Below are 43,095 nucleotides of genomic sequence, written 5' to 3' on the forward strand. Positions count from 1 at the left end.
GTCGCAACCCTCAAGTCCTGGCGACTCCTGCGCAGGCTGCGATGCTCCACCACCCGCATCACCAACCTCGTTCAGGCCGTCCTCACCCTGCACCTGACCTGCTCAAACTGAGGTTGAAAAACGCTCAGTGAAACCCGACGGCGACATCCGCGACGGCGCCTGGGTCGCCGAACTCGCCGGAGACTGCCTCAAGGGCTGGCCGAAAGGGATGCGGCTGATCGTGCGCAAGGAACGCCCGCACCCCGGCGCCCAACTGCGCTTCACCGACACCGACGGCCTGCGCCTGACCTGCTTCGCCACCAATACCGCCGACAAGGCGATCGCCCCACTCGAACTACGACACCGCCAGCGGGCCCGCGCCGAGGACCGCATCCGCGCCGCCCGCGCCACCGGCCTGCGCAACCTCCCCCTCCACGACACCGCGCAGAACCAGATCTGGCTGGAGATCGTCCAGATCGCCCTCGACCTGCTCGCCTGGATGCCCCTGCTCGCCCTGACCGGCAAAGCCCGGCTCTGGCAACCCCGCCGCCTGCGGCTTCGGCTCTTCTCCACCGCCGCCCAGCTCGTCACCACCGGCCGCCGCCACTACCTCCGCCTCGCGGCGCACTGGCCCTGGACCGACGTGATCACCGACGCCCTGCAACGGCTCCACGCCCTCCCCAACCCAGGCTGACCAGCGCCTTCCCGTCCCTGCGAACAGCACCACCCCGGCCGGAGCCGTGGAACCCGGCGCCCACCCGACGCGACAGCCGGGCCACAGCCCTGCCCGGACTCCGAAAATCCACACCAACACCCACCACAAAGGGCCCGACAGCAAGCTGACAGACCCTCATGAATGATCAAGGCTAGCGCTCCTGGCTCCCACATTCCCGCCATTCAGCGAATCCTTCAGGCCAGACGACGAAATCGCGCCGAGGTGCCGTCTGCCCCGGTTCGTACGCTCTCCCAGCGCTCCGGCCCTCGCGGGAGTCACCAGGGTCAACCCCCATGTGAACGGGGTGACTTCGTGCCGTGGGATGCCCCGGGGCGCGGGGGCGGGTGCGGCGTTGACGGGTCTCGATCGGCTGGTTACGCTGTATTTCCGCAATGTTGAGTTGCCGGCGTTGCATTGCACGTTCAATTCAGAGCGAGCGGCGGGGGATGGGCAACTTCAGGTCCGTCGAGACCCTTTCGCTCAGCAAAGAAACGAGGAAGGGTAGCAAAATGCGACTGAACTCGATTGCAGCTCAGGAAAAGGACACTGGAATACGACCGGAGTCGATCGCGACGCAGGAATTCGCCAACGGCGTCCTCCGCGATGCGGCCCCGGGGTTTCACTCGGACTCCGAGATTCCCGCGATGGCCACCCCGGCCACGCCGACCGCCGCCCAGTTCGTGATCCAGGGCAGCACCATCTGCCTGGTGTGCTGACGAGGGGCTGATCCGCGTGCCGGAGAAGCCAGGACCACCGCGGCTTCTCCGGCACGCGCTTCCGGTGTGGGTCCGAGACGGGGAGACAAAGAGCTTGGTGAGTGTGCAACGGTGGAGACGAGGCGCTTCGCGCGCAACCGCCGCTCAAAAGGCGGCTGATCGGGTGTTTCTGCCGATCGCGATCGGACAGATCCTTGCGTCGGCGGAGACCCTGAGTCTCAAGAGAGTGTTCGACGACGACGGCTACCTCAGGGGCGTTTCGGCCCAGCAGTTTCCGCCGGGCAGCCTGCGGCACCGGCTCGGTCGCGTGCTCGACCATCCGCGCACCCCCAAGGTGCTCGCCGGGGCCACGCTCGCGGCGTCGACGGGGCTGGTATTGGCGCGCGGCAACCGCAGAGTGCAGATCGCGGCGGCGGCGGTCATCGGCGCGTGCAACCGGCTGAGCGAGATACGCACGCCGTACGGCCGGGACGGCGCCGACCAGATGACGGCGGTCATCACGCAGTACCGGACGATCACGGCGCTGATAGCAGACGAGCGGGTGTCCGACGACATCTTCCTGCGCGCCGTCAACTTCCAGGCGGGGCTCAGCTATGCCGTCTCGGGAATATCCAAGGCTTTCGGCAGCAGTTGGGTGCAGGGCGACGCGCTGCCCGAGGTCCTCAGGACGGAGGCTTATGGCCGGGGCCCGGCCGCGGAGCTCCTGCGGAGGCATCCGAGGCTCTGTAGGGCGTTGACCATCGGGACGGTCGCGTGGGAGGCAGCCTTTCCGCTCGTCTACACGCTGCCGCGCAGGCAGGCGTCCCATGCGCTCTCCGCGGTCAAGCTGTTCCACGCGGGCGTGGCGGCGACCATGGAATTGCCGCGATTCGTTTGGGGATTCGTCGGTTCCCATGGAGCGGTCGGCTATGTGCTGGACACCAGGGGCGAACGGCGGAGCTTCGAGAAGTCCGTCATCGGAATCGCCGGTGGCGTGACGCTTGCGAGCGCGCTGATCGCCCGCGAGAAGCGGAAGATCGCGGAGCAGCGGAGGCTCGGTCCCAAGGGCGTCTCGCGGCTCCGCGGCGACATCGGCGTCGTCGAGTATGTCGTGAACCGCCCTCAGGAAGGCCCTGATCGCTCCGGGCCCGTGATCGTTCTGGAATGCGGCCTGGGTCAGTCACTCGATTCGTGGGAGTGGGTCGCGGAGGGGCTGGCCCGGGACTACACGGTCATTCGTTACCACCGGTCCGGATATGGCCTCACGAAGTCGCGCGCGTCCAGCGGTGACCTCATCGGCGCCATCCTCGACGAGGTCCGGGCCGATGGGGAGATCGTGGTCGTGACCCACTCCATCGGCTCTCTGAGCGCGGCCTCCTACGTCCGCGATCCCCGCTTCGCCCACCGCGTGCGCGCACTCGTCGTGGTCGACGGCACCGACCCGGATCTGCTGAAGGCCGACCGTTCCGACCGCAGGCGGTTCGGGGCGTTCGTCCAGGCGCAGGTGCACACGCTCTTCGCCGCGGTGACCGGGATCCACGAGTGGGCGCCCAACGCGGTGGAGCGCCAGGCGGGCTACACACCCGATACCCAGTACAGCCATGTGCAGTTCGTGTTCTCGCCGAGGAACGTCATCAACTCGATCCGTGAATACCGCGGCGTGCACACCGAAGGCGTCCTGGCCGACCTGGCCGCGGTCAAGTCCGTCCTCGTGATCGCGTCGGGCGAGAACGCCAAGCAGCAGTCGGTGTTCGCCGAGAAGCTGGGAGCCGATTTCGAGGTGGTCGAAGGGTCGGCGCACCGATCGATCATCGGATACAGGAATCACGCGGAGAAGGTCGAAGGTGCCATCAGAAGGTTTCTCCATGAGGGGTGACCGTGTCCGCGGCGCGGCGGGCGCGTTCGCCATCGGGGCGCTCGCGGCGCACCTGGTCGCGACCGTATTGCAGAACACACCCGACTCCTACAATCAGGACCTGAGGAAATTCACCGGCGGCTGGCCCCTGCCGGGTTGGCGGTTCTTCGCCCCGAACCCCGGGGTGCAGAATGTCCACTTGCTGGTACGCGAGGCCATGGCGGGCAGCGCGGAGCCAACGCCGTGGCGCGATGTGACTCCCGAGGTGGAGCACGGGTGGCGACAGGTTCTGTGGAATCCGGGAAGCCGGGGGCCGAAAGCGCTGTTCGACGCCATGCAGCAGCTCTCCGTCATGAGCGCGAACCAGGCCGACTTCGCGTGGGTCACCCAGAGCTCGCCGTATCAGCTGGTGTTCGCCGCGAGCCGGGCCGCGGCGGCGGATGATTCCGAGGCCCTACAGTTTCTTCTCATGAACGTCTTTCCCAGTGCGCCGCCCGAGCAGCGGATGAAGCCGATCCTCACCTCCGAGTGGATCGCTCTCGGCTCTCCGGCCGACGCCGAGGAAGCGGCCCGATGAACGTGGAGCCGTTCGAGGGTGCCCAGCTGCACCTGCATGTCACGGGATCCATCGGCGCCGCGCTCGTTCCGTGGTGGGTTCACTGGCTGCGGGAATTGAACCCCGATGTCGTCGTGAATGTCTCGGTCACCCGGTCGGCCACGCGATTCCTTGCGGTGCGATCGCTGCGCCATCTGGCCAACGGCCAGGTGTGGACCGACTCCTGGGACGATTCGGAGCTGCCGCCAGAGGTCAACAGCGGGCAGAGCGGCGAATCCGAGTGTTTCATTCTCTTTCCTGCGACCCTGGACACCCTGATGCGCCTGGCACAGGGCCGTGCGGATTCGCCCGCCCTGTTGATGCTTCAGGTGACGAACCGCCCCATCGTGATCGCCGATACGCTGCCAGGATCCAACGAGATCGTGGAAAGTAATCTGCGCGTTCTCGAGACGCGTTCCAATATCGGATTCGCGCCTCGGGTGACCGGCGTGCGCGCCCATGGCCGCTCGACGGCAGAGGTGGGATTCAATCTGCCGGGCGCCATAGGCGTGGCCAACGACATGGTGAGGAAAGGTCGTCCCCATGAGTGACCCGAGTGTGTATGCCCCGGAGGCGATCGATGCCTATGACCTGGTGTCGTCGATGCTTTCCCCGGGGGCCGGTCTCGTGGCCTGGGTGTCCGCGCACCGGCCCCTGGCTGGACAGGTCGTCCTCGATCTGGGCGCCGGAACGGGTGTGTCGTCGTTCGCACTCGCCGACGCCGGTGCACAGGTGGTGGCGGTCGATGCGTCAAGGCCGTCGTTGGACCTGCTCGAGAGCAGGTGCCGGGATCGCAAGATCGACGTGGTCGAGGCCGACTTCCGCGATATCCAGCTCAATTCGACGTTCGACATCATCACGCTGTCTCGAAACACCTTCTTTCTTGCCCAGAGCCACGACGAGAAAATCGCTCTCCTGCGTGTCATCGAGCGCCATCTGAAGCCCGAGGGCGCGGCGTTCCTCGACTGCACCGACCCGGCCGAGTTCCTTCGCGCGGGTGGGGACGCGACGTCGGTGACCTATCCGCTGGGCCGAGACCGGATGGTGACCATCACTCAGACCGCCGATCGCGCCTCCCAGGCGATCATGAGTATCTTCTTGGTGCAGAGCGCGTCCACACTCACCGCGTTCCACGAGATGGCCACCTGGGCAACGCTGCCGGAGATCCGGCTGATGGCGCGGATGGCCGGTCTTGAGGTGACGGGCGTCAACGGGTCGTACGCGGGTGAGGACTACGACGCGCGCTCACGAGAGATGCTTGTGGTTCTGGAGCGAAAGTGACCAATTTCCCTGTGCTCGCGGCGGACGGTGCGACGGTCACGCTGGACGACACCACGCTGCTCGCGCCCACGACGTTCGCGGTGCTGCCGGGCGAGTTCTGGTGCGTCACGGGCAGCAATGGCTCGGGCAAGACCACGCTCCTGCGGGCCTTTCTCGGCAGCCGGAGCCTGACGGCCGGTTCGTGCTCGGTGAGGGGCGAGCCCGTCGACATGGCCAAGCCGCGGCACCGGCGCCTGGTCGCCTCGCTCGTCGAACCGATCCCCGTCGCACGCGACATGACGCTGCGCGAGCAGGTGACCCTGGTCGCCGCCTCGTGGTACGGCAACGCCCCCGAGGCCGCCGAACGCGCCGAGCGGGTCATCGAGCGGCTCGGGCTCCCCGCGCTGGGCGAGCGGTTTCCCCACCAGGTCTCGTCGGGGCAGTTGCAGCTCTTCAGCCTCGCGCTGACCCTGGTCCGCCCCGCCGACGCCGTTCTGCTCGACGAGCCCGAGCGGCACCTCGACAGCCACCGCGTCGGCCTGGTGGCCACGCTGCTCGCCGAGCGGGCGAGGAAGGGCACGGCGTTCCTGGTCGCCACCCACGAGCCCGCCCTGGTGGAAGCGTGCGAAGGGCGTGTGGAGCTGGGATGACGACGCACAGTGTCGCGGCGCCCGACGCCGACGCCGGGGCGCGCGTCCACGCCGTGCGGCACCGGTACGCGCGCCGCGGGGACCGTGCCACGGTGCGGGGCCGCGCGTACGCCGCCTATCTCGTCGCGTTGTTCGGCCTCATCTATCTGGTGCCCGTCTTCTACGCGGCGAGCACATCGCCCGCGCTCGTCTCCGTGGGGTCGTCCGCCGACGCGACTCCCGTGGCCTGCGCGCTCGCGGCGGCGGCGTGCTGGGGCGCCCAACTCGCTGGCCGGTTCTGGGGGCCGCTGGTGATCCAGCCGTTCCTGCTGTATGTGTTCATGTCCACGGACCTGTCCCCCGCGTCCTACCTCGGCGCGATCGCCCGGCGCCGCCTGGTGTACGCGGGCGCGGCCACGCTGGTGACGGCGTGCGCGGCCGCGTATCTCACGACCGACCTGTTCGACCGCCTCGGCACCGCGCTGCCGGGTCTCGCGGCCGCTGTGGGGCTCGGCGCCTTCGCCGCGGTGGCCTGGCTGTGGGGCCAGGTCAGGGCGGTGCCCGACAATCTCGCGCTCGCCTCGGGCGCGGGCGCCATGGCGCTCGTCGTGGCGGCGCCGAGCCGCCTGGCCCCCGGCGGCGGGGGCGGCCTGTGGCTCCTCGCCCTCGTGCTCGCGGCGGGGGCCGCGGCCCTCGGGCGTGCGGCCCTCAGGTCGATCCGGACGGTCGATCTGGCCCGGCTGGCGCGCGAGTCGGCGCGCGCCTCCCAGGCGCGGGCATACGCGTGGACGGGGACGCTGCACCACGCGCTCGACCTGTACCGGCCCGAGCCGCGCGGGCTCACCTCGGCCCTGATCCGTTCGGGCGGGCTCTTGCGCGGATATCTCGCCCAGGGGGCGACGCGGGCGCTGCGCACGCTGGGGCGCGCGATCGCGGCCGTGGCGTCCCTGCTGATCGGCGGCGCCGTGCTGGCGCTCGGGGCTGCCGGGCCCGAGGGCGGTCCGGCGCTGTTCGCGTGGATGGCCGGAGCGGTCGGCGTGTATCTGGGATCCGGGTGGGTGAGCGAGACATGGCGCGGCCTGCGCGACGAGCTGACGCTGCCCCCGCTGTTCGGTGAGCGGTGGGGCGGGACGCTCGCCCGCACGCTGACGTGGCCCGTCGTCGCCGTGACGGCCGGAGCGTGCCTGGGAGGCGGCCTGGCGCTCCTGGCCCCGTGGCCGTGGCGCGGCGCGCCCGTGGCGGACGCGGCCCCGCTGGTCGCGGGGTCGGTGGTGCTGGCCCTTGGCGCGAGGTTTCTGCGGGAGATGAAGCTCCATCTGCCGCTCGAGCTGCTTCTCCCGATCGTCACGCCGCTCGGCGACCTGTCCGGGCTGCGCATCGTGGCGTGGCAGTTCGACGGGGTCGTCGCCGTGGTGATCGGCGTCGCCACGATGAACGCCGTGCCGTCCGCGCTCGGCGCGGCCGCGCTGGGGATCGGCGTGGCCGCCTGCTGCGTGTGGATGGGGCTGCGCAGGACGGGATGGGCGCACCGGGGGCTGCTCTCCCGGCTCGGCAGGGGGGAGAACGGGCGCGCCACCCGCGGTTCCAGCCGTTGAACCCCCGTGCAGAGTGGGCCCGGTACGGGCCCTGTCCTGGTGGCGGGCGGGGGCGCTGTACGGTCGTCGGGGCCCGTACGGCGCTCGTTCGCGGCCCGTTCGCCGCCCGTTGGAGAGGAGGTGGTGGCGATCACCACGCAGGCCGACGCCGCGCAGCCGCGTGCCCCGTTGAGCAGGGGGCGGGTGCTGAGCACCGCCGTCGCCCTGGCCGACGAGGGCGGGGTCGAGGCGCTCAGCATGCGCAGGATCGCGCAGGCGCTCGGCGTCGTCCCGATGGCGCTGTACAAGCACGTGGCCAACAAGAACGAGCTGCTCGACGGCATGATCGACGTCCTCGTCGGCGAGATCGACCCACCGGCCCGCGACACCGGCTGGCAGACCGCCGTGCGCCTGCGGGTGCTGTCGGCCCGCCGCATGCTGCTGCGCCACCCGTGGGCGTCCGAGGTCATCGAGGCGCGGACCAAGGCGCGCGCCACCCCCACGCCCGCGGTCATGGCGTATCTGGACTCGATGATCGGCATCTTCAGGGCCGGTGGCTTCTCGCTGGACCTGGTCCATCACGCGATGCACGTCATGGGGAGCCGACTGCTCGGCTTCTCCCAGGAGTTGTTCCAGGACAGCCCGGGGGGCGAGCCGGATCCTGACGCGCCGCCGCCCGAGGAGATGGCCGCGCGCTACCCCCACATCACCGAGCTGGCCATGGCGGTCGCCCATGACGAGGGGTCCGTCGTGGGCTCGGGCTGCGACGACCAGTTCGAGTTCGAGTTCGCCCTCGACCTGACGCTCGACGGCCTCGAACGGCTCCGCGGCACGGCCTGACCCTCCCGAACGCCCCCTGTTTCCACGTCACTTCTCCCTACCCCTTGACGGGTGTACGGCGTACACCTACCGTTTTCTCAGCGGTGTACGCCGTACACCGTCGAGGCTCGCCCAGGGGATGGGGATTTTCCGAATGAAGGCAATCGTTCAGGAGCGGTTCGGCCCGCCGGACATCCTGCGGCTGACGGACACCGAGCGCCCCGAGGTGGGGCCCGACCAGGTGCTGGTGCGGGTGCGCGCCGCGGCGCTCAACCCCTACGACTGGCACATGATGCGCGGCGACCCCTACGCGGCACGGCTGTTGGGCGGCATGGGGCTGACCCGGCCGCTGTCCAGGGTGGCCGGGATCGACGCGGCGGGACGGGTCGAGGCGGTCGGCGCCGACGTGCGCGGCATCGAGCCGGGCGACGAGGTGCTCGGCTTCTGCCGCGGCTCGTTCGCCGAGTACGCGCGCACCACCGCGGACCTGCTGGTGCCCAAGCCCGCGCGGCTGACGTTCGAGCAGGCGGCGGCCGTGCCGATGGCGGCCGTGACCGCCCTGCGCGGCATCACGACCGCGGGCCGGGTGCGGGCGGGGCAGCGGGTGCTGATCAACGGGGCCGCGGGGGGCGTCGGCACGTTCGCCGTGCAGATCGCCGCCGCCCTGGGCGCCGAGGTCACCGGGGTGTGCGGCGCCCGCAACGCCGACCTGGTGCGCTCGCTGGGCGCCGCGCACGTCGTCGACCACGCCACGGAGGACTTCACGGACGGGCGCGTGCGCCATGACGTGATCCTGGACAACGTCGGCAACCGCCCGCTCCGCCGACTGCGCCGGGTGCTCACCCCCTCGGGGACCCTGGTGGCCAACGGCGGCGGCTCGCCGGGACACGTGCTCGGGGCGATCGCCTCGATGCCGCGGGTGCTCGCGGTCAACGCGTTCGTCCGGCAACGGCTCCGGCCGATCCACCCGGCGGTCCCCGCCGGTCCCACCCTCGATGACCTGCGCGCCGTCGCCGCCCTCATCGACGCGGGCACGGTCACCCCGGTGGTCGACCGGACCTACCCCCTGGCCGACACGGCCGAGGGCCTGCGCCACGTGGAGTCGGGCCATGCCCGCGGCAAGGCGGTGATCACGGTGCCCTGAGCGGTGCCCTGAGCGCAATGCCCCCGAGGGCGCGGGGCGTTCGCGGTGGGCGCCCTCATCGCGCGCCGTGTGCTGCTGTTAGTCTGCGCCTCTCCGTCGCCGATGAGGCTCCGGCGCGTCGGGGGCAGCGCGGGGGCGGGAGGGGAGAGATGTTCGTGGAAGACCGGGCGAGGGACGTGGCGTCGGCCCCATGAGCTTACGTTCCTCACCGACGCGACCCCGGCGGCCCGACACCAGGCTGGACGCGCGATTCCGTGGACTCGCCGCCGCCTACGGGGTCTCCGCCTATGGCACCTATCTCAACCTGATCGCGCTCAGCCTGTTCTCCTTCGAGGTCACCGGCACGGCGTTCGGCGTGGGCGCGGTGATGGCGCTGCGGCTGCTCTGCGGGTTCGCCGCGGGCCTGGCCGCGGGGGCGGTGCTCGCCAGGGTGAGCCGACGGGCCGTCATGATCGGCGCTGACGTCGCGCAGGGCGCGTTCATGGTCGCCCTCGCGATCGGCGGCTCGCGCTCGCCGCTGTGGCTGCTCGGCGCCGCGGCGGTGGCGCTCGGCGCCGGGAACACCCTGTTCACCGTGGGCCTGCGCAGCGCGGTCCCGGTCATGGTCGGCCAGGAGGCGCGCACCCGGGCGAACGGCCTGCTGGTCACGGCGCGTTCGCTGGCGACGGTGCTCGGGTTCGCCTCGGCGGCGCCCGTGATCGCGCTGGGCGGGTACGGGCTCGCGTTCGCCGTCAACGCCGCGAGCTTCGCCGTGTCCGCCGTGGTGCTGTGGGGGTGGTTCCCCGGCGGTGACGGCACGCGCGGCGCGGAGGACGGCGGCCCTGAGGCGGCGGAGGAGCGCGGGGGTGACGGGCCGTCGGCGCGGCGGCCGTCCCGTCGGCGGATCCTCGCGGGGCTGCCCGCGCTCCTGGTCGGGCTGGTCGCGCTGCGGGGGGTGGACGCCCTGGCGTCCTCCTCGCACAACGTCGCCCTGCCCGTGGTCGCCCATGGCTCAGCGGTGGGCGAACCCGCCCTGTTCATGGCGCGGTTCTGGGCCGCGTGGGCGATCGGCACCGTGCTCGCCCAGCTCGTGCTCAGGCGGCGATCGGGCGAAAAGGCGTGGGGGGAACGGGCGTTCGCCCTCGGGACCTGCGCCATGGCGCTCTCGTTCATCGCGGCCTTCCTCGACCTGCCCGCGGCCGCGCTCGTGCTTGCCGCCCTGTCGGCGGGGTTCGCGGACGGCTGGACGGAGACCGTCTACGTCTCGCGCCTCCAGGCCGAACCCGCGCGGCGGCGCGACCGGTTGTTCGGGCTCTCCGCCACCGTGGAACAGTCGGGGTTCGCGCTGGGCACGGTCGCCGCCGCTGCCGCGTTGGAGCAACTGTCGGCGCTGACCGTCGTGGCCATCTTCCACGGCATGGCCGTGTGCGGAGCGCTCGCACTGGTGGTGGCCACCACCGGAGGCGGGCGTGGTGTGGATCGTGCGCGGCGTTCAGGGCCGCCTGCCGAAGCACCGTAGCAACACTAGGAGTTGACTCGTATGGAACGCGTCCGAGGAGAAGCGCTCTGCCGGGGGCCCGAGCCGGAGCGCGCCGAGGACGATCCGGGCGACGCGGTGGCGGCGTTGCTGCGGGCGGCCGGGTCCGCCCCTGGCGCGGCCGTCGTCACCATCGCCCCCGACGGCACGGCGGAGTCGCGGTCGTACGCCCAGCTCCTCGACGCCGCGCGGCGCTCGCTCACCGGGCTCCGCGCGCACGGCGTGCGGGCCGGGGACACGGTCGTGCTGTGCGGCCTGCCCCTGGCGGACTTCTTCCCCGTCTTCTGGGCGTGCGTGCTCGGCGGCGCGAGACCCGTGGCCATAGCGGAGCCCCCCGCACCCGGCTCCCCGGCCCTCGAACGCCTCCTGCACGCCCACCGGTTGCTCGGAAGCCCGCTGGTCGTCGGTGACGCGGCCGGAGCCGCCGTCCTCGCCGAGGTGGCGCCCGCCTTGCTCGTCGCGATCGCGAGCGACTGCCGGGACGCGCCGCCCGCCGATGACCACGTCGAGCCGGACGGGTCGGACACCGCGCTGCTGATGCTCTCGTCCGGCAGCACCGGGGGCCCCAAGGCCGCCCGGCTGACGCACGCGGGACTCGCGGACTTCGCGGCGAGCAGCAGACGGATCCTCGGGGTGCGCCCCGAGGACACCATGGCGAACTGGCTCCCCGTCGACCACAGCGGCGCGTTCCTGCTCTACCACGTCCTCGCCGTCTTCGTCGGCTGCACCAACGTCCACGCGCCCACCGAGCGCGTCCTGGCCGACCCCCTGCGCTGGCTCGACCTCCTCCACGAGCACCGCGCCCAGCACGGCTGGGCCCCGACGTTCGCCTACGAGCTGGTCGCCGAGGCGCTCGCCGGGCGCGGGGACGCGCCGCACGGGCGGCGCTGGGACCTCGGCCACCTGAAGTCCCTGGTGTGCGGAGGGGAGCGGGTGGTGCTGCCGGTGCTGCGCCGTTTCCTCGACGCCACGGCCCCGTTCGGGGTCCGCGAAGAGCACATCGCGCCGGTGTGGGGCATGGCGGAGACGGTGACCGCGTGCACCTACGGCAGGCTCGACCGCCCCGGCACCGTGCACCGCCTGCTCAAGAGCAGCCTGGGCGGCGAGCTGGTGAGGGCCGGTGAGGAGACGCCGGACGAGGAGTGCGTCACCTTCGTCGCGTCGGGATCACCCGCGCACGGCGTGACCCTGCGCGTCGTCGACGACCGCGGTGACCTCGCGCCGCCGGGCCGCGTCGGGCGGCTCCAGGTCCACTCACCGGCGCGCCTGACCCCGGGCTATGTCCACGATCCCGCGGCGGACGCGGAGGCGTTCCCCGCGGGGCGGGACTGGCTCGACACCGGCGACCTGGCGTTCCTGGACGGGGGCCAGGTGGTCATCACCGGGCGGCGCAAGGACGTCATCATCCTCAACGGGCACAACGTCTACTGCCACGAGGTCGAGGAGGCCGCCACCGCCGTCGACGGGGTCAGGCAGGGCGAGGTGGCGGCCTGCGGCATCCCGAGCCAGGAGCGGGGCACGGAGGAGCTGGCCGTGTTCTTCGTCAGCCGGGGCGCGGCCGAGGACGCGCGCATCGGCCGCGACGTTCGGGCCGCGCTGTTCGGGCGGCTGAGGCTCACCGCCGCCCATGTCGTTCCCGTCGCGCCGGGCGACTTCCCGCGAACGCCCGCGGGGAAGGTGCGCCGCGGCGCGCTGCGGGACCGGCTGATCGAGCGGCTCGCCGACCGGTCGCCGGACCGGTCGCCGGAAGAGTCCGCGCCCGCGCGCCCCGACCGCGACGCGACGGCGCGCGTGGTGCGCGAGGAGCTGACCGCCGTGCTGGGGCGCCACGCGGAGGCCGACCAGCCGTTCTACGAGCTCGGCCTCACCTCCGCCTCGCTCGTGCGGCTGCGCGCCCGGCTCGAGGAGCGGCTCGGCGTGCCGATCGCCCCGACGGCGCCGTTCGAGCACCCGACGGCCGACGCGCTCGCCACGCACCTATCGGGCGGGCACCCGTCGGGCGGCGGCGCGGAGCGGGCCGCGCGCGCCCTTGAGGGCGCCGCGCCCGACGACGCCGCCGATCGACGCGTCGCGATCGTCGGGTTCTCGTTCCGCTTCCCCGGCGCCGACTCGGCCGAGCGCTTCTGGGCCAACCTGCGCGACGGGGTGAGCAGCGTCCAGACCTTCGGCGACGAGGAGTTGGCCGCGGCGGGCCTGACCCCCGAGCAGCGGCGCGCCCCCGACCTCGTGCCCGTGGGCGGCGTGATCGACGGCGTCGACGCGTTCGACGGGGCGTTCTTCGGCATGAACGGCCGCGAGACCGAGCTCACCCACCCCGCGCACCGGTTGTTCCTCGAGTGCTGCCACGGCGCGCTCGAGCACGGCGGGTACGCGGGCGGCGGATCCGCCGCCACGGTGGGCGTGTTCGCGGGCTCCGGCATGAACCTGTACGACCACCAGCGGCCGAGCGCGGCGCACGGGCCCGGCGACGCGGCCGACCCCGCGACCGGCATGCGGTGGGCCATCGCGCGGCAGCCCGACTTCCTCGCCACCCGCGTCGCCTACCGCCTCGGGCTCAACGGACCGGCCATCGGCGTGCAGACGGCGTGCTCCACGTCGCTCGTCGCCGTGCACCTCGCCGCGCAGGCCGTGCTGAGCGGCGAGGCCGACCTCGCGCTCGCGGGCGCCGCTGCCGTGCACCACCCCCAGCGGACCGGCTACCGCAGCCAGCCCGGGTCGATCCTGTCCCCCACCGGGCGCTGCCGGGCGTTCGACGCCGAGGCGGACGGCACGGTCGGCGGCAACGGGGTGGCCGCCGTCCTGCTCAAGCGGCTCGACCGGGCGCTGGCCGACGGGGACACCGTGCACGCGGTGATCCTCGGCTCCGCGGTCAACAACGACGGCTCGGACAAGGCGGGCTTCAGCGCGCCAGGGATCGCCGGGCAGGTCGACGTCGTGCGCCGCGCCCTGCGCAGGGCGAACGTCCCGGCGGAGACCGTCTCCTACGTGGAGGCGCACGGCACGGGGACCGCGCTCGGCGACCCGGTGGAGCTGGAGGCGCTCGGCCGGGCGCTGGGCGAGGGCACCCGGCGCACGGGGTTCTGCGCCGTCGGCTCGGTCAAGCCGAACATCGGGCACCTCGACAGCTGCGCCGGGATGGCCGGGCTGATCAAGACGATCCTCATGCTGCGGCACCGCACCCTGGTGCCGACCCCGCACCTGACCCGCCCCAACCCCGAACTACGCCTCGACGGCGGCCCTTTGACCCTCGCCATGGAGCTGCGGCCCTGGTCGGTGCCGGACGGGGTGCCGCGCAGGGCCGGGGTCAGCGCCCTCGGCGTCGGCGGCACCAACGCCCATGTGGTGCTCGAGGAGGCGCCCGCGGCGCCGCCGAGGGCGATGCCCGAGCTGCCCGTCCTGGTGCCGGTGTCGGCGTGCGACCCCCGGGCCCTTGACGAGCTGGGCGCCCTGCTCCGCGACCGGCTGCGGCGAAGCGCCGGGACCCGGGCGGACGACGTGGCCACCACCCTGGCCCTCGGCAGGCCGCACCGGGCGGCGCGCGCCACGGCGGTCGGGCGCACCGCGGATGAGCTCGCCCTGGCGCTCGACGAGCCGAGGCGCGCCCCCGAACCCCCGCTCGGCCCGCTGGCGTTCGTCTTCCCAGGGCAGGGCAGCGCGCGGCGCGGCATGGCGAGCGGCCTGTACGCCGCGAGCCAGGCCGCCCGTCGGACGCTCGACCGGTGCGCCGAGATCCACGCCGACGCGTTCGGCGAGGCCCTGCTGCCGCTCCTGCTCGACGCTCCCCCCGGCCCTCCACCCGGCGCTGACCCGGGCGCTGACCCGGGCGCGCGCGAGGTGTGGCCCACGGGGACGGCCCAGGCGGCCCTGTTCGCGCATCAGGCGGCGCTCGCCGACGCATGGCGCGCCGCGGGCGTGCGCCCGGACCTGCTGTTCGGCCACAGCGTCGGCGAGTACGCGGCGCTGTACGCGGCCGGGGCCCTGAGCCTGGATGACGGGCTGCGCCTCACCGCCTGGCGCGGGCGCCTGATGGAGGCCGGGCCCCCCGGTGGCATGCTCGCCCTGCGCGCCGACGCGGACACCGCGCGGCGCGTCGCCAGGAGCTCGGGCGCCGAGGTGGCGGCGGTCAACGGCCCGCGCTCCCAGGTGATATCGGGTCCGCCCGAGGCACTGGACGAGGCCGCGCGCCTGCTGGACCGGGAGAACGTGCGGTGGAAGGCGCTGCCGGTCGACCGGGCGTTCCACTCGGCCGCGGTCGACGAGGCGCTCGACGCCTTCCGCGCGCATGCCGAGCGCGTGACCTACCGCCCGCTCGGCGTCACCGTGGTGACGGCCGCCGACGGCGAGGCGCACCCCGTGGGCAGCGTCATCGGCGCGGAGTACCTCTGCCGTCAGGCGCGGCTCCCCGTCCGCTTCGACCTGGCCGTGGCCACGGGCACCGAGCGGGGATGCGCCGACTTCGTGGCGATGGAGGCCGGGGACACCCTGATCGGCCTCGGCCGACACTGCGCCCCGGGCAGCCGGTGGCGGGGCGGCCAGGGCGGGGGCGACGCGGACGAGCAGGTCCGTGGATTCCTCGGGGCCCTCGGGTCCCTGTGGACCCGGGGCGCCGAGCTCGACTGGCCCGCGCTCGTCGGCGGCGGACGGCGGATACCGCTGCCAGGGCATCCGCTGCGCCCGGTGCCGGTGGCGGCCACGCCGCCGCCCGCGCCCGAGCCGCCCGCCGCCGAGCCACCCGCCGCGGACGACGTACTGGTCGAGGACATCAGGGAGTTGGCGGCGGCCACGCTGGGAGCGCCGGTGGCCGAGGTGACGGCGGACACGTCGGTCTTCGAGCTGGGCGCGGACTCGCTGTCGCTGATGAGCATGACGGCCGAGCTGGCCACGCGGCACGGCGTCCGCGTCCCGGTCCGCGCGCTGTTCGACAGCGCCGACACCCCGCGCAGGCTGGCCGACCTCCTCGTCCAAGCGCGCGGCGACGACGCCCCGGCGCCCTCGCCCGCCGCGCCGTTGCCCGCCGAGCGGGAGACGGCGCCGGTGGAGGCGCCGCGGCCCCCCGCGGACGGCGGGACGCCCGAGCTGCACGCCCTGTTCGGGCAGCAGCTCAGGCTCGTCGAGACGCTCGCCGACCGGGTGAGCGAGGTGATCTCCCGGCAGCTCGACGCGCTCGGCTCCCCCGCACCGGCACCACAGCCACAGCCACAGCCACAGCCACAGCCACAGCCACAAACGCAACCGCCCGCGACATCCGCACCCGCCCTCCCGGCCCCCGCGCCCTCCCCCGCCCTCACACCGGAACGCCCGCCCGCCGCCGGGTGCGACGTCAGCCTCTACTTCTTCGGCGACTACCCCGACGACGCCGCCCACGACAAGTACGGGCTGATCATGGCGGCGGCGGAGTTCGCCGACCGGAGCGGCTTCCACGCCCTGTGGTTCCCCGAGCGGCACTTCGACTCGTTCGGCGCGCTCTTCCCCAACCCCTCCGTCCTCGCCGCCGCGCTCGCGGCGCGGACCCGCAGGATCCGGCTGCACGCCGGTTCCGTGGTGCTGCCGCTGCACCACCCCGTCCGGGTCGCCGAGGAGTGGTCGGTCGTCGACAACATCTCGGGCGGCAGGGTCGGCCTGTGCTTCGCCAGCGGCTGGCACGCGACCGACTTCTCGCTCGCCCCGCAGCACTTCGGCCGCCACCGCGAGGTGCTGTACGAGCACCTGAGGACCGTGCGGCGGCTCTGGTCGGGGCAGCCCCTGGCGACCACCGCGGGCGACGGCCGCCCCGTCGAGGTCAGGCTGCACCCCCGCCCCGTCCAGGAGCGGCCGCCGATGTCCGTGGCGGTGGTCGGCAACCCCGAGAGCTACCGGCGGGCCGCCGCCGAGGACCTGGGGGTCGTCACCAACCTGATGGCACAGACCGTCGAGCAGCTGGCCGCGAACGTCGCGCTGTACCGGCGCACGCGCGCCGAGCACGGGCTCGACCCGGCGGCCGGACGGGTCGTGGTGCTCGTGCACACCTACATCGACGAGGACGCGGAGCGGGCGCGGGCCGAGGCGTACCGGCCCTTCGTGGCGTATCTGCGGTCCTCGCTCTCGCTGTTCGACCAGGTGACCACCAGCCTGGGCGTCGAGGTGGACCTCGACAACACCCCCGAAGAGGACGTGGAGTTCCTGCTGGAGCGCGCGTACGACCGCTACTGCGCCTCGCGCGCCCTGATCGGCGACGGGCGGGAGGCCGAGGAGACGATACGCCGCCTCATGGCCGCGGGGGCGGACGAGATCGCGTGCTTCGTGGACTTCGGAGTGCCCAAGGAGAAGGTCCTGGCCGCGCTGCCGCTGCTCGACCGGGTCCGCGCGCGCACCGCGGGCGCCCCCGGCGCGCAGGAGCCGCCCCGGCGGAGGCCGTTGACGCCCGCGCAACGCCGCATCTGGTTCCTCGAACAGCTGCACCCCGGGACCCTGATGTACCACGAGCCCAAGGCCGTTCGCCTGGAAGGGCCGCTCGACGTTCCGGCGCTGCGCCAGGCGCTGCGGAGCGTCGTGGACCGGCACGAGGCGCTGCGCACGGTCTTCGGGCAGCACGACGGCGTCCCGTACCAGGAGATCCTGGCGAACGCCGACCTCGACTGCCCCGTCGACGACCACGCGGGGACGTCGGAGGAGGAGGCCCTGCGGGCGGTCCTCGAGGGCGAGGGGGCCCGCACGGTCGACCTCGGCACCGGGCCCCTCGTCCGCGCGCGCCTGCTGCGCCTGTCCGACGAGCGGCACCTGCTCTTCCTGCTGGCCCACCACATCGTGTTCGACTCCTCGTCCACCGCCGTGCTGGTCAGGGACCTGGCCGCCCACTACCGCGCCGGGCCGGACGGCGACCCTGGGCTGCCGCCCCTCGCCGACCAGGGCGGGGCGAACGGTGCCGATGAGGCCGAAGGGGCCGCCGCGTCGCTGGAGTTCTGGCGGCACACGCTCGGCGGCGCCCCCGACCTCGACCTCCCCACCGACCGGCCGCGCCCACCGGTCAGAACGGGCGCGGGCGCCAGTCTCACCCACGCGCTCGACGGCGAGCTCGTCGGCGCGCTCAGGGCGTTCGCCGCCGCGCACCGCGCCACCCCCTTCATGGCGCTGACGGCGGCCATCGCGGCCGTGCTAGGGCGTTTCTCCGGGCAGGACGACCTGGTCGTCGGCACCGCCGTCGCCGCACGCCCGGTGGGCGCGGATGACCGGATCGGGCTCCACCTCGACACCGTGCCCCTCCGCCTCGACCTGGGCGGCGACCCGGACTTCCCCGCGCTGCTGCGCCGCGTCAGGGAGACGAGCACGGCCGCGTACGACCACCGCGGCGTGCCCTTCGACGCGCTGGTGGCCGCGGTCAACCCCCCGCGCGACCCCGGCCGCAACCCCCTCTTCCAGGTCCTGGTGGAGTACGAGAACGAAGGCGAGGTCGACTTCGACCCGCCCCACCTCACCGCCACGCTGCTCGACGTGCCGAGCGCCCGCGCGCCGTTCGACCTGACCGTCTACCTCACCCACCACCGCGACGGCGTCCGCTTCATGGTCGAGTACGACACGGCCCTCTTCGACGAGAGCACGGTGCGCCGACTGGTGGACTACACGGAGCACGTGCTGCGGCGCGCCCTGGCCGCGCCCGGTGCGCCGCTCCACGAGCTGACCGCGGTCACGGACGCGGACCGCGCCGCGCTCGTGCGGCTCGGCCGCCTCGACGAGCCATGGCCCGCGGCGCGGGACACCCTGCACGGGCTGTTCGAGCGGCAGGCCAGCGCCACACCCGACGCCGTCGCGCTGGTGTCGGGCCAGGAACGCGTCAGCTACGGCGCGTTGGCGGCCCGCGCCCGTCGGCTCGCCGGGCGGCTGCGGGACCGCGGCGTGGGGCGCGGCGATCGCGTGGCGGTCCTGCTGCGGCGCGGTCCCGAGCTGATCGCCGCCCTCCTTGCGGTGCTCAGGAGCGGGGCGGCCTACGTCCCGCTCGATCCCTCGCTCCCCTCCCCCAGGCTCGCCGCGCTCCTCGACGACAGCGCCCCCGTCCTGCTCCTGACGGACGACGCCGTCCTGACCCGGCGCCAGGACCTCGCCCCTCGGGTGCCCGTGCTGCTGGCCGCCGACGGGATGCTGGCCGCCGACGGGGCGTCGGGCGCCGAAGGGCCCGACGGCGGCGCGGGGCCCGACGACGCCGCGTACTGCGTCTACACGTCGGGCTCGACCGGTCGGCCCAAGGGCGTCGTGGTGCCGCACCGCGGCCCCGCCAACCTCGTGCGCGACCATGTGCGGCGGTACCCCGCCCTGCGCACCCTCCAGTGGACCTCGACGGCCTTCGACGTCAGCGTGCAGGAGATCTTCACCACGCTGGCGTCGGGGGCGGCCCTCGTCCTCATCGCCGACGAGGCGCGGCACGACCCGGACGCCGTCACGGCCACGGTCCGCGACCACGGCGTGGAGCGGGTGTTCATGCCGTGCGCGCCGCTGACGTACCTGATGGAGACCGGCCCCCGTCTGCCGTCCCTGCGCGAGGTGTTCACCGCGGGCGAGGCGCTGCGGCTCACGGACGCCTTCCGCCGGTTCCTCGCCGCTCACCCGGCGTGCGCGCTGTACCACCAGTACGGGCCGACGGAGACCTCCGTCATCGTCACCTCGCACCGCGTGGACCCCGACGACGGCGACGACCCGCCCATCGGCAGGCCGGTCCCGGGGGCGCGCGTCCAGCTGCTCGACGGCGCGGGGCGCGACGTGCCCGTGGGGGCCTTCGGGGAGATCCACGTGGGCGGCGTCCCCGTGGCATACGGCTACCACGCCAGGCCCGAGGAGACCGCGGCGGCGTTCCTCGCCGACGGCGCGGGGGCGGCGCGTTACCGCACCGGCGACCTGGCGCGCTGGCGCCCCGACGGCACGCTCCAGTACCGAGGCCGCACCGACGACCAGGTCAAGATCCGCGGCCACCGCGTCGAACCCGCCGAGGTGCGGGCGGCGTTGACCGCGCTGCCCGGCGTCCGCGACGCGGCCGTGCTGCCCCGCCGCGACCGGCACGGCGAGTGGGAGCTCGCCGCCTATGTGGTGCCCGCGGTCCCCGGGGACGGGCTCGCCGGTCCGCGTGACGCGCTGGCCGCGGCGCTCCCCGACCATCTGGTCCCGCGCCGCTGGGTGAGCCTGGACCGCCTCCCGCTGAACGCCTCAGGCAAGCTGGACCGGACCCGCCTGCCCGACCCAGGGGACGAGGGCGCGCGGCGGGAGGGCGCGGACCCCGTCACGCCGACGGAGAAGGCGCTGCACGGTCTGTGGTGCGACATCCTCGGCCTCGGCCAGGTGCCGGTGGACCGCTCGTTCTTCGCGCTCGGCGGCCACTCGCTGAGCGCGATCCGGCTGGTGAACCGGATGGCCGCGGAGCTCGGCCTGACCGTCCCCATGGCCGACCTCTTCCGCGCGCCGACGATCCGCGGGCTCGCGGCCCGGCTCGAACAGCCGGGCCCCGCGGCCCCGGATGACACGGACGACGTGGCCGCCACCGTGCCCATGACGTCGTTCCTGCGCAGGCTGTGGCGCCGCCACCACGAACGGGCCGACCCAGGGGTGTACAACGTCGCCCACCGCGTCGACGTGCGCGGCCCGCTCTCGCCCGACGACCTCAGGCAGGCCCTCACGGACCTCGTGGCCCGCCACGACGCGCTCCGCTCCCGCGCGGTGCGCCGCGACGGCGCGCTCCTCGTCGAGGTGCTCCGCCGGGTGCCGGTGGACCTCCCGGTCACCGACCTGTCCGCCGACGCCATGGCGGAGGACCGGCTCGACGCCTGGTGCCGGGAGCACGCGGCGCGCCCGTTCGCGATGGACCGCGCCCCGCTGTTCCGCTTCGGTCTCGCACGGCTGGCCCCGGACCGCTGGACGCTGGTGACCGTCCTGCACCACGCGCTGTGCGACGGCTGGTCGATGGGCGTCATCTGGAGCGAGCTCCAGGAGCTCCACAACGCCCGCCGCCTGGGCACCACCCCCCAACTCCCGCCGTCGCCCGCGCAGTTCACGGACCATGCCCGCGCGGAGCACGCGCTCGACGACCGGCGCGGCCTCGAGCGGTTCTGGCGCGCCGAGCTCGACGGCGTCCCGCCCCGGCTCGACCTGCCGACCGACCGGCCGAGGCCGACCGCGCTGTCAGGGCGGGGGGCCCTGCGCGCCTGGGACGTGGACGGCTCCCTGGCGCGGCGGGTCGAGGAGACCGCCCATGGGCTCGGCGCTCCGCCCTACGCCGTTCTCGCGGCGGGCTTCGCCCTGTGGGCCGCGGGGCGCCGCGGACGGTCCGCCGACGTCGTGCTCGCCGCGTCGAGCGCCAACCGGCTGGGCCCCGAGAAGGCCGAGATCGTCGGCCCGTTGGGCGAGGCCGTCCTGCTGCGCGCCCGGATCGGCGAGGCGGCCACCTTCGCCGACCTGGTGCGCCAGGTCGGCGCCTCGCTCTTCGCCGCGCTCGACCACCAGGAGCTCCCCCTCGCCGAGGTGGCCGACCTGGTGGCGCCCGGCACCGGGCAAGGCCCGTTCCCGGATGTGCTGTTCACCGTGGTCACCACGCCGCCCCCCGTCCTCGACCTGCACGGGGTGTCGGCGACGGTGCGCGGCCTGCCCACGGCGGGGGTGGCGCGCACGGAGCTGTATGTCGTCCTGGCGCCCGATGAGGAGGGCATGACCATGACCTTCGAGTACTCCACCGATCTGTTCGACGAGTCGACCATCGAGGCGTGGGGGAAGGAGTTCCTCGCCGTGCTCGCGGGTGCCGTACGGGACCCGGCGGGCCCGCTGCCGGACCGTCGGCGCCCCTGAGCCCCTTTCGGATGGGCGGTGGAGGGCGCGCTGTCACGGCCCGCCCTCCACCGTCCACTCCCAGGGCAGCGCGACGCGCGCGCCCTTGTGGTGAGCGACCACCTTCCGGTCCTCGACGCGCAGCCAGGCATCGGGCTCAGGGTCCTCGTACCAGCGCAGATAGCCGAAGAAGGCGCCGCCGTCCCGGTGCAGTGCGGCCAGCGAGCGGAAGAATGCGTCCACCTCGGGGTACCCGTCGGGGTGTATCTCCCAACGGCACGTCAGCGCCCAGCGCTTGCCGTGCGGGGCGTCCTCGTGGACCAACGAGGACACGCAGCTGCCGGGGACCCTGGACGCGGCGCGTGGCGCGCCGCTCTCCCAGGCCGGTCCGGGGTAGCGCTGGATCACCCAGTCGCCGCCCTCGGCCGGCACCGGCTCCTCCCCGCCCTCCCGCATCGCGTCGACCACCTCGGTGACGACGATCGTGTCCCGCGTGATGTGCTCGGGCCGCGGGCCGAGACCCACCTGCCAACGCAGCTCGGCCAGCTCGGCGTCCGACAGGTCGCCGGGCAGATCCATGGCAAGCATCAGTTCGTGAACGTCTCCCATACCGCACACCGTAATCCGGTGGACTGACACCCCTTCCGGCGCACCGAGGCCACCGCCCGGCGGGGTTGCCGGGGACGGCCTGGTGCGGGAGGCTGGCGGAAATTGTCATGGTCGCGCCATGGATTGAGGAGTTCCGTGAAGGTCGTGAGAAGCGTCGCCTCGTTCGCCGCCCTGCTTGGCCTCGCCGCCGTCGGCACCCTGCCGACCGGCGAGGCACGGGCCGCCACACAGGCGACGGGAGCCATCGTCAACGCGCACGCCCCTGACGCCGTTCCCGAGAGCTATCTGGTGGTCCTGGCCGAGGGTGGGAGCGCCGCCGAGGGCGGGAGCACCGCCGACGCCGCGCTGCCCGAGCGCTACGGGGCGCGCGTGCTCGACACCTACCAGGACGCGCTCGACGGCTACCACGTCAGGGCCACCCCCGAGCAGGCCCGGCGGCTGGCCGGTGACCCGGCCGTCGCGCTGGTCGAGCAGAACACCACCGTCACGGCGTCCGACCTGACGCAGCCCGCCCCGCCCTCCTGTGGACTCGACCGGATCGACCAGCCCGACCTGCCGCTCGACGGCTCCTACACCTACCCCGAGTCGGCGGGCGAGGGCGTCACGGTCTATGTGGTGAGCACCGGAATCCACTACAGCCACCAGGACTTCGGCGGGCGCGCCGTGTTCGGCTACGACGCGACCGGCGGCGACGGCTCGGACGGCAACGGCCATGGCACCCATGTCGCGGGCACGATCGGCGGCGCCGCCCACGGCGTGGCGAAGCGTTCGACGCTGGTGTCGGTCAAGGTGCTCGACGACAGCGGCGCGGGCAGCGTCGCCGACGTGGTCGCCGGGATCGACTGGCTGACCGGCGACGCCCAAGGGCCTTCGGTCGCCAGCTTCAGCATCGGCGGCGCGCCGAGCGAGATCCTCGACGACGTGATCGGTCGGTCCATCGAGGCGGGCGTCACCTACGCCGTCGCGGCGGGGAACTCCGCGAGCGACGCCGGTGGCTTCTCCCCGGGCCGGGTGGACGAGGTCATCACCACCGCCACGTCGACCTGCGCCGACCGGGCCGCGCCGACCAGCAACCACGGCCCCTCGGTCGACCTCTACGCCCCGGGCGTCGACACCGTCTCCACCTGGCACACCTCCGAGACCGCGACCGCGACGCTCTCCGGCAGCTCCATGGCCGCCGCCCATGTCGCGGGCGTCGCGGCCCTCCACCTCGCCGACCACCCGACCGCGGGGCCCGCCGATGTCTGGGCGGCCATCGACGCGGCGGCCGTCCTCGACCGCCTCACCGGCGTCCCGCCCGGCACGCCCAACAAGCTGCTCCAGGTCACGGGTTAACGGCGTTCCCTGGGGGTGGCCACCAGGCGGGTCGCCACCGCGACCGCCGAGCGCACCGCCGTGTCGAGGTCGCCGCCGGTGGCCAGGGCGGCCGCGAGGTGTCCGGTGAACGCGTCGCCCGCTCCCGAGGAGTCCACGACCTCGACCCGCTCCGGCACGGGAATGTGCCGGGCGGGCCCTCCGGTGGCGGCGAACGCGCCGGTGGGGCCCGCGGTCACCACGACGGAGCGGGCCCTGGACGCGAGCATCCTCGCGAGGTCGCGCGCGTCGCGGCCGCCCGCGTCGTCGGGCGCGGCGGCTCCGGCGAGGGCGGCGGCCTCGCCGAGGTTCACCACGAGGGGGTCGGCCAGCGCGAGGACGTCGTAGGGCATGGGGCGCACGGGGCTGGGGTTGATCAGCAGCCGTGCGCCCGACCCGCGGCACCAGGCCGCGGCGGCGGCCACGGCGCTCTCGGGGATCTCGAACTGGGCGAGGACCACGGCGGGTCGGAGCCGTTCCAGGGCGGCGCGCACCGCGTCGGCGGTCAGCAGGGCGTTGGCGAGCGCCGCCACGACGATGGCGTTGTCCTGGGCGAACAGGGTGATCAGGGCCCTGCCGGTCCGCGTCGCCGAGCCGCGCACCTCGCTCACGTCCACTCCCCTGTGATGGGCGTGCGCGCGGACGCGATCGGCCTCGGGGTCGTCGCCGACGGAGGCGATCAGCGCGGTCGGCGCCGTGCGGGCGGCGGCCACGGCCTGGTTGAGGCCCTTGCCGCCGACCTCCTCGCCGTACCGCGACGCGAGAACGGTCTCGCCGGGGGCGGGCGCGGCGTGGACGGACGCGATGAGGTCGATGTTCGCCGAGCCGACGACCGCCACGGCCACTCGGCCGGGCCGGTCAGGCACCGGCGATCCATGACGCCAACGCCCGCCACAGCGGCGCGTATCCGGGCCACTCCATGAACGGCGGGGGCGCCCAGTGCGGCGACATGTCCGAGGTGAACACGCCCGTGCGGCCCTTGCCCGCCGTACCCACGGCGATCAGCGGGTCGTCCTTGACCCGCGCGAGCACCTGGGCTCCGGCGCGTTCGCGGGTGCGGTTGTAGCCGAGCAGCGGCGGCCACTCGGTGCCGACGCCGCCGAGCGCGCCATGGTCGGGCGCCTGCACCAGGACGGGCGCGCCCTCGGGGTGCTCCTCGCGGTCGTCCGTCTCGAGCACCTCGACGGGAAGGATGTCGCCCAGCGGGCTGGCGGCGTACTTCGCCTTGGCGTCTATGCCGGAGAACGAGAGGTAGCCGCCGACCATCAGCAGCCCGCCGCCGTCGATGACGTAGTCGCGGATCCGTTCCAGCTTGTTGGGCTCGGACTCGCTGCGGCCGAAGACCGCCCGGCTGAGCAGGAACGTGTTGGCGCCGACGTCGCTGATGACGACGAGGTCGTGGTCGGCCAACTCCGCGGCCGACGAGGGGAAACGCGCCTCGATGGTGTGCGCGGGGAGGTGGGTGACCTGCCAGCCGTCGCTCTCCAGCGCGGCGCGGAACTCCTGGCCGCCCTCCACGTACTCGGTGGTGGTGAAGGAGTCGAAGCCCTTCTGGTGGATCATGTGAGTCGTCCAGGACTCGCCGAGCAGGAGTGCTTTCTTCACGGTGGTGCCTCGTTCCTCAGCCGACGGTTCCGCTCGGGTGTTCCTCGAGGAACTGCCAGTCGTGTTCGGGGATGATGATGTCGGCCTCCTCGTGCAGCCGGTCGTAGCCGGCCATCAGCTCCGGCAGGTTCCAGAAGGAGCCCATCGGCCAGTTCAGTTCGAGGTTCCGGTAGTTGTACATGACGTCGCTCGTCAGGCAGACGACGCCGACGTCGGTGGTCACCATGACGACCATGCAGCCGGGCGTGTGCCCGCCGATCTTCACCAGCCGCACGGCCGGGTCGAGCGCGTGGTCGCCGTCGATGACGAGGAGCCGGTCGCGCACGGCGTCGATCTTGTAGGCGTACTCGGGGTAGTAGAACATGCAGAAGTGCGGCGGGTGTTGGGCCTGCGGAAGCTCGTCCCGCTGCACGACGAAGCGGGCGTTGGGGAAGAGCTCGTTGTTGCCGATGTGGTCGAAGTGCAGGTGGGTCAGCACCACGACGTCCACGTCATCGGGCCTGACGCCGTGCCTGGCCAGGCCCGCCACCAGGTCCTGGTCCCGGGTGCGCGAGGCGACGAAGTCCACCCCGTAGCGGCTCTGCATCGCGGAGACCTCGTCGATGTCACCGAGCCCGGTGTCGATGAGGATGGTCTCCTCCGTGCCCTCGATGAGCCACACCGGGACCGGCACCATGACGCCCGCGTGCACCGAGCCGTCCCTGCGGACGATGTCGTCGCGGAAGCCGAACGGCAGGCGGCGCTCGTGCGGAACGTCGGGGTGCGCGCCCGAGTTGAGCAGGGACACCGGCAGTGAGCTCTCCAGCTCGCCGGTGACGATGTGATGGATCCTCACGCCCATCGTCGCTGTCCTTCCTTGGTCGGTGGTCCTTGCGGGGTCAGTAGTCCGTCTGGTCAGCCCCGTACGTGTCGACGTACGCCTGCCACACCTGGGGCATCAGGAAGTTGGTCTCGGCGTCGACGGCCGCGGGGATGGCGTCGGTCTCCACGAGGTAGGCGTTGTCGCTGTCCCATGTGGTCTTCCAGTAGGAGACCCCCTGCTCGTCGAGGATCATCTCCTCGGCGGCGGCGGCGTTCGGGGCGTAGAGCTCGATGTTCTGCCAGTACTCCGCGAAGCCCTCGACGGTGAGCCCGGCGGCGGTCTCCTCGTTGAGCCGGTCCGTGATCGTCGTGGCGCACGCCTCGGTCTCGGCGTCGCAGTAGCGGATGATGCGGTGCATGACGTCGATGAACGCCAGCAGCGCGTCCTCCTCGTCCGTCGCGAACGACCGTGTGGTGACCGCGCCGTTGATGGGGGGCGCCGCCAGGTCGGGGCCCGAGAGCCCGATCTCCATGCCCTCTTCGAGCGCCCTGCCGCGCTGCGGCACCCCGCCGAGGTAGGCGTCCCCCGAGCCGGAGAGGAACGCGGCGAGTCCGGCGTCGGGGTCCATGTCGAGGAAGGTCACGTCGCCCTCGTCCATCCCCACGGAGGCGAGCGCGTCGTTGATCTGCTTGCCCATGTCGGTGGAGAGCGTGGTCACGATGGTCTTGCCGGCCAGCGACTCGATCACCTCGGTGCGGGCCTCGTCGTGGTCGCCGACCCGATCCTCCACCGTGTCGATCGTCTCGAGGCCGCCGTCGGGGCGGATCATGAGCGCCGAGCCCTCGGTGAAGGGGTTCCAGCCGTAGGCGTAGACGACCTCGGGGTCCGCGTTGGCGACGGAGACCACGCCCGTGGTGTTGTTGACGGCTATGTCCACGTCGCCCGAGATGAGGGCGGGCATGGCCGCGTTCCAGGCGAGGGAGCGGAGGTTGACGTTCAGGCCCGCCTCCTCGAACCAGCCCTTCTCCTGGCCGATGATCGGCAGGTAGGTGTCCTGGAACGGGGAGATTCCCACGTCGATCGTCGTCAGGCCGTCCTCGGAGGCGCTCTCGTCGTCGGATGAGCCGCAGCCGGAGAGTGCCACCACCAGTGCCAGGGCGGGGAGCGCCGCGGCGATGCTCGTCTTTCTCATGATGTGTCCTCGTGTCTTGGGGAATGTGTCGTATGGGCTGCGCTCCCGAGCGCGGTGGGGGTGGGGGTCAGCGGTTGGCCGACCAGCGGGTGACATGGGCGCTGATCCGGGAGATCAGCAGGTCGAGCGCCACGGCGAGGATCGCGATCACGATCGTGCCGAGCAGGACGACGGAGGTGTTGAGCGTGCGGCTCGCGCTCATGATGAGGCGGCCGATGCCCTCGTCGGCCCCCTGGAACTCGGCGGCCACGACCACGGCGAACGCCAGGGCGCTGCCGATGCGGAAGCCCGAGAGGATCTCCGGCACGATGGCCGGAAGCACGACCGTCCGGTAGACCTGGTTGCGGCTGGCGCCGAGCGAGCGCGCGGCCTGGACGTAGACGGGGGAGACGTTGCCGCAGGCGACCGTCGTGTTGACGACCATCACCATGAAGCAGGCCAGCGCGCCCAGGAAGATCTTGCCGTTGTCGCCGATGCCGAACCACAGGATGACGAACGGGATGAGGGCGACCGGGGGCACCGGCCTGACCGCCTCGATGACGGGGTTGAGCACATGGAAGAGCCAGCGCGCCCTGGCCATCAGCAGGCCCACGCCGACCCCGAGCGCCGACCCGCTGATCCAGGAGACGAGGACCCGCCACAGGGTCGCGCGGGCGTCGTCGAGCAGCTGGGTGTCGAGCGTGGTGACGGCCTCCCAGAGGGATTCGGGCGTCGGGAAGTAGAGCGGGTCGATCGTCTCGGTCCCGCTGGTGAGCACCCACCACAGGACGAGCAGGACGAGCACCACGAGGGCGCTGAGCGGGCGGCCGAGGTCGCGGCGGCGGCGTTCGGTGCCGGAGAGGTCGGTGGTGGGGAGCTCGGTGGCGGGGACGAGGGGGTCGGTGGGAGCCGGTGGGCCGATGTCCACGGAGGACGCCGGGCCCGACGTCTCACGCTGCGTCATCGTGAACCTCCCTGAGGGTGTGGGCTATCTCGTTGCGGAGCGCCTGGAACTCAGGCCCCGCCCTGAGGTCGAGGTCGCGGTCGGCGCCGAAGGGCACGTCGACGACGCTGTGCACCCGCGCGGGCCTCGGCGTCATCACGACGACGCGGTCGCCGAGGAAGAGGGCCTCCTCGATGTCGTGGGTGACGAAGACGATGGTCTTCGGCTCGGCGCGCACGACGCCTTGGAGGGCGAGCCACATCGCCTCCTTGGTGAAGAGGTCGAGGGCGCCGAAGGGCTCGTCGAGGAGCAGGACCTCGGGCCCGCTGGCGTAGGCGCGGGCCAGGTCGACGCGCTTGCGCATCCCGCCCGAGAGCTCCTTGGGATAGGCCGAGCGGAACTCCGCGAGCCCGACGAGGTCGAGGTAGCGCTCCGCGCGCTCGGCCCTCTCGCGCCTGCCGAGGCCCTGGACCCGCATGCCGTAGCCGACGTTGTCGCCGACGTTCAGCCAGGGGAAGACCGCGTCGGCCTGGAACACCACGGCCCGGTCGGCGCCCGGGCCCGCGACCTCGCGCGACCCGACGGTGATGGTGCCTGACGTCGGCCCGATGAACCCGGCGATCAGGTTGAGCAGGGTCGTCTTGCCGCAGCCGCTCGGGCCGACGACGCAGACGATCTCGTTCGTGGCGACGGCGAGGCTCGTCTCGTTCAGCGCGACCGTGCGCTTGCGAGCCGTCGTGAACACCTTCGAGACACGGTCGATGGAGATGTCAGCCACGGCTGTCCGCCTTTCGTTGTGCCGCGGGGGGAGGCGCGGTCGACTGCCGCACGGTGAGGGAGACCGGAAGGACGTGCCGCCCCGGCCTGTCCTTCGGCCCCGCCGGCTCGTCGTCGAGCGCGGCGATGAGCGCGTGGGTGGCGCGGCGCCCCAGCTCGTCCACGTCCTGGCGGACGGTGGTCAGGCGGGGGTGCGCGTAACGCCCGGCCGGGATGTCGTCGAAGCCGACGACCGACACCCGGCCCGGGACGTCGATCCCGGCGCGCTGGAGCTCGCCGATCGCGCCGAAGGCCATCAGGTCGTTGACCGCGAAGACGGCGGTGGGCCCTTCGCCGCCGAACGCCTCGGCGTGCCGGGCGATCGCCTCGCGGCCGCCCTCCTCGGTGAACGCCCCCGAGGCGATCACCGGGGTCTCGGCCCCTTCGGCGACCCAGCTCTCCCTGAACCCCTCCACGCGCAGGTCGCTGCTCACCAGGCCGCCGTCGGCGGCGATCACCAGCGCCCTGCGGTGTCCGAGTCCGAGCAGGTGCTCGGCGGCGAGCCGCCCGCCGTTGAGGTTGTCGGAGACGAACGAGGGGGCGATCGCGCCCGGCACCTCCTCGTCCACGAGCACGAGCGGCAGGTCGCCCAGGAGCGCCCCGAGCTGGGAGTTGGTGGGGGGCGCGCCCGCGGCGTAGATCAGGCCGTCCACCGCGCGTGAGCGGATCATGGCGAGGTGGTCGACCTCGCGCGTGTGGTCGAAGCCGGTGGTGCAGAGGATGACGTTGTAGCCGTGGCCGATCGCGGTGGCCTCCACGCCGTGCGTGAGGTCGGCGAAGAAGCTGTTGCGGATGTCGGGGACGATCAGCCCGAGCAGGCGGGTCCGGCCGATGGCGAGGTTCTGGGCGGAGCGGCTCGGCACATAGCCGAGCTCCTGCATCGCGCTCTCCACGCGGGCGCGCACCCGGTCGCTCACCTTGCGCTTGCCGCTGAGCGCGTGGGACACCGTCGTCGGGCTCACGCCCGCCCGCGCCGCGACATCGGCTATCGAGACCATGGCCTGGGGTTTCTCCTTGTCCACCTGACACGTTGGGTGATGCAAAGCACTTTGCCAAAGCGCTTTGGCGTCACGGTACGCCTCGATCGGGTCGCTGCCAAGAGGCGAAACACGCTGGTTACAGGACCGGCCCGGCGCGGTGCCCCGGGGCGGCCCGTGTCAGGGGGCCGACGAGGCGGCGGAAGCGCCGGGGGCCGCGTCGACGGCCTCGCGACCACCCGGCTCGCGCGGCTACCCGCGTCGGGTGCGGGGCGTCGGGTGGAGCCCGAAGAAGTCCTGGTAGAGCTCGAGTTGGGCCTCCAGCATGTGGCTGCCGCGGTGCGTGCGCAGCCCGACCCCGGCCGCGACGCGCAGCAGCGCCGTGTCCGCGGGGGTCATCACGACGTCCGCCACCAGCGCGCCGGGGGGCAGCGCCGCGGGCCTGAAGGGCAGCGGGTCGCCGGGGCGCAGGCCCAACGGGGTGGCGTTGACCGCCAGATCGGCGCCGGTGAGCAGCGGCTCGGCCGCGCCGGTGACCCGGCCCGGCCAGTGGCGCGCCAGACGCCCTGTGAGGGCGTCGAGCCGGCCGGGGTCCGGGTCCCACACCGACAGGTGCGCCACCCCGGCGTCGAGCAGCGCCACCGCGATCGCGGCGCCCGCGCCGCCCGCCCCGGCCAGGGCGGCGCGCCACCCCGTGGGGTCGTACCCGGCGCGGCGCAGTCCCCGGACGAAGCCCGCGCCGTCGAAGTTGTCGCCTTCCCATGCGCCGTCGGGGCCGCGCCGCAGGGCGTTGACGCCGCCGATCAGCTCGGCCGCCCGGCTCCTGCGCGCCGCCAGCCGCCCGGCGGCGAACTTGTGCGGCACAGTGACCAGCAGCCCGTCCAGGTTGGCGATGCCGTGCAGCCCGTGGACCACGTCCGCCAGGCGCCCCGCGGGCACCCGCACGGGGAACAGCACGGCGTTCAGCCCGAGTCCGGCGAAGAGCGGGTTGAGCAGCGCGGGGGCCCTGACCTGGGCGACGGGGTCACCGAGCACCGCGAACAGGCGGGTCGAGCCGTCGATGGCGACCGGCGCGTGGCCGGTCCTGGCACCTGGGGCGTCGGGAACGCCGGGAGGGAGCAACTCGGTCATGGACGCGTTGTAGCAAAGAACTCCCCGGCCTGGCCCGTGCGGACCCGCCCCGCGTTCCGGACCGGGGTGGCACAGGGGGGTGTCCAAGGGGGGCCGGGGGCATTCGGCGGAAGGCCCGTGGATTACTGGTGGATTGGCGGGGAGTTGTCGCCGTTCCCCTACCGTGAACGACATGAATCGGCCGCTGGAAACGCCCTCAGCAACGCTCGCGGGAACGCCGGGAACGCCGGGAACGGCGCATGGGGCCGGGTGGGAACGCCCCTTCGACGCGGCGGCGCCCGACGGCACGCTGGCGCGTTCCCTGCCGCCCGAGCTGCGCGCCGCCCTGGCGGACGCGGTCGCGCGCCCCGCCGCGCAGCAGCCGCGCTGGCCCGACCTCGAGCGGGTCGGGGAGATCCGCGCGGTGCTCGAGGCGGCGCCGCCGCTGACGCTGCCCGCGGAGATCGACGGGCTCCGCGGCCATCTGGCCCGCGTCGCGCGCGGCGAGGCGTTCCTGCTCCAAGGCGGCGACTGCGCCGAGACGTTCACCGAGAACACGGAGGCCCACGTCCGCGCCACCGCGGGCCTGCTGCACGAGATGGCCGGAATCCTCACCGGCGCCACGGGCCTGCCCGTGGTACGCGTGGGCCGGATGGCGGGGCAGTACGCCAAGCCGCGGTCCAACGCCCTGGACGCGCTCGGCCTGCCGGTCTACCGGGGCGACATCGTCAACGGCCTGGCCCCCGAGCCCGAGGCGCGGGTGGCCGACCCGGCGCGGATGGTGCGCGCCCACGCCAACGCCGCCGCCACCCTGAACCTGCTGCGCGCGCTCCCCGGGCCCGACGCGGACCCGGGGCTGTATGTCAGCCATGAGGCGCTGCTCCTCGACTACGAGCTGGCCCTGCTCCGCGCCCACCGCGGGGAGGGCGGGACCCGGCTCTACGCCCAGTCGGCGCACTTCCTGTGGATCGGCGACCGCACGCGTCAACGGGACGGCGCGCACCTGGCGTTCGCTGAGCTGCTCGCCAACCCGCTCGGGCTCAAGATCGGCCCGAACACCACGCCCGAGCAGGTTGTCGAGTACGTCGAGCGCCTCGATCCGCACGGCACGCCAGGGCGGCTCACGCTGATCAGCCGGATGGGCAGCGGCCGGGTCCGCGACCTGCTGCCGCCGCTCGTGGAGCGGGTCGCCGCCTCGGGGCACCCGGTGATCTGGCAGTGCGACCCGATGCACGGCAACACCCGTGAGTCGCCCAGCGGTTACAAGACCCGCCACTTCGACGACGTGGCCGACGAGGTGCGTGGCTTCTTCGAGGTCCACCGCGCGCTCGGCACCCATCCGGGCGGGCTGCACATCGAGTTCACGGGGGAGGACGTCACCGAGTGCCTCGGTGGCTTCCAGCGCATCTCCGACGCCGACCTGGCGGGGCGTTACGAAACGGCCTGCGACCCGCGGCTCAACACCCGTCAGTCGCTCGAACTGGCCGCCCTGGCCGCAGAGTTGCTCGGTGGGGCGTGATGGCCGCCGGGGCCTCGGCGGTGACGTCGGCCCGGGGTCGGCCGCCCCGCGGGGTGGCCGACCGCGGGGCCGCGCGCGGCGCGCCCGGCGCGAACGGCGCGTCAGCTCATCGCGCCCGCGGTGCCGTGCGCGGGCTCGAACGGCCTACTGGCGCACGCCTCGCCGTCCGGTGCATGCTGGGCGTCGTACGCCTCACGGGCGGCGGCGATCGTCGCCCGGTGCCGCTCGGCCCACGACGTCAGCGCGACCAGCGACTCGTACAGCTCGCGCGCCATGTCCGTGGCCGTGTACTCCACGCGCGGGGGAACGGTGGGGTAGACGGTGCGGGTGATCAGCCCGTCCCGCTCCAGGTTCCGCAGGGTCAGGGTGAGCATCCGTCGGCTGATGCCCTCGATGGAGCGCTCCAACTCCGTGAATCTGACGGGCCCCTTGGCGGTGGAGACGATGATCTGCACGCTCCACTTGCTGGCGACCCGGTCCAGCACCTCCCGGACCGAGCAGGCCTCCCCATGGCCGTTGACCTGCGGTGATACACCGGTGTGACTCTGAGACATAAAAGTGCCTCCTTCCGTCGGCTTCCATGGTCACAGATCATGAATGCTGTAACAAGACATGCCCCATGGGGTGCATGCCGTTGAACGGTCTCTGACTGACTCCGAAGGAAAGATCCCTCCCGTGAACGCTTCGACGACCGCGCCACAGACGCGGCCCGGACTCACGCTGGCGCTGTTGGCACTGGCTCAGTTCATCATCGCCGTCGACTTCGACATCGTCTTCGTCGCGTTGCCCGAGATCCAGCGAGACCTCGGCTTCTCGGACCAGTCGCTCCAGTGGGTCATCAGCGCCTACACCGTCGCCCTCGGCGGTTTCCTGCTGCTCGGCGGCCGGGCGGCGGACCGCCTCGGGGCGCGGCGGACGTTCATCGTCGGCCTCGCGCTCTTCGGCGTGGCCTCGCTCTGCGGCGGCCTGGCGTCCGATCCCGGGGTGCTGGTCAGCTCCCGCGCCGCTCAGGGTCTCGGCGGCGCCATGCTGACCCCCGCGACCCTCAAGCTCATCGGCCTCAACTTCGCCGAGGGGCCCGAGCGCATCCGCGCCATGGCCGTGTGGGGCATCGCCGGCAGCTCGGGCGCCGCGGTCGGCGCCCTCGGGGGCGGCGTGCTGACCAACTACCTCGGCTGGGAATGGGTGTTGTGGGTCAACGTCCCGGTCGCCGCGCTCGGCCTTGTCGCCGTGCCCCGGCTGCTCCGCGCCGACGAGCGCCCCACCACCGGGGTCGGCGGCTTCGACCTGCCCGGTGCCGTGGTCGCCACGCTCGGCTCGACCCTGGTGGTCTTCGGCCTGGTCAGCGGCCCCGACGAGGGCTGGGGCTCGCTCCGGGGCGGCGGCGCGCTGGTCGTCGGCCTGGCCCTGCTCGGTGTCTTCCTGCTCATCGAGAGCCGCTCGCGCGACGCCCTGGTGCCGCTGCGGATGTTCCACAACCGCAGCCTGCCGACCGCGATGATCCTGGTCTTCATCTTCATGAGCACGATCAGCACCCAGTACTACCTCTTCACCGACTACCTCCAGAACGTCCTTGACTACAGCGCCCTCCGCACCGGCCTGGCGTTCCTGCCGCTGTCCATCCTCAGCATGCTCGGCTCCGGCAAGCTCGTCCCCGTGATGCTCCAGCGCTGGGGCATGCGCGTCACGCTCTTCGTCGGGATGTTCGGCTTCGGCGTCGCGATGGCCCTCGTCTCCATCGGGATGTCGCCCGACGGCTCGTACTGGGCCGTGTTCCCCGGCGTCTGCCTGTGGGCCCTGTCCGCCGGTATCGCCTTCCCGCCGATCTACATGGCCGCCAGCTCCGAGACGCCCCCCGCCGAGCACGGTGTCGCCTCCGCCCTGGCCTCCACCTCGCAGTACATCGGCGGCGCCGTCGGGCTCGCCGCGCTGGTCGCGGTGGCCAACGCGGGCATCGGCGGCGACTCCGAGTCGGCCCCGGTGAGCGACGTGGTGGACGGCCTCCAGCTCGCGGGCTGGACCGGCGCCGTCGCCGCCGCCGCGGGCGCGTTCTTCGCGTTCGTCATCAAGAAGCCGACCGCGCCCGCCGCCGAACCCGCGGAGGAGACCGCGCCGGTCGCGAAGGACCCGGCCGCGAAGGACGAGGCGGCCCGCACCCTCTGAGCCCCCGGGGATCGGCAGCGCCAGCCCCGGAGACCTTGCCCCATCTCATCTCACGTGGAGCTGACATGACACGGGACGTCCTGGACCTGTCCGCGTTGGAGCCCGCCTACAGCATCGACCCCTACCCGGTCTACGCCGAATCCCGCGGCGCGGCGCCCATCCGGCGCGTCACCCTGCGCGGCCTGCCCGGGTGGCTGGTCACCCGCTACGAGGACGTAGAGCGGCTCTTCACCGATCCCCGCCTCAGCAAGGACCGCGTCCACACCGACCCGGCCATCAGAAAGGCCGCGCCCTGGGAGTTCGCCGACGAGAGCATGGGCCTCTCCCGGCACATGCTCCAGCTCGACCCGCCGGAGCACACCCGGCTGCGGCGGGTCGTCAGCGCGGTCTTCACCGCCCGGCGTGTCAAGGCCCTCGCCCCCCGCGTCGAGCAGATCACCGACGAGCTGCTCGCCTCGTTCGAGGCCAGGGGGAACGTCGAGCTGATCGAGGAGTTCGCCACCCCGTTGCCCATCGTCGTCATCATGGGCATGCTCGGCATCCCGCTCGAGGACCAGCACGCCTTCCGCGCCTGGACCACCACGGTGATGTCAGGGCCCGACGACCCGCAGGACGCCGTCGACGCCTTCGGCAGCATCCACCGTTACCTCACGGAGCTGGTCGACTCCCGCAAGGCCGCCGCGGCCCGCTCCGGCTCCGCCGCCACGTCCGAGGCCGAGCACCGCGACCTCCTCGACGCGCTCATCGCCGTGCGCGACGAGGACGATGGCAGGCTCGACGACCAGGAGTTGGTCGCCATGCTCCGCCTCCTGCTCATCGCGGGCACGGAGACCACCACCAACCTCATCGGCAACGGCGTGCTCGCCCTGCTCCGCCACCCCGACCAGCTCGACCTGCTGCGCGGCGACCTCTCCCTGATGGAGAACGCCGTCGAGGAGTTCCTGCGCTACGACGGCCCGCTCGACATCACCCCCGCCCGCTACGCCACCGAGGACATCGCCTACGGCGACGTGGTCATCGAGGCCGGTGACGCCGTGCTGCTCGCGATCGGCGCCGCGAGCCGCGACCCGGACCATTTCGACGACCCCGACCGGCTCGACCTGCGCCGCGCCGACCGCCGCCACATGGCGTTCGGCCATGGCGTGCACTACTGCCTCGGCGCCCCGCTGGCCCGCCTCGAGGGCCGCATCGCGCTGACCGCGCTGCTCGAACGCTGCCCCGACCTGAAGCTCTCGGCCGCCGACGAGGAGCTGATCTGGCGTCAGGACCCCTATGTCCACGGCCTGCGGAACCTGCCGCTGACCTTCACCGCGAAGGTCTGAGCCGCCGCGCGGCTCCCCATACGTACGCCACGGGGGCCAGGTCCCCCGTCCGGCCCTCGTGGCGTACTTCTTCCCGGCGTTCTCCCCGCGTCGGCGAGCGGCCCCACCGCTACAGGCGGGCGCGCAGCTCGTCCACCAGCGGGCCGACGCCCGCGAGGTCCCTGGCCGCGCCGAACACGTAGAAGTCAGGGCGCACCAGCAGCGCCGCCGCCCGGGACGCGGCCAGATAGCGCAGCCAGGTGCCGTCCACGTCGGTCACGGCGACCGTGTCGCCGCTCCCCTCGTGGGCGGTGGGCGGCGCGGCGTCCGGCGCCCTGACCCACACCACGCGGGCGTCGAGGCCCGCGAGGAACGCCAGCCGTTCGGCGTTCAGTTCGGGCCGCGGGTCCTCGGCCGTGAGCAGCACGAAGCCGTGCCCCACGATGGCGTCGAACAGCCCGGTGCGCGCGCCGCGCGCCACCCGCCCCTGCGGCGTCAGCTGCCCGGCGGGCGGCACCGCGGGGGCGCCTCCGCCGTCCCTGGCCGCGCCGGCCAACAGGCCGTCGGCCAGCGGCCTGACCGCGGTGCGGCCCTGGGAGGCGGCGGGGGCGCGCTTCCGCGCGGCGAGCATCACCGTGTCCCGGTCCCTGGCGGCGCCCTGGTCGGTCTGGCAGATCACCCGGCCCAGGTTGACCGACATCTCGATGGCGTGCCGCACGTGCGCCCGCCGCTCCAGCGGATAGGTGTCGATGAGCCCCTCGTCCGCGAGGCCGCGCAGCACCAGGTCCAGCTTCCACGCCAGATTGGCGGCGTCCCTGAACCCCGAGCTCATGCCCTGCCCGGCGAACGGCGGCATCAGGTGCGCGGCGTCGCCCGCGAGCAGCACCCGCCCCGCCCGCCACCGGTCCACGGTGCGGGCCTGGAAGGTGTAGACGGAGTGCCGCTCCAGCGTGGCGTTCTCCGGCGTCACGCCGAAGGACGCCAGCAGCCGCCACGCGGTCTCCTCGTCGTTCAGCCCGTCCGCCGTCTCGCCCGGCACCCGCATGAACTCCCACCGCCGGTGCCCAGGCCCCGCCGACACCTCGGTGCGCGGCCTGGCCGGGTCGCAGATCTGGAGGTTGTTCGGCTTGAACTCGCGCGGCTCGCGCAGCACCACGTCACAGACCAGCCAGTCGTGGAAGAACCCGAGGTCGGTGACGGAGGAGCCGATGTGGGCGCGCACGAAGCTGTTCGCGCCGTCGCAGCCCACCAGCCAGCGGGCCGCGATCACCCGCTCGCCGCCGTCCGCGTCCCGCACCGTGAGGCGCACCCGGTCCTCCGCCTCGGCCAGCCCCACCGCCTCGTACCCGCGCAGCACCCGCAGCCCCGCCAGCGCCGCGCCACGCGCGATCAGCGCCGACTCGAGCCCCGGCTGATACATCGACGTGGAGTCGGGCCAGCCGGAGTGGCCGATCTCGTCCGCTGCCTCGATCCGCAGCAGCTCATCGCCCGCGGCGTTCCGCCAGGCGTAGTCGCCCGAGGGCTCGCCCACCGCGGCCAGGTGGTCGCCGATCCCGGCCGCCGCCAGGACGCGGGCGGCCTCGCCGTCGAACGCCACCGCCCGAGGCATCGGGTAGGGGTGCGGCCAGCGCTCCACGACCGTGACCCGCCTGCCGCGCTGGGCCAGCAGGATGGCGAGGAGCTGCCCGACCGGGCCATAGCCGACGATCGCGACATCGGGTTCGTGCGCCTCGTCCCACGCGTCCGCCGCGCCGGGGCCGTCCGCGGCGCCTTCGGGTCGCCGCGCGGTCAACGGTCCCGCCCCAGGATGTGCTCCGCGGTCTTCCGGTATTCGTCGGTGTCGACCAGCACGCGGACCTCCTCGTGCCCGTTGTCCACGCGCACGAAGCGGCGGCCCACCAGGATGAGCTGCCCGGTGTCGAAGGAGCGGCCATGGATGACCGTTCCCGAGGCGACGAGCTGACCGGCCCAGTTCCACCCGGGGTCGTCGTCGTCCGGCGTGTCGGTGGCCGAGCCGTTCCAGTCAGCGAGCGTCCTGGCCTCCGGCTTCAGCCGGTACACCGCCTGCCAGTCACCCACGTGCCCCTTCCGCTGGAGCACGTGGTACCCGTCCCGCCGGATGAGCCGGTAGGTGACGCCGTACTGCTCCTGCTCCTCGTCGGTCAGCCGCAGCGGCTCGATGAACGACGGACCGGCGAAGCCCACGTCGACCAGCCACAGCTCACCGTCCAGGCGGACGCCGAGGAAGAGGTGCTCGAAGTCGGGCCCGAACTCCCCGCTCGCCCCGCGGGCCCCGGCCGACAGGATGATCACGTCGTAGCCGAGCTCCGTCAGCAGTCGGCGGAACAGGCCGCTCAGCTCGAAGCAGACGCCGCCGCGGCCGCCGAGGATGATCTCGTCGAAGGCGGCGTCGAGATCGATGTCGATGTCGTTGAGGATCGAGGTACCGAGCCTCGCGTGCGCCGAGTTGTCGAACGCCACCCTGATCATGTGGCGTTTGTGCAGCTCGCGCAGCGTCCGCGCGGTGGGCTCGACCGGGCCGGTCCAGCCCAGGGTCGACAGGTATGTGTCCACGGAGAACATGCGGGCCACTACTCCTTGGTGGTCTTCGTCGGGCTGGCGGGAGCGGTCGCGGGCGCGGGCGCTGCCGCGAGCTGCTGCTGAAGGTGCTCGGCGAGGATCGCCGGGGTGGGGTGGTCGAAGAGGAGCATCACCGACAGCTCCGTGCCGGTGGCCTCGATGAGGCGATTGCGCAGCTCCACCGCGGTGAGGGAGTTGAATCCTGCCTCGAAGAACGCGGCCCCCTCGTCGATCAGCTCGGAGCCGGGCTTGCCCAGCGTGGCCGTGGCTTCGGCGCGGACCAGGGTCAGCAGCTCCTGGACCTGTTCGGCTTCGGACAGCCCGGCCAGGCGTTGACTGAGCGACACTTCGGTCTCCTCCTGCGGAATCAGCTCCGCGATCGGGTCGGCGGGGGTCATGGTGAGACGTTGCGATTCCAGCCAGTAACGCCGGTGCTGGAAGGGGTAGGTGGGCAGGTCGGCCCGGGTCGGGGTCTGGGGAACGCGCCAGTCGAGGGGCCTGCCGTGGGTGTGGAGCGCGGCCAGGGAGGCGAGGAGGCGCCGGTGGCCGCCCTCGTCGCGGCGGAGCGTCCCGGTGACGGTGGCGTCGGGGTTGGCGTCCTGGATGCTGTGGGTCAGGACGGGGTGGGTGCTGACCTCGACAAACGTCGAGTGGCCCGCGTCGGCGAGGGTGCGGGTCGCGGACGCGAAGTGCACGGGGTGCCGCAGGTTCCGGTACCAGTAGTCGGCGTCGAGGGGGGTGCCGGGGGTGAGCCAGTCCTGTTCGAGCGTGGAGTAGAAGGGGACACGGGGCGGCTTGGGTGCCAGCTCGCCCAGGAGCGTGGTCAGGTGCTCGTGGATCGCCTCGACATGGCTGGTGTGCGAGGCATAGTCCACGGGGATCCGACGCGCGCGAATGTCCTGGCTCTCGCAGTGGGCGAGAAGCCCGTCGAGAGCCCCGGGGTCACCGGCGACGACCGTGGAGTGCGGCCCGTTGAACGCCGCGACCTCGAGACCCGGATGGCCGGTGAGAAGCGCTCGGGTGTCGTCGGGCGTGAGGGTGAGGGAGGCCATGCCGCCATGTCCCGCGAGGTGGGCGGCGATGGCCTGGCTGCGCAACGCCACCACGGTCGCGGCGTCGTCGAGGGTCAGCGCTCCGGCGACGTGCGCGGCGGCGATCTCCCCCTGGGAGTGACCGACGACCGCGTCGGGGGTGATGCCGTGCGCCTCCCACAGCCTGGCCAACGACACCATCAGGGCGAAGGAGGCGGGCTGGATCACATCGACACGATCGAACGAGGGGGCGTTGTCACCCTGCCGGATCAGCTCCAGCAGCGACCAGCCGGTGAGCGGATCGAGGACGGCGGCGACCTCATCGATGGCCTCGGCGAAGACGGGCGAGGCAGCGTAGAGCTCGGCACCCATACCGGCCCACTGCGTGCCCTGACCGGGGAAGACAAAGACAGTCTTGGCCAGTTCGCGCGCCGTGCCGGTGATGAGGTGCGGCGCGGGCTGGCCCTCGGCCAACGCCTGGAGGCCGGTGAGGGCGTCCTCGCGGTCGGTGGCCACGACGACGGCCCGTTCCTCCAACGCCGCCCGCCCATGGATCAGCGTCGAGGCGACATCCGCCAGGGGCTGGTCCGGGTGCGCCGTCAGATGCTCGGCGAGCCCTCGGGCCTGGGCCTGGAGGGCGCCCGACGTCTTCGCGGAGACGGGCAGGGGCACCGGCCCCGCGACGGCCGCCGCCACCTCGGCTTCTTCGGGGGCCTGTTCGAGGATGACATGCGCGTTGGTGCCGCTGACGCCGAACGAGGACACCCCCGCCCGACGCGGCCGATCCGCCACCGGCCAGTCCCGGGCGTCGGTCAGCAACTCGACCGCGCCCGCCGACCAGTCCACCTTCGGGCTGGGCTCATCCACATGCAACGTCTTGGGCAGGGTGCCGTGCCGCAACGCCTGCACCATCTTGATCACCCCGGCAACGCCAGCGGCCGCCTGGGTGTGACCGATGTTCGACTTCAACGACCCAAGGAACAACGGACGTTCGGCAGGCCGGTCCCTGCCATAGGTCGCGAGCAGGGCCTGCGCCTCGATCGGATCGCCCAACGTCGTCCCCGTGCCATGCGCCTCCACCGCGTCGATGTCGCCCGGGGTGAGCCGGGCGTTGGCCAACGCCGCGCGAATAACCCGCTGCTGGGAGGGGCCGTTCGGCGCGGTCAGACCGTTCGACGCGCCATCCTGGTTGACCGCCGACCCCCGCACCACCGCCAGCACCCGATGCCCGTTCCGCCGAGCGTCCGAAAGCCGCTCCAGCAGAACGACGCCGACACCCTCGGCCCACCCCGTACCATCCGCCGCCGCCGCGAACGCCTTGCACCGCCCATCGGCCGCCAGCCCACGTTGCCGCGAGAACTCCACGAAGAGCCCCGGAGTGGCCATCACCGTCACCCCACCCGCCAACGCCAGCGAGCACTCCCCGCTCCGCAATGCCTGCGCCGCGAGGTGGAGGGTCACCAGCGACGAGGAGCAGGCGGTGTCCACGGTCACCGCCGGGCCTTCGAGGCCGAGCGTGTAGGAGACGCGCCCCGAGACGACGGCGCCCGAGTTCCCGACGCCCAGCGTGCCCTCCAGCTCCTTGGGCACCCGCTGGAGCCGCGACGCGTAGTCGTGGTACATCACCCCGGCGAAGACACCCGTGCTGGTGCCGCGCAGCGAGGTCGGGTCGATGCCCGCACGCTCCAACGCCTCCCACGACGTTTCCAGCAACAGCCGCTGCTGCGGGTCGAGAGCCAGCGCCTCACGGGATGAGATCCCGAAGAAGGTCGGGTCGAAGTCGCCCGCCTGGTGAAGGAAGCCGCCCTCGCGGGTGTACGACGTCCCCGGCCGGTCCGGATCCGGGTCATACAGCTCCTCCACGTCCCAGCCCCGGTCGTCGGGGAACGCGGAGACGCCGTCGACACCCTGGTCCACCAGGCGCCACAGGTCCTCGGGCGAGGCGACCCCGCCCGGCAGGCGGCAGGCCATGCCGATGATCGCGATCGGCTCGGTCGCCGCCTGGGTGATTCTGATGATCTCCTGTTGCAGCCGCTCGTTCTCGATCAGGGAAACCCGCAGGGCTTCGACGAGCTTTTCCGGGGGCGTGGCCATGTCCGTCCTCATCCGTGAGTAAGCGGCTCCGGCCGGTCTCGTCGGGACCGTCCGGACTGTCTCTCTCGTGGGTCGCGGCCGGATCAGCTCGCGGCGCTGCCCAGCGCCCGCGCCACCAGGCTGTCGGCGTCCATGGCGGCGATCAGGTCGGTCTCGTCCGCCTTCGCGACTGGCGGCGCCTCGACGGCCGCATCGGCCAGTCGCGTCAGCGCGTCCAACACCCCCACCTCGCGCAGCCGACTCAGCGGCACCGACGCCAGCACCCGGCGGATGTCCGCCTCCCGCGCGTTCGGGTCGACCGGCGGCGGAACGTCGGGCAGCAGCTCGTCGCGGAGGTGGCGGGCGAGGGCGGTGGGGTTGGGGTGGTCGAAGACGAGGGTGGCGGGGAGGCGGAGTCCGGTGGCCTGGTTGAGGCGGTTGCGCAACTCGACGGCGGTGAGCGAGTCGAACCCCAGCTGTTTGAACGCCTGTTCAGGACCGATGACATCGCTGGCACCCCGCCCCAGCACGGCGGCCGCATGGGTACGCACCAGGTCCAGCAGCAGACGATCACGATCGGCGTCGGCAAGACCGGCCAGGCGCTGGGCCAGGGACTCCCGATCCGCCGAGGCCGTGTGCACGGCCCGGCGCGCGGGACGCCGCACCAGACCACGCAGCAGCGCGGGAACCTCCTCGGACCCACCACGACCCAGCGCGGCGATGTCGAGCTTGACCGGCAGAACGACCGGCTCACCACTCGCCAGAGCAGCGTCGAACAACGCCAACCCCTCCCCCGCCGACAAGCCCACGATGCCGCTGCGCGCCAGCCGCCCACGGTCGCTGTCCCCCAACCCACCGGTGAGGTCGCTTGCTTGGGTCCAGTAGCCCCAGGCGAGAGTGGTGGTGGGGTGGCCATCGGCGCGGTGCTGGTGGGCGAGGGCGTCGAGATACGCGTTCGCCGCCGCGTAGTTCGCCTGCCCAGGATTGCCAAGAGTCCCCGCAGCGGAGGAGAAGAGGACAAAGGCGGCGAGATCCCGGTCCCGGGTCAGCTCATACAGATGCTCGGCGGCATCGGCCTTCGGCGCCAGAACCGCATCCAGATGCCCCGGAGTCAACGCCGTGAACACCGCGTCATCCAACGCACCAGCCGTATGAACCACCGCCGTCAACGGACGTGTCGAAGGAACGCTCGCCAGCAGAGCGGCCGTGGCATCACGATCGCTCGTGTCACACGCGACCAGGGCCACATCCGCCCCCAGCGCCGACAACTCCTCCCGCAGCTCGACGGCACCGGGAGCATCCGGCCCACGCCGACTGGCCAGGAGAAGGTGGCGGATACCGTGCTCGGTGACCAGATGCCGCGCCACCAGACCACCGATCATCCCCACCCCACTGACCAACACCGTCCCGCCCGGATCCAACGACCGAGACCGGGCCCCCGCAGGAACGGCGACCCTGGCCAGCCGCGCAACCGCCAACCCACCC

28 protein-coding genes and 3 pseudogenes are annotated in these 43,095 nt (G+C 73.0%); 17 read left to right on the plus strand and 14 right to left on the minus strand.

What is annotated here, in order from left to right; genetic code table 11:
- The 13 genes and pseudogenes from D7318_RS31145 to D7318_RS31205 all read left to right on the plus strand — a co-directional run.
- A pseudogene (locus tag D7318_RS31145) lies at nucleotides 1-111 on the plus strand (IS5/IS1182 family transposase); the annotation flags it as partial.
- Nucleotides 112-136: 25 nt separating this feature from the next.
- Nucleotides 137-673, plus strand: a pseudogene (locus D7318_RS31150) (transposase); the annotation flags it as partial.
- Between the two features lie 530 nt (nucleotides 674-1,203).
- On the plus strand, nucleotides 1,204-1,410 hold the full coding sequence (locus tag D7318_RS33185) for a cypemycin family RiPP (protein ID WP_183091680.1): 207 nt from the start codon (nucleotides 1,204-1,206) through the stop codon (nucleotides 1,408-1,410).
- Between the two features lie 226 nt (nucleotides 1,411-1,636).
- Entirely contained in the window at nucleotides 1,637-3,265 is a 1,629-nt protein-coding gene (locus tag D7318_RS31160; RefSeq protein WP_230424292.1) for an alpha/beta fold hydrolase, read from the plus strand.
- Nucleotides 3,255-3,821, plus strand: coding sequence for a hypothetical protein (locus tag D7318_RS31165; RefSeq protein ID WP_120700611.1), 567 nt, complete (start codon nucleotides 3,255-3,257; stop codon nucleotides 3,819-3,821). The genes D7318_RS31160 and D7318_RS31165 overlap by 11 nt, the downstream gene beginning before the upstream one ends.
- Nucleotides 3,818-4,390 carry a CypD family RiPP peptide-cysteine decarboxylase gene (locus tag D7318_RS31170; RefSeq protein ID WP_120700612.1) on the plus strand — a complete coding sequence of 191 codons (573 nt, stop codon included), beginning with the start codon at nucleotides 3,818-3,820 and terminating at the stop codon, nucleotides 4,388-4,390. The genes D7318_RS31165 and D7318_RS31170 overlap by 4 nt, the downstream gene beginning before the upstream one ends.
- Nucleotides 4,383-5,120 carry a class I SAM-dependent methyltransferase gene (locus D7318_RS31175; protein WP_120700613.1) on the plus strand — a complete coding sequence of 246 codons (738 nt, stop codon included), beginning with the start codon at nucleotides 4,383-4,385 and terminating at the stop codon, nucleotides 5,118-5,120. Before D7318_RS31170 ends, D7318_RS31175 begins: the two co-directional genes overlap by 8 nt.
- On the plus strand, nucleotides 5,117-5,749 hold the full coding sequence (locus D7318_RS31180) for an ABC transporter ATP-binding protein (RefSeq protein WP_120700614.1): 633 nt from the start codon (nucleotides 5,117-5,119) through the stop codon (nucleotides 5,747-5,749). The genes D7318_RS31175 and D7318_RS31180 overlap by 4 nt, the downstream gene beginning before the upstream one ends.
- Nucleotides 5,746-7,323, plus strand: coding sequence for a hypothetical protein (locus D7318_RS31185; RefSeq protein WP_120700615.1), 1,578 nt, complete (start codon nucleotides 5,746-5,748; stop codon nucleotides 7,321-7,323). The genes D7318_RS31180 and D7318_RS31185 overlap by 4 nt, the downstream gene beginning before the upstream one ends.
- Before the next feature lie 129 nt (nucleotides 7,324-7,452).
- Complete coding sequence (locus D7318_RS31190) at nucleotides 7,453-8,142, plus strand: TetR/AcrR family transcriptional regulator (RefSeq protein ID WP_408055564.1); 690 nt, start codon at nucleotides 7,453-7,455, stop codon at nucleotides 8,140-8,142.
- A gap of 133 nt (nucleotides 8,143-8,275) precedes the next feature.
- Nucleotides 8,276-9,265 (plus strand): NAD(P)-dependent alcohol dehydrogenase, encoded by a 990-nt coding sequence (locus tag D7318_RS31195; RefSeq protein ID WP_120700617.1) that lies wholly within the window; start codon nucleotides 8,276-8,278, stop codon nucleotides 9,263-9,265.
- Between the two features lie 190 nt (nucleotides 9,266-9,455).
- Nucleotides 9,456-10,763 carry an MFS transporter gene (locus D7318_RS31200; RefSeq protein WP_120700618.1) on the plus strand — a complete coding sequence of 436 codons (1,308 nt, stop codon included), beginning with the start codon at nucleotides 9,456-9,458 and terminating at the stop codon, nucleotides 10,761-10,763.
- A gap of 21 nt (nucleotides 10,764-10,784) precedes the next feature.
- Complete coding sequence (locus tag D7318_RS31205) at nucleotides 10,785-21,578, plus strand: non-ribosomal peptide synthetase/type I polyketide synthase (protein WP_120700619.1); 10,794 nt, start codon at nucleotides 10,785-10,787, stop codon at nucleotides 21,576-21,578.
- A 33-nt stretch (nucleotides 21,579-21,611) separates the two neighbouring features.
- Here D7318_RS31205 and D7318_RS31210 read toward each other — a convergent pair whose 3' ends face one another.
- Complete coding sequence (locus D7318_RS31210; protein WP_147437896.1) at nucleotides 21,612-22,166, minus strand: hypothetical protein; 555 nt, start codon at nucleotides 22,164-22,166, stop codon at nucleotides 21,612-21,614.
- A gap of 135 nt (nucleotides 22,167-22,301) precedes the next feature.
- On the opposite strand from D7318_RS31210, the gene D7318_RS31215 reads away from it, so the two are divergent.
- Entirely contained in the window at nucleotides 22,302-23,501 is a 1,200-nt protein-coding gene (locus tag D7318_RS31215) for a S8 family peptidase (RefSeq protein ID WP_230424293.1), read from the plus strand.
- On the opposite strand, the gene D7318_RS31220 is transcribed toward D7318_RS31215, so the two are convergent.
- The 8 genes from D7318_RS31220 to D7318_RS31255 all read right to left on the minus strand — a co-directional run bounded on the left by D7318_RS31220 (nucleotide 23,498) and on the right by D7318_RS31255 (nucleotide 30,964).
- Nucleotides 23,498-24,385, minus strand: coding sequence for a PfkB family carbohydrate kinase (locus tag D7318_RS31220; protein ID WP_120700621.1), 888 nt, complete (start codon nucleotides 24,383-24,385; stop codon nucleotides 23,498-23,500). The genes D7318_RS31215 and D7318_RS31220 overlap by 4 nt on opposite strands.
- Nucleotides 24,378-25,124 carry a glutamine amidotransferase gene (locus D7318_RS31225; protein ID WP_120700622.1) on the minus strand — a complete coding sequence of 249 codons (747 nt, stop codon included), beginning with the start codon at nucleotides 25,122-25,124 and terminating at the stop codon, nucleotides 24,378-24,380. Before D7318_RS31225 ends, D7318_RS31220 begins: the two co-directional genes overlap by 8 nt.
- A gap of 16 nt (nucleotides 25,125-25,140) precedes the next feature.
- Nucleotides 25,141-25,965 (minus strand): N-acyl homoserine lactonase family protein, encoded by an 825-nt coding sequence (locus D7318_RS31230; protein WP_120700623.1) that lies wholly within the window; start codon nucleotides 25,963-25,965, stop codon nucleotides 25,141-25,143.
- A gap of 37 nt (nucleotides 25,966-26,002) precedes the next feature.
- A complete protein-coding gene (locus D7318_RS31235; RefSeq protein WP_183091682.1) occupies nucleotides 26,003-27,118 on the minus strand; it encodes an ABC transporter substrate-binding protein in 1,116 nt (371 codons plus the stop codon).
- A gap of 67 nt (nucleotides 27,119-27,185) precedes the next feature.
- Nucleotides 27,186-28,061 (minus strand): ABC transporter permease, encoded by an 876-nt coding sequence (locus D7318_RS31240; RefSeq protein ID WP_120700625.1) that lies wholly within the window; start codon nucleotides 28,059-28,061, stop codon nucleotides 27,186-27,188.
- A complete protein-coding gene (locus D7318_RS31245) occupies nucleotides 28,048-28,818 on the minus strand; it encodes an ABC transporter ATP-binding protein (protein WP_120700626.1) in 771 nt (256 codons plus the stop codon). The genes D7318_RS31240 and D7318_RS31245 overlap by 14 nt, the downstream gene beginning before the upstream one ends.
- Nucleotides 28,811-29,854, minus strand: a complete 1,044-nt coding sequence (locus tag D7318_RS31250; protein WP_120700627.1) for a LacI family DNA-binding transcriptional regulator — start codon at nucleotides 29,852-29,854, stop codon at nucleotides 28,811-28,813. The genes D7318_RS31245 and D7318_RS31250 overlap by 8 nt, the downstream gene beginning before the upstream one ends.
- Nucleotides 29,855-30,085: 231 nt before the next feature.
- Complete coding sequence (locus tag D7318_RS31255) at nucleotides 30,086-30,964, minus strand: shikimate dehydrogenase family protein (RefSeq protein ID WP_120700628.1); 879 nt, start codon at nucleotides 30,962-30,964, stop codon at nucleotides 30,086-30,088.
- Nucleotides 30,965-31,136: 172 nt separating this feature from the next.
- Between D7318_RS31255 and D7318_RS31260 the strand changes: the two genes are divergently transcribed.
- A complete protein-coding gene (locus D7318_RS31260) occupies nucleotides 31,137-32,462 on the plus strand; it encodes a 3-deoxy-7-phosphoheptulonate synthase (RefSeq protein WP_120700636.1) in 1,326 nt (441 codons plus the stop codon).
- 101 nt (nucleotides 32,463-32,563) lie between these two features.
- Here D7318_RS31260 and D7318_RS31265 read toward each other — a convergent pair whose 3' ends face one another.
- Complete coding sequence (locus D7318_RS31265; RefSeq protein WP_120700629.1) at nucleotides 32,564-33,016, minus strand: winged helix-turn-helix transcriptional regulator; 453 nt, start codon at nucleotides 33,014-33,016, stop codon at nucleotides 32,564-32,566.
- A 121-nt stretch (nucleotides 33,017-33,137) separates the two neighbouring features.
- On the opposite strand from D7318_RS31265, the gene D7318_RS31270 reads away from it, so the two are divergent.
- Together D7318_RS31270 and D7318_RS31275 are read left to right on the plus strand one after the other, a co-directional pair.
- Nucleotides 33,138-34,625, plus strand: a complete 1,488-nt coding sequence (locus D7318_RS31270; protein ID WP_220729898.1) for an MFS transporter — start codon at nucleotides 33,138-33,140, stop codon at nucleotides 34,623-34,625.
- A 65-nt stretch (nucleotides 34,626-34,690) separates the two neighbouring features.
- Nucleotides 34,691-35,947 carry a cytochrome P450 family protein gene (locus D7318_RS31275; RefSeq protein WP_120700631.1) on the plus strand — a complete coding sequence of 419 codons (1,257 nt, stop codon included), beginning with the start codon at nucleotides 34,691-34,693 and terminating at the stop codon, nucleotides 35,945-35,947.
- Nucleotides 35,948-36,056: 109 nt separating this feature from the next.
- Here the strand turns inward: D7318_RS31275 and mhpA are convergent, their stop codons facing one another.
- The 4 genes and pseudogenes from mhpA to D7318_RS31295 all read right to left on the minus strand — a co-directional run.
- On the minus strand, nucleotides 36,057-37,718 hold the full coding sequence (gene mhpA, locus D7318_RS31280) for a bifunctional 3-(3-hydroxy-phenyl)propionate/3-hydroxycinnamic acid hydroxylase MhpA (RefSeq protein ID WP_120700632.1): 1,662 nt from the start codon (nucleotides 37,716-37,718) through the stop codon (nucleotides 36,057-36,059).
- Nucleotides 37,715-38,509 carry an arylamine N-acetyltransferase family protein gene (locus D7318_RS31285; RefSeq protein ID WP_120700637.1) on the minus strand — a complete coding sequence of 265 codons (795 nt, stop codon included), beginning with the start codon at nucleotides 38,507-38,509 and terminating at the stop codon, nucleotides 37,715-37,717. Before D7318_RS31285 ends, mhpA begins: the two co-directional genes overlap by 4 nt.
- 8 nt (nucleotides 38,510-38,517) lie before the next feature.
- Nucleotides 38,518-41,616 (minus strand): annotated as a pseudogene (locus tag D7318_RS31290) (type I polyketide synthase); the annotation flags it as partial.
- A gap of 98 nt (nucleotides 41,617-41,714) precedes the next feature.
- Nucleotides 41,715-43,095: type I polyketide synthase (locus D7318_RS31295; protein WP_120700638.1), on the minus strand; the 1,381-nt coding region annotated here is incomplete at its 5' end.

Origin of the sequence: Streptomyces radicis (assembly GCF_003626575.1) — a bacterium.
Classification (GTDB): Bacteria; Actinomycetota; Actinomycetes; order Streptomycetales; family Streptomycetaceae; genus Streptomyces; species Streptomyces radicis.

Bases quoted from the DNA above. Each gene is read 5' to 3' on its own strand.
- D7318_RS31285 (WP_120700637.1), bottom strand. From the start codon at position 38,509: ATGTTCTCCGTGGACACATACCTGTCGACCCTGGGCTGGACCGGCCCG.
- D7318_RS31235 (WP_183091682.1), bottom strand. From the start codon at position 27,118: ATGAGAAAGACGAGCATCGCCGCGGCGCTCCCCGCCCTGGCACTGGTG.
- D7318_RS31255 (WP_120700628.1), bottom strand. From the start codon at position 30,964: ATGACCGAGTTGCTCCCTCCCGGCGTTCCCGACGCCCCAGGTGCCAGG.
- D7318_RS31260 (WP_120700636.1), top strand. From the start codon at position 31,137: ATGAATCGGCCGCTGGAAACGCCCTCAGCAACGCTCGCGGGAACGCCG.
- D7318_RS31165 (WP_120700611.1), top strand. From the start codon at position 3,255: ATGAGGGGTGACCGTGTCCGCGGCGCGGCGGGCGCGTTCGCCATCGGG.
- D7318_RS31265 (WP_120700629.1), bottom strand. From the start codon at position 33,016: ATGTCTCAGAGTCACACCGGTGTATCACCGCAGGTCAACGGCCATGGG.
- D7318_RS31205 (WP_120700619.1), top strand. From the start codon at position 10,785: ATGGAACGCGTCCGAGGAGAAGCGCTCTGCCGGGGGCCCGAGCCGGAG.
- D7318_RS31175 (WP_120700613.1), top strand. From the start codon at position 4,383: ATGAGTGACCCGAGTGTGTATGCCCCGGAGGCGATCGATGCCTATGAC.
- D7318_RS31210 (WP_147437896.1), bottom strand. From the start codon at position 22,166: ATGGGAGACGTTCACGAACTGATGCTTGCCATGGATCTGCCCGGCGAC.
- D7318_RS31240 (WP_120700625.1), bottom strand. From the start codon at position 28,061: ATGACGCAGCGTGAGACGTCGGGCCCGGCGTCCTCCGTGGACATCGGC.
- D7318_RS31170 (WP_120700612.1), top strand. From the start codon at position 3,818: ATGAACGTGGAGCCGTTCGAGGGTGCCCAGCTGCACCTGCATGTCACG.
- D7318_RS33185 (WP_183091680.1), top strand. From the start codon at position 1,204: ATGCGACTGAACTCGATTGCAGCTCAGGAAAAGGACACTGGAATACGA.
- D7318_RS31185 (WP_120700615.1), top strand. From the start codon at position 5,746: ATGACGACGCACAGTGTCGCGGCGCCCGACGCCGACGCCGGGGCGCGC.
- D7318_RS31250 (WP_120700627.1), bottom strand. From the start codon at position 29,854: ATGGTCTCGATAGCCGATGTCGCGGCGCGGGCGGGCGTGAGCCCGACG.
- D7318_RS31275 (WP_120700631.1), top strand. From the start codon at position 34,691: ATGACACGGGACGTCCTGGACCTGTCCGCGTTGGAGCCCGCCTACAGC.
- D7318_RS31230 (WP_120700623.1), bottom strand. From the start codon at position 25,965: ATGGGCGTGAGGATCCATCACATCGTCACCGGCGAGCTGGAGAGCTCA.
- D7318_RS31195 (WP_120700617.1), top strand. From the start codon at position 8,276: ATGAAGGCAATCGTTCAGGAGCGGTTCGGCCCGCCGGACATCCTGCGG.
- D7318_RS31200 (WP_120700618.1), top strand. From the start codon at position 9,456: ATGAGCTTACGTTCCTCACCGACGCGACCCCGGCGGCCCGACACCAGG.